General features: G+C 61.7%; 54 protein-coding genes and 2 pseudogenes (2 of these 56 only partly in view). 19 read left to right on the top strand and 37 right to left on the bottom strand.

The features are described 5' to 3' along the window. The 11 genes from BMW76_RS15255 to BMW76_RS15305 form a co-directional block, all read right to left on the bottom strand. Positions 1-1,745: the 5' portion of a glycoside hydrolase family 28 protein gene (locus BMW76_RS15255; protein ID WP_143062264.1), read on the bottom strand. The gene continues 457 nt to the left of window position 1, outside the view; 1,745 of the gene's 2,202 nt are visible here — the first part of the coding sequence; it begins with the start codon at positions 1,743-1,745; its stop codon lies beyond the left edge, outside the window. A 187-nt stretch (positions 1,746-1,932) separates the two neighbouring features. Then, positions 1,933-2,535 (bottom strand): hypothetical protein, encoded by a 603-nt coding sequence (locus BMW76_RS15260; protein WP_407668961.1) that lies wholly within the window; start codon positions 2,533-2,535, stop codon positions 1,933-1,935. A gap of 206 nt (positions 2,536-2,741) precedes the next feature. Further along, positions 2,742-3,074 carry a non-heme iron oxygenase ferredoxin subunit gene (locus tag BMW76_RS15265; protein WP_090866333.1) on the bottom strand — a complete coding sequence of 111 codons (333 nt, stop codon included), beginning with the start codon at positions 3,072-3,074 and terminating at the stop codon, positions 2,742-2,744. A 1-nt stretch (position 3,075) separates the two neighbouring features. Continuing rightward, positions 3,076-3,435 carry an SUF system Fe-S cluster assembly protein gene (locus tag BMW76_RS15270; RefSeq protein WP_090866336.1) on the bottom strand — a complete coding sequence of 120 codons (360 nt, stop codon included), beginning with the start codon at positions 3,433-3,435 and terminating at the stop codon, positions 3,076-3,078. A 25-nt stretch (positions 3,436-3,460) separates the two neighbouring features. Then, positions 3,461-3,916: a Fe-S cluster assembly sulfur transfer protein SufU gene (gene sufU / locus BMW76_RS15275; RefSeq protein WP_090866338.1), complete on the bottom strand. Its 456-nt coding sequence runs from the start codon at positions 3,914-3,916 to the stop codon at positions 3,461-3,463. Then, a complete protein-coding gene (locus BMW76_RS15280; RefSeq protein WP_090866340.1) occupies positions 3,913-5,166 on the bottom strand; it encodes a cysteine desulfurase in 1,254 nt (417 codons plus the stop codon). Before BMW76_RS15280 ends, sufU begins: the two co-directional genes overlap by 4 nt. Then, a complete protein-coding gene (gene sufD, locus BMW76_RS15285) occupies positions 5,163-6,488 on the bottom strand; it encodes a Fe-S cluster assembly protein SufD (RefSeq protein WP_090866342.1) in 1,326 nt (441 codons plus the stop codon). Before sufD ends, BMW76_RS15280 begins: the two co-directional genes overlap by 4 nt. A gap of 42 nt (positions 6,489-6,530) precedes the next feature. Further along, entirely contained in the window at positions 6,531-7,313 is a 783-nt protein-coding gene (gene sufC / locus BMW76_RS15290) for a Fe-S cluster assembly ATPase SufC (RefSeq protein WP_090866345.1), read from the bottom strand. Between the two features lie 13 nt (positions 7,314-7,326). Continuing rightward, complete coding sequence (sufB, locus tag BMW76_RS15295) at positions 7,327-8,775, bottom strand: Fe-S cluster assembly protein SufB (protein ID WP_090866347.1); 1,449 nt, start codon at positions 8,773-8,775, stop codon at positions 7,327-7,329. A 12-nt stretch (positions 8,776-8,787) separates the two neighbouring features. Next, entirely contained in the window at positions 8,788-9,318 is a 531-nt protein-coding gene (locus tag BMW76_RS15300; RefSeq protein ID WP_090866349.1) for an SUF system Fe-S cluster assembly regulator, read from the bottom strand. A gap of 245 nt (positions 9,319-9,563) precedes the next feature. Then, a complete protein-coding gene (locus tag BMW76_RS15305; protein WP_090866351.1) occupies positions 9,564-10,079 on the bottom strand; it encodes a DUF2244 domain-containing protein in 516 nt (171 codons plus the stop codon). 213 nt (positions 10,080-10,292) lie between these two features. Between BMW76_RS15305 and ctaD the strand changes: the two genes are divergently transcribed. Together ctaD and BMW76_RS15315 are read left to right on the top strand one after the other, a co-directional pair. Next, positions 10,293-11,891, top strand: a complete 1,599-nt coding sequence (gene ctaD / locus BMW76_RS15310; RefSeq protein WP_090866352.1) for a cytochrome c oxidase subunit I — start codon at positions 10,293-10,295, stop codon at positions 11,889-11,891. 180 nt (positions 11,892-12,071) lie between these two features. Beyond that, positions 12,072-13,451: a nicotinate phosphoribosyltransferase gene (locus BMW76_RS15315; RefSeq protein WP_090866354.1), complete on the top strand. Its 1,380-nt coding sequence runs from the start codon at positions 12,072-12,074 to the stop codon at positions 13,449-13,451. 81 nt (positions 13,452-13,532) lie between these two features. Here BMW76_RS15315 and BMW76_RS42445 read toward each other — a convergent pair whose 3' ends face one another. Continuing rightward, entirely contained in the window at positions 13,533-13,664 is a 132-nt protein-coding gene (locus BMW76_RS42445) for a hypothetical protein (RefSeq protein ID WP_281248520.1), read from the bottom strand. Positions 13,665-14,047: 383 nt separating this feature from the next. Next, on the bottom strand, positions 14,048-14,500 hold the full coding sequence (locus BMW76_RS15325; RefSeq protein ID WP_090866358.1) for a PA2169 family four-helix-bundle protein: 453 nt from the start codon (positions 14,498-14,500) through the stop codon (positions 14,048-14,050). A gap of 1,351 nt (positions 14,501-15,851) precedes the next feature. Between BMW76_RS15325 and BMW76_RS15335 the strand changes: the two genes are divergently transcribed. Genes BMW76_RS15335 through BMW76_RS15345 form a run of 3 tightly spaced genes read left to right on the top strand, consistent with a single transcriptional unit; the run spans position 15,852 to position 17,895 of the window. Then, entirely contained in the window at positions 15,852-16,433 is a 582-nt protein-coding gene (locus BMW76_RS15335; protein WP_090866361.1) for a cytochrome b/b6 domain-containing protein, read from the top strand. Between the two features lie 3 nt (positions 16,434-16,436). Then, positions 16,437-17,231: a molybdopterin-dependent oxidoreductase gene (locus BMW76_RS15340; RefSeq protein ID WP_090866363.1), complete on the top strand. Its 795-nt coding sequence runs from the start codon at positions 16,437-16,439 to the stop codon at positions 17,229-17,231. Between the two features lie 49 nt (positions 17,232-17,280). After that, positions 17,281-17,895: a hypothetical protein gene (locus tag BMW76_RS15345; protein WP_090866365.1), complete on the top strand. Its 615-nt coding sequence runs from the start codon at positions 17,281-17,283 to the stop codon at positions 17,893-17,895. Positions 17,896-18,092: 197 nt separating this feature from the next. On the opposite strand, the pseudogene BMW76_RS15350 reads toward BMW76_RS15345, so the two are convergent. The 5 genes and pseudogenes from BMW76_RS15350 to BMW76_RS15370 all read right to left on the bottom strand — a co-directional run. Further along, positions 18,093-18,452: pseudogene (locus BMW76_RS15350) on the bottom strand (glycosyltransferase family 9 protein); the annotation flags it as partial. Positions 18,453-18,593: 141 nt separating this feature from the next. Next, the gene (locus tag BMW76_RS15355; RefSeq protein WP_090866367.1) at positions 18,594-19,754 is read right to left on the bottom strand and encodes a WD40/YVTN/BNR-like repeat-containing protein; all 1,161 of its coding nucleotides are present in this window, start codon (positions 19,752-19,754) and stop codon (positions 18,594-18,596) included. A gap of 82 nt (positions 19,755-19,836) precedes the next feature. Continuing rightward, entirely contained in the window at positions 19,837-20,106 is a 270-nt protein-coding gene (locus tag BMW76_RS15360) for a MoaD/ThiS family protein (protein WP_090866368.1), read from the bottom strand. A gap of 348 nt (positions 20,107-20,454) precedes the next feature. After that, positions 20,455-21,630 carry a serine hydrolase domain-containing protein gene (locus BMW76_RS15365; protein WP_245763240.1) on the bottom strand — a complete coding sequence of 392 codons (1,176 nt, stop codon included), beginning with the start codon at positions 21,628-21,630 and terminating at the stop codon, positions 20,455-20,457. A gap of 409 nt (positions 21,631-22,039) precedes the next feature. Further along, entirely contained in the window at positions 22,040-23,185 is a 1,146-nt protein-coding gene (locus BMW76_RS15370) for a GDSL-type esterase/lipase family protein (RefSeq protein ID WP_245763241.1), read from the bottom strand. Positions 23,186-23,886: 701 nt separating this feature from the next. On the opposite strand from BMW76_RS15370, the gene BMW76_RS15375 reads away from it, so the two are divergent. From BMW76_RS15375 to BMW76_RS15390, 4 genes are all read left to right on the top strand, one after another. Continuing rightward, the gene (locus BMW76_RS15375) at positions 23,887-24,255 is read left to right on the top strand and encodes a YciI family protein (RefSeq protein ID WP_090866374.1); all 369 of its coding nucleotides are present in this window, start codon (positions 23,887-23,889) and stop codon (positions 24,253-24,255) included. Continuing rightward, positions 24,252-25,511 carry an RNA polymerase sigma factor gene (locus BMW76_RS15380; RefSeq protein WP_090866376.1) on the top strand — a complete coding sequence of 420 codons (1,260 nt, stop codon included), beginning with the start codon at positions 24,252-24,254 and terminating at the stop codon, positions 25,509-25,511. Before BMW76_RS15375 ends, BMW76_RS15380 begins: the two co-directional genes overlap by 4 nt. 452 nt (positions 25,512-25,963) lie before the next feature. Continuing rightward, entirely contained in the window at positions 25,964-27,277 is a 1,314-nt protein-coding gene (locus BMW76_RS15385; RefSeq protein WP_090866378.1) for a DUF2254 domain-containing protein, read from the top strand. A gap of 18 nt (positions 27,278-27,295) precedes the next feature. Then, positions 27,296-27,973: a carbonic anhydrase gene (locus tag BMW76_RS15390; RefSeq protein WP_090866380.1), complete on the top strand. Its 678-nt coding sequence runs from the start codon at positions 27,296-27,298 to the stop codon at positions 27,971-27,973. 41 nt (positions 27,974-28,014) lie between these two features. Here BMW76_RS15390 and BMW76_RS15395 read toward each other — a convergent pair whose 3' ends face one another. The 9 genes from BMW76_RS15395 to BMW76_RS15440 all read right to left on the bottom strand — a co-directional run bounded on the left by BMW76_RS15395 (position 28,015) and on the right by BMW76_RS15440 (position 37,518). Beyond that, positions 28,015-28,779: a bestrophin-like domain gene (locus BMW76_RS15395; protein WP_090866382.1), complete on the bottom strand. Its 765-nt coding sequence runs from the start codon at positions 28,777-28,779 to the stop codon at positions 28,015-28,017. Between the two features lie 256 nt (positions 28,780-29,035). Then, on the bottom strand, positions 29,036-29,848 hold the full coding sequence (locus BMW76_RS15400; RefSeq protein WP_218162534.1) for a class I SAM-dependent methyltransferase: 813 nt from the start codon (positions 29,846-29,848) through the stop codon (positions 29,036-29,038). A 7-nt stretch (positions 29,849-29,855) separates the two neighbouring features. Then, entirely contained in the window at positions 29,856-31,250 is a 1,395-nt protein-coding gene (locus BMW76_RS15405) for a 3-deoxy-D-arabino-heptulosonate 7-phosphate synthase (RefSeq protein ID WP_090866387.1), read from the bottom strand. Positions 31,251-31,724: 474 nt separating this feature from the next. After that, the gene (locus BMW76_RS15415; protein ID WP_090866391.1) at positions 31,725-32,534 is read right to left on the bottom strand and encodes an IclR family transcriptional regulator; all 810 of its coding nucleotides are present in this window, start codon (positions 32,532-32,534) and stop codon (positions 31,725-31,727) included. A gap of 94 nt (positions 32,535-32,628) precedes the next feature. After that, positions 32,629-33,360, bottom strand: a complete 732-nt coding sequence (locus BMW76_RS15420; protein ID WP_090866522.1) for an SDR family NAD(P)-dependent oxidoreductase — start codon at positions 33,358-33,360, stop codon at positions 32,629-32,631. A gap of 36 nt (positions 33,361-33,396) precedes the next feature. Next, positions 33,397-34,701, bottom strand: coding sequence for an MFS transporter (locus BMW76_RS15425; RefSeq protein WP_090866393.1), 1,305 nt, complete (start codon positions 34,699-34,701; stop codon positions 33,397-33,399). A 60-nt stretch (positions 34,702-34,761) separates the two neighbouring features. Beyond that, positions 34,762-35,541 (bottom strand): SDR family NAD(P)-dependent oxidoreductase, encoded by a 780-nt coding sequence (locus BMW76_RS15430; RefSeq protein WP_090866395.1) that lies wholly within the window; start codon positions 35,539-35,541, stop codon positions 34,762-34,764. A gap of 3 nt (positions 35,542-35,544) precedes the next feature. Beyond that, positions 35,545-36,072: a 2,4'-dihydroxyacetophenone dioxygenase family protein gene (locus BMW76_RS15435; protein WP_090866397.1), complete on the bottom strand. Its 528-nt coding sequence runs from the start codon at positions 36,070-36,072 to the stop codon at positions 35,545-35,547. Positions 36,073-36,246: 174 nt separating this feature from the next. Continuing rightward, positions 36,247-37,518: a hypothetical protein gene (locus tag BMW76_RS15440; protein ID WP_090866399.1), complete on the bottom strand. Its 1,272-nt coding sequence runs from the start codon at positions 37,516-37,518 to the stop codon at positions 36,247-36,249. A gap of 62 nt (positions 37,519-37,580) precedes the next feature. Between BMW76_RS15440 and BMW76_RS40345 the strand changes: the two genes are divergently transcribed. Beyond that, positions 37,581-38,036, top strand: a complete 456-nt coding sequence (locus BMW76_RS40345) for a hypothetical protein (RefSeq protein WP_143062265.1) — start codon at positions 37,581-37,583, stop codon at positions 38,034-38,036. 262 nt (positions 38,037-38,298) lie between these two features. Here BMW76_RS40345 and BMW76_RS41145 read toward each other — a convergent pair whose 3' ends face one another. Both BMW76_RS41145 and BMW76_RS15450 read right to left on the bottom strand, forming a co-directional pair. Further along, positions 38,299-38,463 carry a hypothetical protein gene (locus BMW76_RS41145; RefSeq protein ID WP_177200394.1) on the bottom strand — a complete coding sequence of 55 codons (165 nt, stop codon included), beginning with the start codon at positions 38,461-38,463 and terminating at the stop codon, positions 38,299-38,301. Between the two features lie 315 nt (positions 38,464-38,778). After that, positions 38,779-39,816 (bottom strand): LacI family DNA-binding transcriptional regulator, encoded by a 1,038-nt coding sequence (locus tag BMW76_RS15450; RefSeq protein WP_090866403.1) that lies wholly within the window; start codon positions 39,814-39,816, stop codon positions 38,779-38,781. A 261-nt stretch (positions 39,817-40,077) separates the two neighbouring features. Between BMW76_RS15450 and hpsN the strand changes: the two genes are divergently transcribed. From hpsN to BMW76_RS15470, 4 genes are all read left to right on the top strand, one after another. Continuing rightward, on the top strand, positions 40,078-41,391 hold the full coding sequence (hpsN, locus tag BMW76_RS15455) for a sulfopropanediol 3-dehydrogenase (RefSeq protein WP_090866524.1): 1,314 nt from the start codon (positions 40,078-40,080) through the stop codon (positions 41,389-41,391). A 36-nt stretch (positions 41,392-41,427) separates the two neighbouring features. Beyond that, the gene (locus BMW76_RS15460) at positions 41,428-42,195 is read left to right on the top strand and encodes an SDR family NAD(P)-dependent oxidoreductase (RefSeq protein WP_090866405.1); all 768 of its coding nucleotides are present in this window, start codon (positions 41,428-41,430) and stop codon (positions 42,193-42,195) included. 21 nt (positions 42,196-42,216) lie between these two features. Next, complete coding sequence (locus tag BMW76_RS15465) at positions 42,217-43,224, top strand: galactitol-1-phosphate 5-dehydrogenase (RefSeq protein WP_090866407.1); 1,008 nt, start codon at positions 42,217-42,219, stop codon at positions 43,222-43,224. Between the two features lie 120 nt (positions 43,225-43,344). Beyond that, positions 43,345-44,757 (top strand): MFS transporter, encoded by a 1,413-nt coding sequence (locus tag BMW76_RS15470; protein WP_090866409.1) that lies wholly within the window; start codon positions 43,345-43,347, stop codon positions 44,755-44,757. 137 nt (positions 44,758-44,894) lie between these two features. Here BMW76_RS15470 and BMW76_RS15475 read toward each other — a convergent pair whose 3' ends face one another. Further along, positions 44,895-45,860, bottom strand: a complete 966-nt coding sequence (locus BMW76_RS15475; RefSeq protein ID WP_090866525.1) for a GlxA family transcriptional regulator — start codon at positions 45,858-45,860, stop codon at positions 44,895-44,897. 89 nt (positions 45,861-45,949) lie between these two features. Continuing rightward, complete coding sequence (locus BMW76_RS15480; protein WP_322789271.1) at positions 45,950-47,005, bottom strand: LysR family transcriptional regulator; 1,056 nt, start codon at positions 47,003-47,005, stop codon at positions 45,950-45,952. 20 nt (positions 47,006-47,025) lie between these two features. Between BMW76_RS15480 and BMW76_RS15485 the strand changes: the two genes are divergently transcribed. From BMW76_RS15485 to BMW76_RS15505, 5 genes and pseudogenes are all read left to right on the top strand, one after another. Then, the gene (locus BMW76_RS15485; protein ID WP_143062266.1) at positions 47,026-47,331 is read left to right on the top strand and encodes a hypothetical protein; all 306 of its coding nucleotides are present in this window, start codon (positions 47,026-47,028) and stop codon (positions 47,329-47,331) included. Between the two features lie 197 nt (positions 47,332-47,528). Then, positions 47,529-47,867, top strand: a complete 339-nt coding sequence (locus BMW76_RS15490; RefSeq protein ID WP_218162535.1) for a carboxymuconolactone decarboxylase family protein — start codon at positions 47,529-47,531, stop codon at positions 47,865-47,867. 188 nt (positions 47,868-48,055) lie between these two features. Next, a pseudogene (locus BMW76_RS15495) lies at positions 48,056-49,844 on the top strand (RecQ family ATP-dependent DNA helicase). Positions 49,845-49,965: 121 nt separating this feature from the next. Then, a complete protein-coding gene (locus BMW76_RS15500) occupies positions 49,966-50,151 on the top strand; it encodes a hypothetical protein (RefSeq protein WP_090866415.1) in 186 nt (61 codons plus the stop codon). A gap of 254 nt (positions 50,152-50,405) precedes the next feature. Next, positions 50,406-51,290: a 2OG-Fe(II) oxygenase gene (locus BMW76_RS15505; protein WP_090866417.1), complete on the top strand. Its 885-nt coding sequence runs from the start codon at positions 50,406-50,408 to the stop codon at positions 51,288-51,290. 137 nt (positions 51,291-51,427) lie between these two features. On the opposite strand, the gene BMW76_RS15510 is transcribed toward BMW76_RS15505, so the two are convergent. The 6 genes from BMW76_RS15510 to tssD form a co-directional block, all read right to left on the bottom strand. Continuing rightward, positions 51,428-52,099, bottom strand: coding sequence for a hypothetical protein (locus BMW76_RS15510; protein WP_090866421.1), 672 nt, complete (start codon positions 52,097-52,099; stop codon positions 51,428-51,430). A 76-nt stretch (positions 52,100-52,175) separates the two neighbouring features. Then, positions 52,176-53,603, bottom strand: a complete 1,428-nt coding sequence (locus BMW76_RS15515) for a cytochrome-c peroxidase (protein WP_090866423.1) — start codon at positions 53,601-53,603, stop codon at positions 52,176-52,178. A 191-nt stretch (positions 53,604-53,794) separates the two neighbouring features. Continuing rightward, positions 53,795-56,128, bottom strand: a complete 2,334-nt coding sequence (locus BMW76_RS15520; RefSeq protein WP_090866448.1) for an alkaline phosphatase family protein — start codon at positions 56,126-56,128, stop codon at positions 53,795-53,797. Positions 56,129-56,871: 743 nt separating this feature from the next. Further along, on the bottom strand, positions 56,872-57,171 hold the full coding sequence (locus tag BMW76_RS15525; protein WP_090866450.1) for a hypothetical protein: 300 nt from the start codon (positions 57,169-57,171) through the stop codon (positions 56,872-56,874). Further along, complete coding sequence (locus BMW76_RS15530) at positions 57,168-57,650, bottom strand: DUF2778 domain-containing protein (RefSeq protein ID WP_090866452.1); 483 nt, start codon at positions 57,648-57,650, stop codon at positions 57,168-57,170. The genes BMW76_RS15525 and BMW76_RS15530 overlap by 4 nt, the downstream gene beginning before the upstream one ends. Positions 57,651-57,665: 15 nt before the next feature. Continuing rightward, a protein-coding gene (tssD, locus tag BMW76_RS15535) for a type VI secretion system tube protein TssD (RefSeq protein WP_090866454.1) crosses the window boundary here: on the bottom strand, positions 57,666-57,671 show its end. Its footprint extends 477 nt past the window's final position; 6 of the gene's 483 nt are visible here — the last part of the coding sequence; the start codon falls outside the window, past its right edge; its stop codon occupies positions 57,666-57,668.

Raw genomic sequence — 57,671 nt, forward strand, 5'->3', positions numbered from 1 at the left:
TTGTACGGATCGTCCGTCCAGCCGCCTTTCCCGTCCCTCGCTTCAGGGTCCCAGCCGATGCGCGGCAGCAACGCCTCATTGTGATCAGCTGACTGCTCCACGGCGTCCCGCATCTTCAGGCCGCCCCTGAATCCGACACTCACGTTCTGGATGCTCACGTTGCGCACGGGATGATCGACCAGGCCCGTGATGATGATCGGAAAGCGTGGATCTGAATCGGTGATCTTCACGTTACTGATCGCAACGTTTTCCAATGTCGCGAACGGCGCGCCGACTGCATTCGCGTACAGAGGATCACGAGGTCGAACCGACGCGGCGTTCAATTGCGTCGGAGCAGCCTGATTCACGACTGCGAAATGGCTCCCGCCTTCACCGGACACAATCTGGTTGCGATTGTATGACGGGATATAGCGCACGGCTGGATGGGTTCCGTAAGCAGGTCTGTTTGGCAGAACCCATTCGCGATCGTCGAGGCGCACCGTGTCGACAGGCGCTAACGATTCATCGGCGCTGTTCCCGGTGACAGGACTGCGGCCGCGGTCGCCGAGTATGATGAATATCGGCGCGCTCGTAACATGCGTCATCGTCACGTCTGTGAATATGACGTTCTTTAGCGCCGCTCCATCGACCGACTCCAGCGCGAAACCTCTTGAGCGATCGAATCTGATATGACGAACAGTCACTGTATCGAACCCGGTTGTACTTTCCGTGCCCAGCTTGATTCGACCTGTTGGCCCATCAGGCGGTCCTGATTGCTGGACGCTGTAAGTCCTGTCCAGCACCGAGCCCGTGTCATAGCCGCTTACCGTGCAGTTTTCGATCAGCACGTTACGTGTCGGTGCATATCGGCCTAACGCAAACGTGCCCTTGAGCACGACCGCGTCGTCATTGAGGGTGTTGAACGTCGAGTTTCTGATCGTGACATCCTGCGATGCATCGATGTCGATACCATCCCGATTGCTGTCGACAAGAATACCGTCAACGGTCCAATTCCTGACACCTGTTCCGAGAATGGCGAAATGACCGCCGTATTTGATCCTGAAATCGCGGAAGACGACGTCCGCGGCATTCTTCAGCGCGATGGCCTTGTTGGCGCCACCGGGTTTGCCGGCAGCCGTGCGCGCGGTCACTTCGGCAACATCAGAACTCGTCAGGACCTTCACGGTCTTGCCGTCCGGCCCGAGGTAGCTGCCGTTTATCAGCCCCGGCCCTGAAATCATGATGTGCTTTACGCTATCGCCGACAATCAGGCTGTTCGCCCAGTGACTGTGGCCCTCATCCTGAAGCCCGACGTATGGATTCGGCTCGGGTGCGTCATAGAAGCCGCCGTCCTCTCCTGCTCCCGTCCCCGGTATGGCCGCGCGCAAAACGGAATGCGTCGACTCGAAGTGCAACGCGACGTTGCTGGCCAGATGGATCGTGTAGGTTTTGAACACGCCCGCTGGAATGACGACCGTGCCTCCGACACGAGCGGCTGTCACAATGGCCTTATTGATCGCGGCCTGATTGGCGAGCGCGGGACCATTCGACATCGCGCCGAATTTCGTGATGTTGAAGAACGGACCTTTTGCCGCGGGCGTCCCCTGCACATGGCTTCCCGTAGCCAGAGGTATGTGACCGCCTGGCCCATTCCGATACTGCCCTGCCGTGGAGTTGGAAATGCCGCCAAACAGGGCACTGACGGCCAGCGTCGCACAAACGGTGAAGCAGCCAGATCTCACTAGCTGGCGAGGTCCCTCTTTCACGCGTGTCTCCACGAGACGCAGCGGCGAAGACCGCAAGCGCGTTTATCGCGTGTTGTTGCTTGTGCCGCATCCAGTGTTCAGGCCACGGCAATTTTGATGAACGCGTGCCCTCTTTGCGAAGCTTGTCCGGGCCGCCCCTGGCGGATGACACGGACGCGGGCCTGACAAGCGGGCCTCATAAACGCGCCTATCTGACGTCCCCCGTATCTGATTCGCCTGACTGTCTCACCTTTCGCTCCAGTCTCATATAGGCGCCCGCCGCGACGACGCCAAACACAATGTGCGCAAGAACATTCGCCCAGTTCCGTGCCTCTGCGAACCAGGGGAAGAACCGCGTCATGCCGTAGAAATTGATCAGATAAATGCCGAGGCCAAACGCGAGGCCCGCGAGCGACGCCATCGCCAGGCTGGAGTCCAGGCTGAATGACGCGATGATCACACTCAGGATCACCGCAAACAGCACGGCCAGCGCGAAATGCACGACCAATGCCGCGACGACGATGCCGACGGGAAGCGCCTCGGCGGATTGCATCGCACCGCGGCCCAGTATGATTGCCGCGATCATGTGAGGCGGCACCCTTGGGTCCTGCTCTGTCACGACGGCCATCAGAAAGGCGCCCAACAGCAGAAATACCGCGCCAGCGATCGCGCCTGCCCAGACGGCCGCCCGCCAGTCCGGCATGCGATGCGTGAAATGATGAGAATGGAGATGAAGTTCCATAACGGTCTCCCTGACGGTCAGCCATCGGTTGATGTCATCTGCGCCGGTCAATGGCGTAGAGGTCGACATTCAGGCTATGTCAGCCGAATTGGGCAGCCACGCGAGACTTACCGGCCCGTTGCAATTTGTACGCGCCAAACTTACCGGTCGGAAGGCGCAACAGGAACGGGCGTGGCCGCAATCGGCAACGTCGACACCCTGGCTGTCCATGCTTCCCACTTGGCAGGTCTTATGCCTGCGCCGACGGTGCTCCCGCTCGCAGTGGATCGCCCGGATCAGAAGCTACTCTCGTCCCACCGCGCGTCGCGCACCTGCACGATACCGGCCTCGACGCGCACCGGAAACACCGCGACGTCTTCATAGGCCGGCGGCGCAAGCACCCTGCCCGTCTTGATGCAGAAACGCGCGCCATGACGCGGACACACGACCACGTCTTCCTCTACCTCACCGCCAGTCAGAATGCCCCCGTCGTGCGTGCAGACATCCTCAATCGCGTAACAGGTGCCATCCAGGTTGAACACCGCCACCTGTGCGCCGTCCACGTCGACACTGCGCACCGAACCCGGCGGGAAATCGGTCAGCGCCGCGACATCGACCCAGTCTGACATGTCAAAGCATCCCCAGCTGCAAACGCGCGGCGTCGGACATCCGCTCTTTCGTCCACGGCGGGTCCCACACCAGTTCCACTCGTACACCGTTCACGCCTGCGACGGAATACACGGCGTCCTCGACCGTCGCGGGAAACGTCTGCGCAACGGGACAACCCGGCGCAGTCAGCGTCATGCGGATCGCCACGTCGCCTGCCTTGTCGTCCACGTTCAGGTCATACACCAGCCCGAGATCGTAGATGTTGACGGGAATTTCCGGGTCGAACACCGTACGCAACGCTTCGATCACGCGCACGCGCAGACCTCCGTTGCCGGGTCCGGGCGCGTCGTCATCCCGTTTCAACCAGTCGAATCCACTCATGTCACTCGCCTCGCTACTCGCTGCATCATTCCGTCGATATCGTGCCGTGCTCGTCGTGCAAAGCCGCGTGCAGCGTATGCCATGCGAGCGTCGCGCACTTCACGCGCGCTGGAAACTCGCGCACGCCGGAAAGCGCCGCGAGCTTGCCGAGCCCTGCTTCATTTTGCGTCGGCGCGTCCGCCGGCATCGTCACCATGTCGTGGAACGAGCCGAAGAGCGCCTCGATTTCCTGCTCGCTGCGGCCCTTCAGCGACTCCGTCATCAGCGAAGCCGACGCAATCGCGATCGCACAACCCGTGCCCTCGAATCCCGCGTCCTTCACGACACCGTCTTCAATGCGCAGATACAGCGTGATACGGTCTCCGCACAGCGGGTTGTATCCTTCCGCCCTGTGATTCGCATTGGCCAGTGCATGACAGTTTCGCGGCCGTCGGTAGTGGTCGAAAATGACTTCCTGATAGAGATCGCGCAGACTGCTCATTGTCCAAACACCTCGTGCACACGCGCTATTCCTTCGACCAGCGCGTCGACGTCGGACCGCGTGTTGTACAGCGCAAACGAAGCGCGCACGGTTGCTGGCACGCCATAGCGCTGCATGACGGGCATCGCGCAATGATGGCCCGCGCGCACAGCGACGCCGTGATGATCGAGGATCGTGCCGACGTCGTGCGCGTGCACCCGGTCGAGCACGAACGACACGATCGCCGCCTTTTCATGCGCGGTGCCAATCAGCCTCAGATGCGGGATGGCGCGCATCGCATCCGTCGCATACGCGAGCAGGTCGGCCTCATGTGCGCTGATCGCATCGGCGCCGATTGTGCCCACATAATCGAGCGCCACCGCAAGCGCGATCGCACCGCAGATGTTCGGCGTGCCTGCCTCGAATTTCCATGGAATGGCGTTGTAATCGGTCTTCTCGAATGTCACCGAGCGAATCATGTCGCCACCGCCTTGCCACGGCGGCATCGCTTCCAGCTTGTCCGCGCGCGCGTATAGCGCGCCGATTCCCGTCGGCCCATACACCTTGTGCCCTGAAAACGCGTAGAAATCGCAATCGAGCGCCCGCACGTCGACGGCCAGATGTGCGATCGCTTGCGCACCGTCGACCAGCACCGGCACGCCGCGCGCATGCGCGATTTCGATCAATCGCGCAACCGGGTTGATGGTGCCCAGCGCGTTCGATACATGCGCGATCGACACCAGGCGCGTGCGCTCGCCAATCATCCGCGCGTAGGCATCGACATCGAGCGCGCCGCTGTCGTCGATCGGCACGACCTTCAGCACCGCGCCCGTCTGCTCGCACAGGAGTTGCCACGGCACGATGTTCGAGTGATGCTCCATTGCGCTGATGACGATCTCGTCACCAGGCTTCGCGAGCGGACGCAGATAGCTTTGCGCGACGAGGTTGATCGCCTCCGTCGTGCCGCGGACGTACACGATTTCCTCTGCCCTTGCCGCGTTGATAAAGCGGGCGATCCGCGCACGTGCGGCTTCGTAGGCGTCGGTGGCGCACTGCGACAGGTGATGCACGCCGCGATGCACGTTGGCGTTCATGTGCTCGTAATAGGCGCGTTCCGCATCGATCACGACGGAAGGTTTCTGGGTTGTCGCCCCGTTGTCGAGATAGACCAGCGGCGCGTCGCGCACACGTTCGCGCAGAATCGGAAAATCGCTTCGCCAGCGCGCGACGGTATCCGTGTCGGGGATGCACACAGGTTCGAACGGCTTCATATCAGCCCCCGCATATGCTCGCCTTCCGGCACGCGTGTCAGAAGCAGTTTCTTCAGTCTGCTGCGCACTGCGCCGATATTCACCCGCTCCACGCTATCGCGCGCAAACCCCCATACGAGCAAAGCCCGCGCAATGCGTTCGTCGATGCCGCACGAGCGCAGATAGAACAACTGGTTTTCGTCGAGCTGACCGACGGTCGCGCCATGCGTGCATTTCACGTCGTCGGCGTGAATTTCCAGTTGCGGCTTCGTGTCTATTTGCGCGTCACGCGAGAGCAGGAGGTTGTAGTTCGCCTGATGCGTGTCGGTTCGCTGCGCGTCCTTACGCACGATTACGTTGCCGTTGAATACGCCATGTGATGCGCCGTCGAGCACCCCACGGTAGTATTCGCGGCTCGTGCCATCCGGCTTCTCGTGGTCGATGCGCGTGTGATGATCGACATGCTGCCGCGCGCCCACGAAATACAGGCCGTTCAGTTCGGCGTATGCATCGACATCCCGGAGCGCTGTGTCGATCTCCGTGCGTGATAGCGCACCGCCAAGCGCGAAAGAATGTGACGTAAAGCGGCTTGCACGCTGCTGCGTGACGCCGACGCGCGCGATGTGAAAGGCGCTGCGCGCTTCCTGCTGGACGCGGCAATGCTGGACGTTCGCCTCGTCGCCGGCCACGATCTTCGTTACCGTGTTGAGGAGATACGCATCGTCTGCGATGCCTGCGAACTGCTCGACAACCGAGCAGCGCGAGCGCGCGTCGGCCAGTATCGCGTTGAAGGGATGCATCGCGAGGCCGGCTTCGTCGGTCAGGAAAAGCATGACGAGCGGCGTCTCGATCGTGCAGTCGGGTGGCAGCAGGAGTACGTATCCGTCACTCAGCAATGCCGTATTCAACGCCGCAAAGCCATCATGCGGCGGCGGCTGTTCGACGACTGCCCGCAGCCGCTCCGGCACCTCGCGGATCGCGCGTGTCAGACTGCCGACGAATGCGCCCTCCGGCAACGCCGGCATGCGCGACAGTCTCGGCATATGGCGGCCGTTGACGAACACGAGCCGGCCCACCTCCTTGTCGGGCACGAGATCGTCGACAATGCCGGAAACATCCAGGTGGTCACTGTGCGGCGAAGTGAAATGCCACGGCCGCTTCGCGATGGTGGCCACATTCGTGTACTTCCAGTCTTCGAGCTGCGTCGTGGGAAAGCCAAGCTCTTCGAACTGCTCGAACGCATGGCGCCGTGCGCTGCGCAGCCAGCGGAGTTCCGCGCCGGGCAGTGTCCTCGACAGGGTCTCGAATGCTTGATGGAGGTACTCGAGCGTCGTCTCACTCATTTGACGTCTGCTCCTCGCGATATCACGTGTGACCACCTCGCGTCAGTGCGCGCCAGGCGACCCGGAATGCGGCTCAGCCGGCGCATCTGCATCGAGCCAGCCGTAACCCTTGCGTTCCAGTTCAACTGCCAGCTCGCGGGTCCCGGATTTCGCAATGCGTCCGTGCGAAAGCACGTGCACATAGTCGGGCACGATGTACTCGAGCAGACGCTGATAATGCGTGACCAGCACGATTGCGCGATCCGCGCTGCGCATCTGGTTGACGCCCCGCGCCACGACCTGCAGCGCGTCGATATCGAGGCCCGAATCGGTCTCGTCGAGAATCGCGAGGCGCGGCTCCAGTACCGCCATTTGCAGGATTTCGTTGCGCTTCTTCTCGCCCCCCGAAAATCCTTCGTTGACGGCGCGATACAGCAAGCTCTCGTCCATCTGCATGAGCGACATCTTCTCCTTGACCGCCTGCAGGAATTCCATAGCGTCCATTTCGGACTCGCCGCGATGCTTGCGCTGTTCATTCAACGCGGCCTTCAGCAGGTACACGTTGCTTACGCCCGGTATTTCGACGGGATACTGAAACGCGAGAAAAAGCCCTTGCCGCGCGCGATCTTCTGGCGCAAGCGCGAGCAGATCATGACCCGCGTACTGCACGCTGCCGCCCGTCACGCAGTAATGCGCATGACCCGCCAACACGTGCGCAAGCGTGCTTTTTCCCGAACCGTTCGGGCCCATGATCGCGTGTACCTCGCCCGCGTTCACGCGCAGATCCACTCCGCGCAAAATCGGCTTGCCTTCCACTTCAACGCTCAGATTGCTGATTTCAAGCATGATCTTTGCACCATCAGCCTGTGCTGCCTTCCAGACTCACGCCAAGCAGCTTTTGTGCTTCCACCGCGAACTCCATCGGCAGTTCCTTGAAGACTTCCTTGCAAAAGCCGTTGACGATCATCGACACCGCATCCTCTTCCGACAGGCCGCGCTGTCGGCAGTAGAAGAGCTGGTCCTCGCCGATGCGCGACGTCGATGCCTCGTGTTCGACCTTCGCAGTCGGGTTCTTCACCTCGATATACGGAAACGTGAGGGCACTGCATCGATCGCCAAGCAGCAGCGAATCGCACTGCGTGTAGTTGCGGGCGTCCTCAGCCGAGCGGGCGACTTTCACGAGCCCGCGATAGGCGTTGCTGCCATGTCCCGCAGAAATGCCCTTCGACAAGATCGTGCTGCGTGTGTTTCGGCCCAGATGCGTCATCTTCGTTCCCGTGTCGGCCTGCTGATAGTTGTTGGTGAGCGCCACCGAATAGAACTCGCCGACCGCGTTATCGCCTTGCAGAATTACGCTTGGGTATTTCCACGTAATCGCCGAGCCCGTTTCGACTTGCGTCCATGAAATCTTCGAGTCTGCTTCACGGCAATCGCCGCGCTTGGTCACGAAGTTGTAGATTCCACCACGCCCGTGCGCATCGCCCGGATACCAGTTCTGCACCGTCGAATAGCGGATCTGCGCACCCTCCAGCGCGACCAGCTCAACCACCGCCGCGTGCAGCTGGTTTTCGTCGCGCATCGGCGCGGTACAGCCTTCCAGGTAACTGACGTATGCGCCCTTGTCCGCGATGATCAGCGTCCGCTCGAACTGTCCCGTGTTCTGCGCGTTGATGCGAAAGTACGTGGACAGTTCGACCGGGCAATGCACGCCCGGCGGGATGTAGCAAAACGATCCGTCACTGAACACGGCAGAGTTCAGCGCAGCGAAGAAGTTGTCGGTGTGTGGCACTACCGAGCCGAGATATTGCCGCACGAGTTCAGGATGAGTCTGCACCGCCTCCGAGAACGAACAGAACACGATGCCGAGCGCGCCGAGCTTCTCGCGGAATGTCGTCGCGACCGACACGCTGTCGAACACCGCATCCACTGCGACACCTGCGAGAATCTCGCGCTCCTTCAGCGGCACGCCAAGTTTCTCGTACGTGCGAAGCAACTCGGGATCGACCTCGTCGAGGCTCTTCGGGCGATCCTTCGGAGCAACAGGCGCCGAATAGTAGGCAATGTCCTGATAATCGATCGGCGGATGCTCGACGGTGGCCCAGTGCGGCTCGCTCATCGTCAGCCAGTGACGATAGGCCGCGAGCCGCCATTCGAGCATGAAATCGGGTTCGTTCTTCTTTTCTGAAATCAGCCGGATGACGTCCTCGGACACGCCGCGCGGCAACGTATCGGACAGCACATCCGTCACGAACCCATGCTTGTATTCGCGCCGGATCAGATCATCGATTCTGGACGTGGTCGAACTCATGCATGCCCTCCTTCATCGTTGCTGGGGCCGGATGACTGTCCGGTGTGGCGAGCCTGAAACCGCACGCGTGCGATCGATTTCCGTATGCCCCAACGGCAACAGGCCGCGCGTGCGAATCGCGCCGATATCGATCTCGCTAAGCGTCGGACCGGCCATATCGGCGAGCGACACCAGGCTTAGCGCTTCGAATATCAGCCGGTTGACCCGCTGCCAGTTTGCGCGTGCGCTGCATACTGCCTCCTGCGTGCATAGCCCCGGCAACGCGCTGCATTCGGTCATCCCGAACGGCCCGTCGACGACGGCGATCACATCGGACAGCGCGATCCGCTGCGGCGGCAGAGCGAGCTGATATCCGCCGCTCACCCCTCGCACTGACGCCAGCACACCACCGCGCGCGAGCATCTTCATCAATTTCGACACGGTCGGGGCCGGGATGCCCGTGGCTTGTGCGAGGCTGCCGGCACTCTTCACGGCGTCCGCATCACGTGCCATCGCGATCATGATCACCGTCGCATAGTCGGCAAGCTTGCTCATCCGCAGCATGGATGTCCCTCCCCGAATTCACCGCATCGAATCCGTACCCAATCAGTCCTGATTCATAGATGAGGCTAGCACTCTGTTGTCCTTAAAAAAAGAAAGACATCACTACGTGTAGACGTTCTACGCATGCGGTCGCGTTAGGGCTGGTCGGGGCCAGGACGTAGATATTTCCACTTTGCAAGGTGGCGGCCAATCACGTTCGATTCGCTGCTAGAGCGCGGCGACAGGTACCCGCATGCGATTGCTGCTTATGACAGGAGTCCCCTGGCAAGCTCTCGCCGCAACTGGGTCGCGAATTCCAGACGGGACGCCGCGCTGATCTCCCGGCCGATCTCGACGCGCTGATTGCTCTCGCACAGGTACACGGAAACATCCGTACCGTGGCCGCTATCCACGATCACGCGCAGCCAGCCTGGGCGCATCCGGTACACGCGATGCATCGCGCCATCGTCTGCCTCGATCACGAGCGTCAGCGAGTCGAGCGTCACCGTCTCGCCATCGGTCGCATGGCGCGCGTAGCAGACGAACGATGACGCCACGGCAGCGGCGCATAAGGCAGCGAATGGCAACACCAGCCACAGCTGCAAAAAAATGCCGAAGAACACGGCCGTCGCGGCCACAAGCCCGATCAGCGCACCAATGGCGCCCGCGGATTGCCGGGGAGATAGCGCACAGTTGCGCCTTAAGCGCCATTGGCATTCACGATGGCAGCCATCGCCGGGGCCGCCGCTTGGGCCACTCGCGCTGCGCCAGTCTGCATACATCTGTTACTTCACCTTTTGCTTCCTTGCTGCGCACGTCGACGGATCAAGCCGCGCGACGCGACGTGCAATCGCGGTTGTGCAATAACCATTCCCCAGTGCGTCCGCAACGGCAACGGCGAGCTGCAACGGCCTCACTCATGCCCTCACGGCATCACTGCGAGGCACATCGCATGCAAGTGCGAAGTATTGGCCCATCTCCCGGAGTGTGTGTCAATGAATCGCGCGACACCGACACCTGTTCATCCCCATCACGAACATGCCGGCCCGCCCGAGGGCGTGCTGCGCTGGCTCCTGACGACCAATCACAAGGACATCGGCACGTTGTACCTGACGTTCTCGTTTCTGATGTTCCTCATTGGCGGTGTCTTTGCGCTGCTGATACGTTCGGAGCTATTCGAGCCCGGACTGCAGATCATGCGACCCGAGTTCTTTAACCAGCTCACGGGGCTTCACGGTCTCGTCATGATTTTTGGCGCGATCATGCCGGCATTCGTCGGATTCGCAAACTGGTTGCTGCCGCTGCAGCTCGGCGCATCCGACATGGCGTTCGCGCGCCTCAACAACTTCAGCTTCTGGCTTCTGGTCGCGGGCGCGCTGCTGCTGGTCGGATCATTCCTCGCGCCGGGCGGCGCAATGGCGGCCGGCTGGACCATGTACGCGCCGCTGTCCGTCCAGCAGGGTCCCGCCATGGATCTGACCATCTTCGCCGTCCACATCATGGGCGCTTCGTCGATCATGGGCGCGATCAATATCATCGTGACGATCCTCAACCTGCGTGCGCCGGGCATGATCATCATGAAGCTGCCGCTGTTCGCATGGATGTGGCTGATCACGGCTTATCTGCTGATTGCAGTGATGCCCGTGCTCGCGGGCGACGTCACGATGCTGCTGTTCGATCGACATTTCGGCACGTCGTTCTTCAACCCCGCAGGTGGCGGCGACCCGGTGATCTACATCCACATCTTCTGGTTCTTTGGTCACCCCGAGGTGTACATCATGATCCTGCCGGCGTTCGGGATCATTTCGCACGTCATTCCAGCTTTCTCGCGAAAGCCGCTGTTCGGCTACAGCTCGATGGTGTATGCGGGCGCCGCTATCGCAATCCTGTCGTTTCTCGTCTGGGCCCACCATATGTTCACCATCGGCATGAGCGTGACAGGACAACTCTTTTTCATGTACGCAACCATGCTGATCGCGGTGCCCACGGGCGTGAAGGTGTTCAACTGGACGGCCACCATGTGGCGCGGCGCGATTACCTACGAAACGCCGATGCTGTTCGCCATCGGTTTCATCTTTGTCTTCACGATGGGCGGCTTTACGGGCCTGATGCTGGCGATGGCTCCCCTCGACATCCAGTACCACGGCACGTATTTCATCGTGGCCCACTTCCATTACGTGCTGGTGGCGGGGTCGCTGTTCGCGCTATTCGCGGGCTGGTATTTCTGGTCGCCGAAATGGACCGGGTGGATGTACAGCGAGACGCGCGGCAAGCTCCATTTCTGGCTTACGATGATTGCGTTCAATTTGACGTTCTTTCCGATGCATTTCCTGGGGCTCGCCGGCATGCCGCGGCGGTATGCCGACTATCCGGCGCAATTCACAGACTGGAATCAGGTTTCGACAATCGGTGCATTCATCTTCGGCCTGTCGCAGGTCTATTTTCTGTTCGCGGTGGCGCTGCCCGTGTATCGCGGAGGCGGCGACCTGAAACGTGCAGATGCGAAACCGTGGGACGGTGCCGCTGGGCTCGAATGGACTGTCCCTGCGCCCGCGCCTTATCACACGTTCGAGACTCCGCCAGTGGTCCAGTAGGCGGACGACGGTGCCCCGACAATATCCACACATGAAGAATGCGGCCGATAAGGTCCGCTTTTCCGCGGCACAGACGGATTTCAGCAAGTCCTGTGAGCTGGGTCCGTTCGCGAATGGAACCTTCACGAACCGTATGTGAGCGATAAGGACGCTTGCACGCAACATCAGGAGGAGGAACGTATGCCGATCAGTGACACAGCGGGCGTGCCGTCCTGTGACGGTGCGTTGCTAACCGACCTGTACGAACTCACCATGCTGCAGGCTTATTTCGAGCGTGGCATGAACGGGCTTGCGGTGTTCGAACTATTCGTCCGGACGCTACCGCCGCAGCGCAATTTTCTCGTCGCGGCAGGGCTGGAACAGGCCATTGGATATCTGACCGCTCTGCATCTGCGCGACGATGAGCGCGACTGGCTGCATCGAAGCGGGCGTTTTACCCCGGCATTCATCGCATCGCTTGCCGATCTGCACTTCACTGGCGACGTCCTGGCCATGCCCGAAGGTACAGTGTGCTTTCCGAACGAGCCCTTGCTCCAGATTGCCGCGCCGCTGCGCGAGGCTCAACTGGTGGAGAGCCGGCTGCTCAATCTGCTGCATTACCAGACGCTCGTTGCCAGCAAGGCTGCCCGTTGTGTGCAGGCTGCGGCGGACAAGCCCGTGATCGATTTCGGCCTGCGGCGGGCGCATGGAGCAGAAGCGGCCTTGCTCTCGGCGCGCGCCAGCTATCTGGCGGGATTTGCCGGCACTGCAACCGTATCGGCGAACGTCTCCTTCGGCATCCCGTTGTTCGGCACCATGGCGCATTCGTTCATTCAGGTGCATGACGATGAACTGGATGCGTTCGAGGCATTCGCGCGTGCCCAGGCAAACAATACGCTGCTGATCGATACATACGATACGGAAGCCGCCGCCAGCAAGGTGGTCGCGCTCGCCCACCGGCTCAGGACAGATGGGATCGAAATCCGCGGGGTTCGAATCGACAGTGGCGACCTTGGGGAGCACGCGCGGCGCGTGCGCGCCATTCTGGATGCGGGCGGGCTGCGGCAGACGCAGATATTTGCAAGCGGAAATCTGGATGAATACCGGCTGGAAGCACTGCAACAGCAAGGCGCACCCATCGATGGTTATGGCGTGGGCACGCATGTGGGCACATCGGCTGACGCACCGTACCTGGACTGTGTCTACAAGCTGCAGGAATATGCCGGTCGGGCACGTCGCAAACGCTCGGAGCACAAAGCCACGTGGCCGGGCCGAAAGCAGGTATATCGGTACGTCGATGAAAGCGGCCGCCTGCTGCACGATGTGCTCACCCTTGCAACGGATCAACAGGATGGCGTGGCGCTGCTCAGCCCCGTCATCCAGGCGGGGCAGCGCATCCAGCCACCCGTACCGCTCGATCAGGCTCGCGTCTATTGCAAAGCTCAGATTGAAGCGCTGCCGGCGGCGCTGCGCGCGATGAACGGCACAAGGCCATACGCCGTCACCGTTGCCGAGCCGCTGCGCGCGCTGACACGTGAGGTGGACAGATCGACGATGCCCGCGACTGCCGCCAATCGCTAACCGGCTGTGGAAGGCAGCGAGCCGGATATAGTACGGCGCTCCGTCTGATCGCGGACGTCGCACTTCCATTCGGCCGATCATTCAAGGACAGAACCATACGTCGAGCACCCACGGCAGCGCAGCAAGACGGTTTGCCATGGCGACCAGCACGTCGTCCGGGACCGACGTGAAAATTACCCTCATTTCTTCGTAGATCGCGCTGCTATTCGCCATCGCGCGACAGCGCCTCACGTGCGGCGCGTACTGACCGATGACCTGCCATAGCGTGACGACCTGCAACCGTCCAGAACGACAGCGAACGCCAAACGTGCGAGTCGTGGCGCAGATCAGGATGGGTTCTCGTGGCGATAGCACGCCACCGCCTCTGACGGCTGTTGGACCTGGATCGGGTGTCGTAGCTGAACGCGGCATTGTTTTGCGAAAGGGTCTTCCACGGTTCGGGTCCCAGCAACGGCTCGCCATCAAGGACCCGGTACACCGGGTACATTTTGCCAATGGCCGGCAGTTTCTACAGATGCCTGCCTCGACGCGCACGGGAAGCACGAACCACCCGAAATCATACGAACGGAGATACACCCTTAAACGGGCAGCAACGTTCACGCTTTGACGGGCGCATATTGATCGCGCAATGCGCGAATGCGATCGTGATCCTGTGCCACGCCTTGATAAAGTCGCTCGATTACGGCATTAACATCAACAGGCAGATCCTGCTCGAGTGCATCGTGAAACCGCTTCTCTGCGGCATCTTCGTCTTTTTCGCAGTCGGCAAGGATTGCGTGATCGGTGCGGCCGCCGACTGCGAACTTCAAACCGAGCCAGCCGCGATGCAACGCACCCGCAACACTGCCGTCACTTTTGGGCCTGCCGCCAAGCTCTGATACGAGGTCCTGCAATTCACGCGCGTCACGTGAGCAGAGTTCCGCGCTTTCGAGCAATGCATCGTTCACGCTCGCGTGCCGTACCTCCTCGGCCGCTTTCATGAATCCGCGCTCGCCGTCTTTCGACGTTTCGATCAACTCGTTCAGCAGAGCAATGATGTCGGTATTCATAGGTCCCCTCCCATCAAGTAAACACATGAGACGCCCCCCTTCCGCACGTGCCATGCCTGTCAGGCGCTGCACCGTCCGCGAAGCAAACGCCGATAGCGGGCGCACACTGGAGAGCCGATCGCGGAGCGGATGTCGAGCTGCCGCCCAAAGCGAACGCACAGCCCGCATCCTCGGCTCGCCACCATGTGATCTACGCGTCAGTTCATAACGGATAACTTACGAACTTCGGCGGGTAGTTAGCTTTAGAGCTACCTACCTTGCCTGGACTTGCGCCCGGCAACGACGAGCTGCGTTGCTGTTGCTAATGCGAGTCCGCTTTCGGCACGCGATCCCCGAAGTCCAGTTCTGTCCGAAATGCAGTAGAGGAACGACACGGCGAAGTCCCACCGAAACGTAGTGTCCGTAACGTACGACTTACGTACGCCATATCGTTTTCCACAATCGCTTCGTGCGCGACTAGAATTCCTGACAGTTGTGCAGTCAGCCGGCACGAATGCTGCACCGCGCCGTACGATGTGGCAGGTATCGCCACAGAGAAAGCAAGGCGTGACTCCGTTAGAAAACCGGCGACATATCGGACGCAGCCTGGAGGAATAATGCTTTTCAATCATCACGGCGTGATCATCGAGCCGTCAGTTACCCGAAATGGCGACATGTTTGTCGCACGCGTGTCGATACTCGAGGAAGATGGCGAGGCCACATCGCTAGGCGAACTCGGACGTTTTGCGAATCGCCAGTCGGCGTTCGCGTTCGCGATTCGCTGCGCCACCGCGTTTCTCGACGATCTACCGACGCCCTTGCCGCCATGCAACGTACGCGCAGCGAAAAAAACAAACTCGCCACTCCATCGGGTGGACTAACGCCCTGTGAGCAAGAGTCTCGTACGATTCAGTCATGCCACGCTCGAGCATGGGTTCCTCGATGCCGCGCAAGCTAACTGAAAACGGTTGTACCAACATACCGTGCAGGCGATGATCGACACCTGAACCGGGTGCCCGTGACCAGGCGATTTGCTCTTGGTCGTGATCTCGCCGTCCTATCCGACCGCCAGACCAACAAGCCAGGCATACGGCATGCTGCGCTGCCCGTGCGGCGGGACGGCCTCCCGCGTGATGCGCATCGCCATTAAACGTCGATTACAAGAAGAAAATTTTCAGGCTTGACGGAATAACCGCCGATCAATCGCGTTAGCGTTTCTGCCGCAATGGCAGCCCTGATGATCGGAGAGCGATACGTTGTCCGATCCTGCTAGCGCTCTGTGCCGACGTTGACGCCCTGACGATGTCTGCCTTTAAGGCTCTCGCGGCACTGGAATAATGCCACCAAACCTGGAGTGATCTTGAGTCACAACATGGTTCAACCCGGATGGGTGCGGATTACGCACTGGATCAATGCTGTCGCAGTCGTGCTGATGGTAATGAGCGGCTGGCAGATTTATGACGCGTCGCCGATCTTTCCCGCTATCCAGTTTCCACCTTCGATTACGCTTGGCGGCTGGCTCGCGGGAGCGCTGCTATGGCATTTCGCAGTGATGTGGCTGCTGGTCGCCAATTTCATCGTCTATCTCGCGCTGAATCTGGCATCGGGACGCTTTCGACATAAGCTGCTGCCTGTCCGGCCGAAACAGCTGGCCGCCGATCTGCTCGCTGCGCTGCGCGGTCGCCTGAAACACGACGACCTCGCGCACTACAACTCGGTGCAGAAGCTCGCCTATCTCGTCGTGATCGTCGACATCGTGCTGATCGTGTTGTCGGGGCTTGCCATATGGAAGTCGGTGCAGTTTCCGCTGCTGCGCGCGTTGATGGGCGGATACGACAACGCGCGCGTGGTGCACTTCGTGTGCATGAGCGTACTGGTGGCGTTTTTCGTCATTCACGTCGCGATGGTGGCGCTCGTGCCGCGCTCGCTGCTGCTGATGATACGCGGACGGTAAGTCATGGCGATCCGCAAGCAAACTGCGCAACAAGGCACCTTTCTCGCGACGCACGGGGAATCGATCATCCGCGACGCACAGCGCGAACTCAAATCGCCCGCGCGCCGCCTGTTCGGCCGGCGGCTGCTGACACTCGGCGGTATCGCGCTGCTGTCCGGTTGCGATCTGACCAACGACAAGGCGGTGAATACCGCGCTGCGCCGCATCTCGTTCTTCAACGACGACGTGCAGGCGCTGCTGTTCGATCCGAACAGGCTGGCGCCCACGTATCCGGAATCGATGATCACGCGGCCGTTCCCGTTCAACGCGTTCTATGACATCGACGATGTGCCCGAGGTCGATGCCGCGACCTACCGTCTGCAGGTCAGCGGCCTCGCGCGCGGCAAGCGTACGTGGGCGCTCGACGAACTGCGCGCGCTGCCGCAGGAAAGCCAGATCACGCGTCTTATCTGCGTCGAAGGATGGAGCGCGATCGGTCGCTGGGGTGGCGTGCGCTTTTCCGAATTCCTGCGCCGCGCGGGTGCGGACACCACTGCAAAGTACGTGTCGCTGCATTGCGCGGACTACAACTACTGGACGAGCATCGACATGCCGACGGCGCTCCACGCGCAGACGCTGCTCACGCTCACCTACGACGGCGACGTGCTGCCGCCGAAGTATGGTTTCCCGATGAAGCTGCGCGTGCCGACCAAGCTCGGCTTCAAGAATCCCAAGCATATCGTCGCTATCGAAATCACGAACCAGTATCCGGGCGGCTATTGGGAGAACCAGGGCTACAACTGGTTCAGTGGCTCGTGAGGCAATGATGTTTTTTCTCCATCCTTTAACCATTCAGTTGGGAGCTTCTATGTCCATGCGCATCAAACTTGGCGCAGCCTTTATGGCTGCCGCGCTCGCGGGCGCTGCTTTCGCGCAGGCGCCCGCCACGCAGCCCGCACGCATCCGGGGCGAAATCGTGTCGCACGACGGTGAGACGCTCAAGGTCCATCGTCGCAGCGGCGATACTGTATCGATCGATGTGAAGCCGGCTGCGAAGGTTTCGGCGGTGAAGGCGATCCAGCTATCGGATATCAAGCCGGGCACGTTTGTCGGCACGGCTGCAACGACGGGCACCGACGGCAAACTGACGGCAACGGAAGTGGTGGTGTTCCCCGAGTCCGCGCGCGGCACGGGTGAAGGGCACTACGCGTGGGACCTGGGCCCGAAAAGCACAATGACCAACGCGAACGTCGACTCCGTTGTGCAGAGCACGAACGGCCGCGATCTGACGCTGTCGTACAAGGGCGGCAGCAACGTGGTGACCGTGCCGCCCAACGTGCCCGTCGTCACGTTCACGCCCGCGGCGCAAAGCGATCTCACGCCGGGCAAGAAGGTGTTCGTTGTCGCCACGCCTGCGTCGCAGGGGACGTACGTTGCGCAACGCGTCGTGGTCGAAAAGGAAGGCGTTGCGCCGCCGATGTGAAGGCTGACCTGCGTGTCGGAGAGCGCGACGCACGCGCGTGGCCCACAGGATCGTTACGTGAGTCGTGGGGCGTAAGCCGTATCATCAAGCCCGATCGATTGCAGGCTCGCAGCCTGCTGTCGATCTTCGGCTCAAAGCCGCCCTCTGCGCATCGCGTTGCGGGAATATCGGCTTATGGATGCGGATGGTCCAACCGGTCACCGCTTCATCGCGGCCGCCATCCGTGCTTGCATCCGGGCAAGGTCGTTACCCAGTTCCTGCAAGGTAATGGTCCAGTCCCCGTACGCGCGCTGGCGATAAATCCTCACCGACGGGTACCAGGGGCTGTCGTGTCGCCCCGTCATCCAGGTCCAGTGAGGATTGACGTCCAGCAGCAACCATGTCGGCCGTCCTAATGCGCCGGCCAGGTGCGCGGCCGATGTGCACACCGTAACGACGAGATCAAGGTTGCAAATGAGTGCCGCCGTGTCGTCGAAACTTTGTAACTCTCCCGTTTGATCGATGACGTGCAATCCCGCAGCCGCCATGCGCGTCACGTCCTCCGCGCCGCCAAGCTGGAAAAGCCCTGAATCCGAACAGCTTGCCGACTCAAAGCCGTAATCATGCAGGCGGGCTGCCGGCCGCAGGCCGGCAGCAGTGACTGTCCGAGCCTGACAAACCGCTGGCTCAAATCGCGACAAGTTGCCCCGCCCCACGCCCTATCCGAACCGGACGCAATAAACAGGCGGCAAATGCGCTGAAATCAATTGCCAGCTTTCGCCACCGTCGCCGGATGTCCATAGCGCGCCCGTGGTCGATCCCATCGCGAGGCACATGCCCGAGTCATCGACAGCGAGGCCGTGCCGATACACGAGGTCGTACGCCGGTGCAGGCGGCAACCCATTGGAGAAACGCTCGAACGTGCGGCCGCCGTCGAGTGTGCGCGTGACGACCAGCCGGCCGTCCACCGGGATGCGGCACTGGTCCTTCACTGCGGGCACGAACCACGCGATGTCCGGCTCGCGCGGATGGACGGCAACGGCGAAGCCGAAGCTCGATGGCTGCGCTTCGATCCGCTGCCAGTGCGCGGCGCCATCGGTCGAGCGGAAGATTGCGCAGTGATGCTGCGTCCACAGCACATCCGGGTTTGCCGCGCATTGCACGACGCGGTGCGGGTCTTGCACGTTAGCATCGCCGCGCCGCTCCGGCGGCATGTAGTCGGCCTCCATGCCGTCGGCGCTCACGCGCCAGGTAGCGCCGCTGTCGTGGGTTTGCCAGACGCCGCCGCACGACACGCCGATGGTCACATGCCGGCTGTCGCGCGGATCGACCATCACGGAATGGATGCCCGCAGCGTCATAGCCGCCTCCGAACCACTCGCGGCGCTCCGGGCGATCCCACAGCGAACGGTTGAGCACCCATGTGTCGCCCCCATCGTCGGAACGGAAGAGTCCGCCGGGAATCGTGCCGGCCCACAAGACGCCCGGCTCGTCCGGGCCGCCCGTTTCGAGCGACCAGATTTGCTGAAGTGTCCAGGGAGGGGACGGCTGGCTCGGCGCGGCGGTGCCCGCAGCGTCCGCGCTCGCGTCGGCACTCGCGTGCGCGCCGTCACCGGCACGCGTCTCGCCGGCAGGCTGCGGCGGATAGACGGGAACTGCGCACTCTTCCCAATCCGTCATGCCCGCGCGCCGGCGATGCAGTTTCACGCCGAAGTGGCCGAGATTGAGCGCGGCATACAGCGTTCCATCGCGCGGATCAGGCAGTACCATGCTCACCGGCTCGCCGGCAAAATACGGCTCACCGAGCGTCCATCCGCCTTTGCCATCGGTTTGCAAAACAAACAGTCCCTTGCGGGTCGCGACAAGCAATCGATCGCTCATGTCGAGTGTCTCCTGTCGGCCAGCGTTTGCGCTTCAGCGCTTATCCTGGCCTCATGCAAAACTCGAGTGTGGATGAAACCCGTTATCCGCCCGACAACGCATGCACGACGTAAACCCGGCTTTGTTCGCCCAGCGCATCGGACAGACGTTGCCGATCGCGCACCGGCCGGCCGTCGACAAACACTGCGAGATGGCGCCGCAGCGAGCCCTGATCGTCAAGAATGTAGCAGCGCAGTCGAGGCTGGTCGGCGAATACGGCATCTAACGCTTCGCCGACCGTGCGCGCGTCGACCTCTCGCTCGGGCGTTGCGATATGCCGCTGAATCGAAGCAGCGAAGAAGATGTGCGCCATGTCGGGGTAGAGGCGCGGGAATGGCCGCGTCCGCTGGTTCTGTAGTTTAGGCGATCCGCTGTGTGCTTCGTGGCATCGCCATACACCAGAGCGTCGCGAGGTCTTCGAGGTCGAGTCGGTTCGCCATCTCGGGGGCGGCGCAGCGTAATCGTCGCGATTGGACCGGCGATGGTGCGGCCTCTCGACGTCAGTCACTTTGCGTGATTCGTTCTTGAGTGCAACAGCCGTGGGCCATTGCATCGCGATGGCTGGTCAGCGTGTTCAAGACGCGCCATATGCCGGTTCCCGATCATGTACAGGTGCTCGAATATCATCAGGCCTTTGCGCTAGCCAGCCGCTTCGCTTCAGCTAAGGCCGTCCCTCGCTCGGCACTTCCGATGCCTTGCTGAGTTCTCCCATGAGGACCCGCGCGATGGCGTTGGCGGGCGGGCGGCCATCGGGCGCCGCAGCCGTCGTCGCCCATGTGACGATCGTCGTTTTCGTTGCCGGATCGTAGCCCATGAACGTATTGAATCCGGGTATTTCGCCCGTGTGTCCGTAAAACGTGCCGAATTTCGCAAGGCCGAGGCAGTAACTGGCCGCCGCCGGATCAGACGGCTGGATCGACTGGCAACTGGCAAGCCTTTGTGCCTGCAGATCGGCGTTCAGATAGCCCCCGCCCACCATCCGCTGCACGTACGCCGCCAGTTCCTTCGCGGTCGAGATGCCCGAGCCGGCAGTCCAGGCCCAGGATGTGCTCACGCCCGTCACATCGGTGGGTTGCAACGTCCCGTTCTTCGCGGCTGCCTGACGCTCAGGCGATAGCTCGTCGCTGCTGGCCGTCTCGACATTGGTGCCCCACTGATAGCCATGCGGCGCCGGCGCGGGCAACGATGAATTGTCCTGCGGCGGAAGGAACGTATCCGTCAAGCCGAGTGGCGTAAAAAGACGCGCCTTCATTGCATCGGCCGCGCTCATCCCGGTTAGCTGCTCGATGACGAGTCCGAGCAACACCGTATTCGTATTCGAATAGCGAAAATCCGCCCCCGGCGCGAAATACACCGGCTGACCAAACCCGATGTCCAGCAGTTCCGTGGTGGTCCACACCTTGTTCGGCTGCGAATCGAGCGTCTGGTTGAACGCGATACTGGTCGAATAGTTGTAGAGACCGCTGCGCATCGTCAGCAACTGCTCGATGGTGATCTGGTTGCCGTTGGGCACGTTCGCGACGTATTTGCCGATGGGGTCGTTCAGATTTAGCTTCCCTTCCTGCACGAGTTGCAGAATCACCGTGCCAGTCCAGGTTTTCGTCACGCTGCCGACGCGGAAGTGAGCGGTCGTCGGTATCGGTGTATTTGTGCCTCGCACTGCCGTTCCGAACGATTCGAGCCAGTCGCCGTTTGGCGACTGCACATACACGACGGCACCCGATGTCATCGTGTCTGCGAGCAATGCGTTGATCTGCGGGCGTGCGGCCGTCGCGAACGCCGGCTCGCCCGAGGCCGGCGTGTCGCCACCACCGCAACCGGGAACCGTCGCACCCATTGCAGTTGCCAGTACAACCGCATAGAAGCCACGCGAAAACACACGCGCTGAGTACTTAACAAAGCGGGAAGTTGCCATTGTTTTTTCCCTTCATGATCCTGACGCGACGTCGCGATGGCCGGTACAGCATCGCTGGATACAGGCTGCTTCACGAGCGCGCTCGATCCGAAATGGACAACCTCAGGAGACCGCGCTGCACGTCGGCTTTCGGCGCTGTCGCCTTTCGTTTTTTTCCGTGCGTGCTGAACAACTATAGGACGTGGATTGCGAATCGGCGTGCAATTTATGGGAGCGAGAATCAGCTGCCGCGTTCGCCGTTTTCTCCTTGCAGCGGAAACTCAAGATGGCTTCGTTAGATGCGCGAGTCCTTTTCATCGCACGCAGGATGAGCAGCCCCAGGACGATCTCATCACCTGAGGCTATTCAGGTCCAATGCGTCAGCGATCGCCTGCATGCCAGCGTCGTTCGGATGCAGGTTATCGCCACTGTTGAAAGCCGGCAGGAAAGACGCTGAGTCAGCGGGATCGCTCACGGCGCGAGCCTGGTCCAGCACGGCATCACAGCCGCTCGACGGGCCCAGCACAAACGCGTTGATCTGTCCGCGTGCCGCTTCGGTTGCAGGTGTCCAGAACGGCGTGCCGCGAAACGGTGTGAGCGTAGAGCAGATGACCTTGACGCCGACCCGATGCGCACGGGCGATCAATTGTTGAAACGCGCCGATCAGGTCCTGTGCGCTGGATGGCGCCGGGCTGTTGAGGTTATTGACGGCATCGTCGGAGACGATGATCCACTTCACTCCCGGCTGGCCCAACGCGTCGCGGTCGAAGCGCTTGAGGCCGTCTTCACCGCCGCCATCGCTGAAAAAGGTATTGCCACTGATTCCCTCGTTCAGTACACCGACCGCCATGCCGGCGTTGAACAGACGCACGGCAAGATCGTTCGGCCAGCGGTGATTAGCGTTGCTGCTGGATGCGCGCCCCTCGGTGACCGACCCGCCGAATGCCACCACGGCGCCCGTTGCGTGCGCGTTCTGGACATCGACGTTCGTCAAAAAATAGTAGGCCTGACCGGCGGGATTAGTGGTGGAGCCGGTGAAAGCCGGATCGGCGCCGACGTTGCCCGGCGCGACATAGACGTCCTGCAGCGAGCCGTCGTGACCCGTCGGGCGCGGCGGCGCTGCGCCGGGCAGATACAGGCTGACGGCAATATCCGCGAGTGGCGGCACGTCGAAGGAAACAGGGTCGCTTGCGATCGATGCGCCTGCGGGCAGCGTCACGCTTTGTTGGCCGCCGAACGTCAGCGTTCTGGTACTGCTGGCGACCGTAACGGAACCCTTGTCGCGCAGAGCAACATAAGCGTTGCCGATCACGACTGCCTCGCTCCCGTAAAGGTTCGACAGCTGCACACGCACGGCAGACCCGCCAATGCTGGTGTGCACAATCTGACGCACGGTCTCGTTGTTGAAGCCCGGTCCGTCAGTGACCCATGGTGCGACAGCCCATGTACCGACCCACGGGATCGACGACGTGCCGACGGATGTCGAGCTATCAGACACGCCTCCACCACCCCCGCCACAGGAAAGACAGGCCACCGCGAAAAGCGCGATCAGCGCGCGTCGAGACCACGCGCCAGTACTATCGGCCAAGCGTTGCAATGGGTCCATGGGTGCCTCTCGAAGCGGTCAGGCGAACCGCAAGAACGTCAACCTGCACGCGAACAATCGCTTCGATGAAGTCAGCACCTTTCATACCCGCAGGTCTTGTTGCGTCGGAAATTCACCGATTACCGCCCTCTACGGTCAGCTTGCGGACGCGGCTGCGAGATCCAGGGCCTGCCGCGCAGGCCATACGCGCGACTGAGTGAAGATCGAATATGCAGGGACCGTTTGTACCCGGCTCTGGATGGAAACGGAGAACAAGGAGGCGGCAAATCGATAGCGGCCTCGCCAAAGAACGGTGCGTACCGCAGCGTGCATCTGCGCAAAGGAGCGCCCATTCAGTTACCTTTATGGCGTGGTGCTGGACCGCTCACGAACCGATCAACATCTGACTTTTCCGGCGCAGTGTGGCGTTCCGGCAGCCGCGCGACGCGACAGTGGGCTGGCCCAAAACGCCGCGCGCAGTCTTCGAACGATACGAAGGAACAACGTCAATACGCGATTTTTCGACGCCGCCTGTCCATCAGCGAGCGGCCCGTGCGTCATTGTGATGGCGGCGCGATGGGATCGACCGCCTCAACCCCATGACGGAGGCTCATATGCAATACCTGTTGATGATCTATTCGGAAGAAAACCGCTGGAGCCAGATGACCGACAGCGAGCGGCAGCAAGGCGTCGCCGCGTATCAGGCGTACACCGAATCGTTGAAAAAAGCCGAGGCGCTGGTAGGCGCCAACCGGCTACAGCATACGAATACGGCCACCACGGTGCGGCTCGTCGACGGCAAGCCCCAGGTGCTCGACGGACCGTATTCCGATTCGAAGGAGCAGCTCGCTGGCTATTACCTGATCGACGTGCCCAACCTGGACGCGGCGATCGCGTGGGCGTCGCGTTGTCCCGGCGCGGCGCACGGCATGATGGAAGTGCGCCCGGTCTGGACCGCTCCCTACGAGGCGCCATCTGCATGAGCCTGTCCGGCTGCGGCCACGACGCTGACGGCGCCGCGCGTTCGATTGCCGAGGCCGTCGCTCGCCGCAGTTACGGCAAGCTCGTCGCGCTGCTGGCCATGCGCACGCGCGACGTCGCCGCAGCCGAGGACGCGCTCGCCGACGCCTTTGCTGCCGCGCTCGCGGACTGGCCGGAGCGCGGCTGCCCCGCGAATCCCGAAGCGTGGCTGATGACGGTTGCGCGCCGCCGGGCGATCGACGGCGCACGCCATCATCGTATCGGCGGCGACGTGGCGAACCAGCTTGCGATTCTCGCCGACGAAATCGACGAGCATGAAGCAGGCGCACTGCCCGACCGGCGACTTGCGCTGCTGTTCGCGTGCACGCACCCTGCCCTCGAAGCCGCGATCCGCACACCGCTGATGCTGCAGGTGGTGCTGGGACTCGAAGCGAAGACGATTGCGTCCGCGTTCCTGATGTCGCCGGCCGCGATGAGCAAGCGCCTCGTGCGCGCGAAGAACAAGATTCGCGAAGCGGGCATACCGTTCAGCGTGCCCGAGCGCGAGGAGTTGCCCGGCCGGCTCGCTGCCGTGCTGGAAGCCGTCTATGCGACGTATGCGGAAGGCTGGACCGACCCGGTCGGCGGCGATACCGGCCGGCGCGATCTTACCGGCGAGGCGCTGTTCCTTGCGCAACTGCTAGTCGAACTGCTGCCCGACGAGCCGGAGACGCTGGGTCTGCTTGCGCTGATGCTGTACGCGCAGGCGCGTTGCGACGCGCGACGCGATGCGGCCGGCGACTATGTGCCGCTATCGGCTCAAGACCCGGCGACGTGGAACGCGCCGATGATCGACGCAGCCGACGCATTGCTGCGGCGCGCGAACGCCTTCAACGCAATCGGACGCTTTCAGCTCGAGGCCGCGCTGCAGTCGGCGCACGTGTACCGATGCCGGACGCATCGGCCGAACTGGGATGAGGTCGTGCAACTCTATGACGCGCTGCTCGCGATTGCAGCATCGCCCGTGGTCGCGGTGAACCGCGCGCTCGCGCTGGCGGAACGCGATGGCCCGCAGGCGGCGCTCGATGCGCTCGAACCGTATGCCGACGATCCGCGGCTGGCCGACTACCAGCCATACTGGGCCGCGCGCGCCGATCTTCTCGCGCGTGCCGGCGCGACGGCGGAAGCGCTCGGCGCGTACGATCTCGCGATTGGCCTTGAACGCGATCCGGCCGTGCGCCGTTTCCTGCAGCGCAAGCGCACGGCGCTGTCATCGTGAGCAGCTAGAAGAGCGCCTTGCGTTTGCCACGCAAGCTGGCAAGCCATCAACTAACGCGCCTCAGTCAACACAAAACACCCGTCCTCATCGAGGCGCCCTCCTGGGAAGCCAACGTCCCCGTTCTATTGGACCAAAGTCTCATTGACCGTCCCTAAGTTCGCGTGTCTGATTAGTGGAAAGGTTCACGCGTCCGTGACCTGGTCCGCGCCAGCGTAACTACTAATGACCGGCAGATTCAGTTTATCGCACGGGTCGAGGCCGGCCGCCATCCAGCCTCGCGCGATCAGACAGCTCTGCAACGGCGCCGGCCGCGATCCCAGGACGACACGCGAGGAAGTGACCGCGGGCAAGCGCAGCCGCGTGCGCCGCTCGGAAAGCCTCCTTCGCCTGCCGCCTGACGACCCGCGAACACCTTGGTCTCCGACGCAATGTGAATCGTAGGGAGAGCAATCATGGACTGGAATCGCTGGTACAGCTTGAAGAGCTATTTGAGAACTTCGCTGTGGACTGTGCCGCTCATCGCAGTCGCGATCTATGCCGTGCTAAAGCCGCTCACTGAAATGGTGGGAAGGTGGATGATCAGACAAGGATTCCTTGATCCCAAAACCGGTTTTCTCGGGCTGTCGATGACGGGGGCGCGGTCGCTGGTCGGTGACATCGTTTCCGCAGACCTGGCGTTCCTGGTGTTTACGTTCGGTTCACTGCTGGTCGCAATCCAGGTTGCGGGCGGGCAGTACACTCCGCGGATCATCGCGACGACGCTGCTGCGCGATAACATCATCCGCAGCATCTCGGGGCTGTTCGTTTTCTCACTGCTGTTCGCCAACAGGACGCTCGGCTGGATGGGTGAGAACGAAGTACACCAGCTTCAAGTGTTCATTGCAGCACTATGCGGATTCGCTTCCGTCGTCGCTTTCCTTTTCCTGATCGACTACGCCGCGAAATCACTGCGTCCCGTAAGCCTCGTGGCTCGTGTCGGAGAGCAAGGGATCGCGGTCATCGAGAGCGTTTATCCTGCCCCGACCAGGGGTGCGATTACGCAGCCGGAACGCGACAAAGAGCGAGGCATACCCGATCGCATCGTTCGTCAGCGCGGGACGTCCGGCATCGTTCTGGCCGTGAATCTGCAATTGCTGGTAGCCAAGGCGCGGCGCACTGACGTAGTCATCGAATTCGTGCCGCAAGTCGGCGATTTCGTCGCGGTGGACGACCCCTTGTTTTATCTATACGGGAACGCCGACGCAATCGATGAGCGCAGGCTGCGCACGTTCGTCGCTTTCGGGACGGAACGCACGATGGAGCAGGACCCGATGTTCGCGTTTCGCATCCTGGTCGATATTGCGCTAAAAGCACTGTCGGCGGCGATCAACGATCCGACCACGGCCGTGCTGGCGATCGACCAGTTGCACCGGCTCTTGCGCATGGTGGGCAAACGGTCGCTGCACGTCGAAGAGATCAAGGATAAGTCGGGACAGGTGCGCGTGATCTTGCGGACGCCCAATTGGGAAGACTTCGTGCATATCAGTTTCCGCGAGATACGCCAGTGTGGCGTCGGCAGCATTCAAATCGCGCGGCGTCTGCGCGCGGCGATAGAGAACCTCATCCAGAGCCTGCCGGAGCATCGTCATGACGCACTGCGCGTCGAGTTGATACTGCTCGATCGCGCAATCGCATCGAAGCATCCATTTCCCGAGGACCTCGCGTTGGCCCGCATCCCCGACTCGCAAGGGCTCGGAGGTTCGGCGGCCTCCACGGCAAACAACTAGTGCTTTCGGAGGCGAGCCATGCGCAAACTCATCATGGGCATCGTTGAATTCCGCGAGAACATGCTGCCGCAATACGCGAAGCAGTTCAGCAAACTGGCGCTCGCGCAGACACCCGATGCGCTCTTCATCACGTGCTCGGACAGCCGGGTTGTGCCGGACCTGCTGGCTTCGACCCATCCGGGCGATCTGTTCACGATGCGTAACGTCGGCAACCTGATACCGCCGGCGACTGCGGAGGGGACCTCTACGGGCGATCTATCGGAAGCAAGCGCGATCGAGTACGCAGTGCTGGTGTTGAAAGTTGCGAATATCGTCGTGTGCGGGCATTCCGAGTGCGGTGCGATGAAAGCCGTATATACACGCAACGCCAGGCTGAAAGCGCCGAACCTCGATAGATGGCTGTACCACGCGAACAACGCGGCGTTTCGCCTGGAACACGAAGGTCCGCTCGATGGCAGGCTGAAACCGCACGATCAATTGTCGCAGCTCAACGTACTCGTGCAGCTCGAACATCTGATGACATACCCGATCGTCCACCAGCAGGTCACGGCCGGGGCACTGGTATTGAGCGGCTGGTGGTTCGACATCGCGACGGGCGACATGTATGCCTATGAGCGCACGACGCGCTCATTCGAAGTCATCGACCGTGCGATGGCCGAACGCATGATTGCGCGCCTTGCCGCGCGGGCGCGATGAACGACATCACGACAAGTGTCCTGCGTCACGTCGAAGAGGCATCATTTTTCGAGCGATTGCAAAAGCCTTGCGAGGTTCTGCGGCTGAACGTGAATGATGCCGCCTCGTGGGCTGTCGATATCTGCAATGAGCGCAAGCGACAGGGCGACTGTTATCGGCAAGATTGCGATGAGCAAGCCTCGTCGAAGTTCGCCCTTTGCGCCGTATCCCTGAACCACGCATCCGAATAGCGCGACCACGAACATCAATAACCAGGCGCCGATCGGAATGCGATTGATCAAAGCCGCCTCTGAGTAATCCTGCGAGTTCAGCACGTCGTTCATGCCCGTGACGATCACGGCCGCAACAGGTGTTGGATTCTCATTGGCCACCTGCGCCGCGAGGCGCCATAGCTCGGACTGAAGGTCGGCCGTCTCGCGCTCGTTGCGCGCGATCTCCTGCGCGTCTCTCGTCAGATAATGGGCTCGTCTCAGCCGGGTATAGCGAACCAGCGCAGCCTTCATCTGCGCGGTGATGGCGTGACCCGCCAGATCGGCACGCGCGTACTCGGTGCCTATCGCATTCGCCTCGCTTTCCTCCAGATTCTTGCGCTGATCATAGCGGTTGACTGCCATCGACAGACTGAATCCGATCAGCAGCGCGAGCAATGTCAGCGTTGACGTCTGCACGATGTTGAAATCTTCCGGGTGCTCGCCTGAAAGCATCGGCAGGCGTCTGAGGACGAATGCGCCAAAGGCGATTGCCGCGACCAGGAGCACTAAAAGCACGATGAACAGGACGGCCGGATGATCGACGAATGCTGTCATGCGAAACCTCCAGTGAAGGCCTCCAGCCAGGGCGCTGTCCGAGTTCGCCCGGCGATATTTTTCCACGGTATCAGCTTAATAACCGCGTAGTGGTTTTGATATTGGTCTTTGGTCCAATATGCTTGAGGGAGCAACGGCCGCTGTTGAATGAAGGCGAACCGGAAAGTTTCTTGACGTTGCGAATCCAAACGGTCGTCGGTTTGCTTAACGGTCAATTGAGCCGGAGTTTCCCGATCCACATGCCAAGACCACACGTTCAAGGCACGATGCCGCGGACCGCCCAGGCGACATTGGCAAACGAGCGCGGGCCGTCGGGCCGCCCGGCTTCATAGGCATCCCGCACGGCCGCGTCCATGCGCGTGCGTTCGGCGGCATCGAGCGCCGTCATGTATTGACCGAGCGGCCCCTCGCCCGCCGCAATGGGCGCCCAGTAATCGTCGAAGTTCCGATAGTCCATGCGGATCATCAGATCCGTTTGCTCGATGTCGGCGAGTCCTTGCCCGATGAATGTCCGCTTCATCTCGCCCGGCTGCATCATCGGCTGGAAGCAATAGCGGCTGCGCAACTGGCGACCGGATTCGCTGAGGGCGGCCGCCGTGTCCACCATCATCCGCATACCGGGCATGCCGCCGAGATGGTCCCACACGACGGCAGCGACCACGCCGCCCGGCCGCACGACGCGGCGCATCTCCGCCACGGCCTTGCCGCTGTCCGGCACGAAATGCAGCACGAGCAGTGCCAATGCCGCGTCGAAGCGGGCGTCATCGAAGGGCAATGCGCACGCGTCGGCCTGCTGGATCTTGATGCGTGGATCGGTATTGCGCCGAATCGCCTCCTCGACGAAGACGTTCGAGTAATCGATTGCGGCGATTTCTTTTAAACCGGCGATCTTCGCCAGTTCGAAGGTCAGGCTGCCGGTGCCGCAGCCGACGTCGAGAACGCTAGCGCAGTCGCGAAGCCTGGCGAAATCGACGAACAGCGGAGCGAGCCGTTTGCTCCAGCGGCCCATCAGCTGTTCATAGCCGGCCGCCGCCTGGACATTGAAGGTTGATGTCATGGGCGCCCCCAACGCGTGATCAACTGTTTTCAGCCGTGCCGTCGATCGCAGCCAGCAGATCTTCAGTATGAACCATCAGATCACGCACCTGGCGCAGCATCGGATATTGGTGAAGCACAGCACGCCATCGAGGCGATTCCAGCAACTGATCCCACACCGGCTCGAGGTCTTGCGGATCTGCATGTCGACCTTCCGCCAGGGCGCCGGCAAATTCGAGGCTCGCCTGCGCGGACAAAAGCTGCATCCGGCTCGCGGCACCAAGCAGGCGCGGGCTCGATTCCGCGGGTGCATCGCAGCAATAGAGCACCGCTTTGGTCAGCGCGGCTTCGTCGGTTGTCAGCGCGCGTAGCGACGCGCCGCGCAGGCGCACCGTCCCTTGCCGCGTTTCTAATGAATAAACGATGTTTTCTTCCGCGTGTGCCAGCAAGTGCAATCCACGCAGCAGCCGCGAGAGGTCGGTCGTTGCGGCATCGACGGACGCCTTGGCTTCGACGAGCAGGCAAACGTCCCAGACGGCCGTTTCGTCATCCGCGTTCGCACGTTCTAGCAGGGCCACGTCCCATTCGGTTTTGGCGCGCTCGGGGCTGGCGGGCAACGAAGGCGGCACGCGCATCGAAGTCACGACGCGATATGACGCGCGATCGCCCTGCGCCTCGTTGAGCCGTCGAGCCAGCGCTTCGAGCGCCTGTGCGGCCGATGCTTCGACGGCAGCGCCACGCTGCTGAGACGCGACGCCTTGCGCAACGGCGTTAGCGCTTCCGGAGCGGGGACCATGCCGATCCCATAGCGATCGGTACTGACGCACGAGATCATCCGACGCCAACGCATCGAGACGCTGCAAGCGTCCCAACTCGGGACTGTCGAGCAGTCGGGTCAAGCCGTGCTGGAATGATGATTCGTTCGCAATCTCCGGCATGTGAAGCAGGCTTCGCGCGGCATCGTAGAGTTCTGACCAGGATGCTGAGGACGCAGACGCATGCAGTTGAGCCAGCGCCTCGCGTTGCGGACCAGGCGGGATTCGTAGCTGTTTGGCCGGATGCGCGAACGCATTGACGCTCGCACGAATCGAACGGCTGTCGTGATCCGCGTGAGCGGACAGCGATGCATACTCTTGCACCTGCGCCGCCCGTTGCCGAAGTACCATCGCCTGGAGAACAGGGTCGCCGGATTGCGTGCGCATCCCGTCATGGATCAAACGCGCGAGCGCTTCGACGAACCGGCGCTTCACTGGTGCGGCCGGCGCTTCGTCGCACGCCACTGCCCTGCGTGCCTGTTCGATCGCGATCGCGAGCGCCGTCGATGGACTGGCGTTTTCCGTTTGATCAGGTGTGTCGGCGAACGCAGGCAAACGATAGCGGCGAGCGACGGTCCGCAACACCTGGTCGATCAACGGAGATGATGGCAGCAGGGACATGACGATAGAGGCTGTATCTGCCGTTGTGGTGGCGTAAATCATTTGATAACGCCGTAAGCAGATCTACGGTTGATCCGATGGTAACGACGTTTTGGTCAGTTCACCACTACGACACGACATCTAATGGCAACGGAACGTGCCGGGCTGATGGCTCACGAGTAGGATAGGAGGAATTGACCCACGAGTTTCAGGAGGCGCCATGAAAGCGGTGTGCCCGCTGCACGGGCCAACGACTATCATCCGCACAAACCAGTACGGATTTCCGGTCTATGCATGCTGCTGCAATGACGTGCCGTATGTCACACCTCCCGATGCGTGCACGAGAGCGCCGACGCAACGCGGAGCCGAGCCGAAGCAGCAGCCCAAAGCGGAGAAGACGAAAACGGAGTAACGGTGACGATCGGCGCTAAGTCCGGCTTCGTATCGCATCGTGCCGGGTCAATCTTATGACCCGCCTGAACCCGGACCACAGCTTCAGCGTGCCGAACGCGGCGCCGGCCCCAGCCTTTCTGCAACGGCCGCGCACGCGGCACGCAACGGCGCAACGTAGGTCTCGAGCGGCGTCTCGCTGCGCCTGAATAGCGGAATGCTGACGCTGATACACGCAATCGGCAGTCCATCCGCGCTGCGAATCGCGCATCCGTAGCAGAAGATCTGCGCTTCGTTTTCTTCGCGATCTTCCGCATAGCCGCGCTCGCGCGTGGCATCCAGTTCGGCGCGCAGCGCCGCGGGCTCGATGATCGTGTTGGGCGTGAAGCGTGTGAGCGTCAGGCCTTCGAGCAACGCATCGCGCGACGTGCGATCCAGTGCGGCGAGATACGCCTTGCCGACCGAACTCGAATACAGCGTCACGCGCGTGCCGATCCGCGATGCCATGCGCACCGCGTGCGGACTCTCCAGCTTTTCGATGTAGACCATCTCGCTGCCGCTTCGCACGGCGAGATGTACCGTTTCCTGCGTCGCGTCGCGCAATGCCTGCAACGCGTCCGCTGCCGCGACGCGCACGTCGGAGCGCTCCCAGCTGCGGCTCGCGAGCATCATCAGTCGCGGGCCGAGCTCGAATGTTCCGCCGCGCAGACTCTCGACGACGAGCCCTTCCGCGATCAGCGCACCGACGATCCGATATACGGTCGGACGCGGATAGCCGCTCAATGCGGCCAGTTGCGGCACACTTGGCGCATCCTTTGCATCGGCGATCAGTTGCAGCACCGACATGAACTTGGAGAATGCAGCCGTGCCCGTTGCGCGCGCGGCTTCAATGGCGTCGGTGGTGGGATTGGACATGATCGCTTCGGGAACTGAAAAGGCGATGCGATTATAGCGAGCCGCCGCACCGCGCCGTTTCGTTTGCTTTCCGCATCGACGGGCGGCTGCCGCGTCACGCGACCAGGTATCCTCCATCGACAGGCAGCACCGTCCCCGTGATGAACGACGCGCCCGGCGAACAGAGAAACGCGACGGCGGGACCGATATCGTCGGGCGATCCCCAGCGTCCGAGCGGCGTGCGATCGAGAATCGCCCGCGAGCGTTCGTCGTTGTCCTGCAGCGCCCGCGTAAGAGGCGTCGCGATCCAGCCTGGCGCCACGGCATTCACGCGAATGCGATCGGCCGCGTAGGCAATCGCGAGCGACTTCGTCAGCTGCGCGACGCCGCCCTTGCTCGCGCTATAGCCAGGCACGAGTCCGCCGCCGAAGAAGCTCAGCATCGAAGCAGTATTGACGATCGCTCCGCCGCGCTTGCGCAACAGCGGCCGCGCCGCTGCGCACGCGCGCATCGTGCCCGTCAGGTTCACGTCGAGCACTTGCGCGAATACGTCGGGATCGAATTCGTCGCCGCGACGTATCACGCCCGCGCAATTCACCAGCATGTCGAGCGACGTCAGTGATGCGAACAGCGCATCGACATCGTCTTTCGATGCGACGTCGAGCGACGCGGTCTCGATGCCTTCGGCGGCAAGCGCGCTGCGTTGCGCGTCGGTCGGCGCGAGCGCCGCCGCGATCACGCGCGCGCCGAGCGCGGCCAGATAGCGCGCGACGCCCGCGCCGATGCCCTGCGTGCCGCCTGTGACGACGGCCGTCTTGCCTGCAAACAGATCGTGTTGAAACGTCATGTCGATGTGCGAATTCAAGGTTTGTTCGACGTTGTATTACGCGCTGGCTTGCGCGGCGGCGCCGTGCTCGCCTCTGTCCACGATCGGCACGCGCACGACGAACATGTACACGAGCGCCGCTGCGAACGCCACACCCGCGCTGATCAGAAACGCGTTGACGAACGAGTGCGTCCGGTCGACGACCATGCCCGTGATGAACGGTGCAAACGACCCGCCGAAATAGCCGCCGAAGTTCTGGATGCTGCCCAGCGACGCCACCAGATGACGCGGCGTCGCGACACTGACGAGCGCCCACGCCGCGCCGCTCGCGAGATTGACGAAGTACATCGCGAGCGACAGATAGACGATCGCGAGCGTCAGCGTCGGCGTGTAGGCGGCAGGCACCGTGAACACGGCCGCGCCGATCAGCCCGCAACAGATCGGCCACTTGCGGCTGCGCATCGGCGCCATGCCGCGCGCCATCAGGCCATCGGCGATAAAGCCGCTCGACAGCATGCCGAGCGTGCCGAAAATATACGGAATCGACACGACCCAGCCCGTCTTCGCAATCGTCAGATGACGCTCGTGTTCGAGATACGCGGGCAGCCACGTCAGATACAGCCACACCATGTAGATGACGCCCATGAAGCCGAAGATCATGCCCCACGTCGTTGCGGACCCGAACAGGCCGCGCCATTCCGCGAATGTCATCTTGCGTTCGGCGCGCGCGAGCGGTTCTTCTTCCGTCAGATGCCTGACCTCGTTCGGCTCGAGCGTCACGTCGCCGCGATTGCGATAGATCAGGTACCAGCCGATCGCCACCGCGATGCCGAGCACGCCCATCACGACGAACATCCAGCGCCAGCCGAACGCGAGCAGCAGGACCGTGAGGATCGGCGGCGCGAGCGCGGGTCCGATCGTCGACGAGGTCGTGAAGATGCCCGTCGGCCGGCCGCGCTCGCGCAGCGCGTACCATTCGCTGACGACTTTCGCGCCAGCCGGAAATTGCGGCGCCTCGCCGATGCCAAGTGCGATACGCGCCGCCAGAAACTGCGGCAACGTATGAACGAGGCCGCCGCACAACTGCGCGCACGACCACACGAACATGCCGAGGCCGAGCATCACGCGCGCGCCGAAGCGGTCGAGCATCGCGCCGACGGGAAGCTGCGAAAACGCGTACGCGAACGAGAATGCCGACAATAGCAGACCCATCTGCGAAGCCGAGAGGCCCAGTTCGGTGCTCACCGAATGATTGGCGATGGACAGCGTGCTGCGATCCAGATAATTGACGATGCCCGCCAGCGTGAGGAACGTCAGCGCGATCCATTGAATGCGCCGCAGGCGCGGGGTCTTCGGTTGCATGTGTTGTCTCCTCCGAATGCTCTTTTGAGTCTATGTGGAAGGGTGTTTGACGACGATGAATCAGTAGGTGGCGCGGCCGCCGGACAGATCGAACACCGCGCCCGTGTTGAACGAGCACGACGACGAACAGAGCCACAGCGCGAGTTCGACGACTTCATCGGGTTCGCCGAGACGCTTCATCGGGCTCTTGTCGATCATCGTCTGCACGTGCGACGGCGACATCTGTTCGAGCAGCGACGTGCGCACCGCTGCAGGCGCTATCGCATTGACGAGCACGCCCGTTTGCGCGAGCTCCTTGCCGAGCGACTTCGTCAACGCGAGCACGCCGGCTTTCGCCGCGCTGTACGCCGACGCGTTCGGCGTGCCTTCCTTGCCCGCGAGCGATGCGATGTTGACGATGCGTGCGTGTCCCTCTTGGCGCAGTACGGGCACCAGTCGACGGCAAACATTGAAGGTGCCCGTCAGGTTCACGTCGACGATGCGCGACCATTCCGCAGGATCGTATTGTTCGAGCGGCATCGTCGGACCCGCATAACCGGCGTTGTTGACGAGCAGCGCGATGCCGCCGAAGCGTTCGAGCGTTGCGTTCGCGGCGCGCTCGACGGACGCGAGATCTGTGATGTCGACGGCGAAGCGCGCGATGCGCGAATCGTGGGAGTTGCAGGCATCGGCTGACCCGGTGTCGCGAGCCGTATCGCGATCCCATATGGCCACCGATGCGCCGCAGTCCGCGAGCCGCCGCGCGATCGCGGCGCCGATGCCGCGCGCGCCACCCGTGACGACGGCCACGGCACCTGAAAAGTCATACGATGCGCGGCGCAATTCGAAAGGCGCGCTCACCGCTCACCTCACGAACTGATCGACGTAGTTCGCGCCGAGGCCGACGCGCGCGTAGTGCGCGCGGCACATGTCCAGCTTCGTGAACACGTCTTCGTAGCCGGTGTGCTTGCCATACGGATCGCAGTAGTACATCACGCCGTTGACCTGGAAATACGTGATCATCTCCTCGACGTCTTCCGGCACGTACAGCGTGTGCGTTTCGCCCGGCGGCTCGAACACGTAGCTGCCTTCCGTGGCCACCCAGTCGTGTTCGAGATAGCGCCAGCGGCCCTTGAGCACCATCCCATGCACCGCCTGCGGATGACGATGCCGGCTCAGGACGCCCGACTTGCGCACGCGCAGCAGGTTCATCCAGTAGCCACTTGATACGTTCAGGCACAGCGGCCGGAACCAGACGTTGTCGGCCTGCGGAACCCACAAGCGTTCGTCTCGCGGAATCGCAGACTCGACGACGATTTCGCGTAATGCTTCCGGCGGATTGGGAAGCTGATAGGGCGTCATCGCATCGACGCCACTCGGTGGGGTTGTCATGTCGCCTCCTATGTGTTGTCCATATTGCGGACACTTACTTCGTATTGTGGACACATAGTCGGACGATTTGCGAAAGGTGTCAAGGCCTGTATGGCACTGACTCGGGCTGATCCCGTCCGTTTCCGCTCGCGATGCGAGCGGAAACGGATGACACAGATGCGATGTGCGCTGAGGTCAGTTGTCCGCGTTGGCCGACACGAAACTCGTGAATGCGCTGTACGGCGGATTGAGTGTCACGCCATTGGTCATAACGCCAAAGGTGTTGTCTCCGCTATCGAGGACGAAGTACATCACTGACTGAATGTTGTGCGTCTTGCGCCCCTGATAGAACTTGCCCAGCGTGCTGGTGATGTAACTCGCGCGGTAGTCCTGCGATTTCTCCGGTCCGGTGTTCCATTCGGTGATGACGAACGGCACGCCATATCGGGCCTTGCAATACGTAGGCAAGTCGAATCCCGGGCCTGCACCGTCAATGCCGATGTTGAAGATGTCGCCGTACACCTCGTAGTTGTGCCACGTCGTGATGTCCCACCGTACCTTCGGATAGCCGCCCGAGCCATCCGGTTGCATGCCGTCCCACAGCGCGTCGGCCGCGCCAATATCCGCGACACAGAAGTTGATGCCGCATTTCGCATCGGATTGAACCGCCTTTACGCCGTCGATCATTCCGCGCATCACGCCGCGCATGACGGGCCAGTTCAGGTTGTTGAAGTCGATTGCCTTAGTGCCTGCGCTGGTGAAGTCGAGGACGGTCGGAACCTGCCGCGTCAGTTCGTTTCCGCATTCATAGACGGTAACGCCATATGGCTTGAGTGCATTGGCAACGGTCATCGCAGCCTGCAATCCGCGGTTATATGCGGCAGATTCGCTGGTAAACAGAATGCCATTCGAATCGAAGATGCCCTGGTTGATCAGCACGAGCAGTGAAATGCCACTCGACTGGAACGCTTGTGCCAGCTTGACGACGGCATTCACCTGTTTCGGATCGTCCGAACATCCGACACGATAGTTCGTGCAGCCCATGCTCTTCAGGATCGAGATGAGTTGCGCCGGCGTGTACGTATAGTCGAAATGCCCGTTGATGCCATAAAACGATCCGGGCGGAGCGCCGACAGCGACGCGAGGATCGCTACACGGCAGCCATTTGTCGAGGTCGGTGTGCACATAGAACTGCCCACCCGTGCCGATGTGCCACATCTTTCCGCCGTACCAAAGCAGCAGCGACACGTTGTATGTGTTCCCCACGGTACTGCCATTGCGATAAATGACACCGTTGCTCACCGTCCATTTCGAGCCCACCTTGTCGATGATGGACGAAGCCGAAGGGATCGCCGTCCCGTCAGGCGAGGCTCCTGCTGCGATCCCCGAAGTCTGACCATACGCGTTCAGTAGATACGCACCGCCGAGAGCCGTGAGGCCGCCGAGAAATTGACGTCGTTTAATCATTTTTTAACTCGAGCCTATAGAGAAAAGTTTTCAGAACAAACACAACCAGGTGATCGCTTGAAATGGAAAAGACGGCGCGAGCGAACTCGCATTACGCAGTAGTCCTTACTGGTAACAACGGTTCTTCGCCTGCTCAATGCGGGGAAATGGAGAACTGCGTAAGCCGCCTTTACGACTATGAAGGCGGTGATGCTAAAGCGCGGGTGTCGCCATACCTGCGGGGCGCACCTTTTCGAACCCGGCAGACCCTTGCGCAGCGGGTTTCGACGATTCTCCTTTTTATCCTGCCACTACTTGCCGTCTATCCTGATGCACTTCGCCGATGCGTAGCGCCGATGCATGCGCAAACATTGGCATTCGCGCATAACCGGTTCTGCAAGCTGTTCGCGCGTGCCCGTTCGATCGGGGTAAATAATACGCGCATCGCGGCTCAATTTGCATACGAAAGCAGGTACATTCGTCTAATTAGCGCGATTCTTTCCATGTTCATTTTTGAAAAGGAAATTCCGCCTTTCTGATTCACGCCAGCAAAGATCTTGCGCGCGGCTCTGACGACTGGTTTGTCCGATGAGGTAATTATTGGATGTTATTCGCTCGCGAGTACACAGTGCCGTCGATCGACGATCGGCACAATCAGCGATAAAGGCGCCGCGCCTTTGTCGGGCAAGACATAATTACCGGTAACACGGCGGTCAAATACCGCTGAAAAATTAATCGCATTGAGAAATTTTTTTCGGAATCGACCCTGGCGTTGAACGCACTTTCGCGCCACAAATCAGGCTATTTCGGCACGCGGCCCTGCAACTCGATATAAAGCTGCGCCGCTCCACCGCTCACACGCTCGAGCGGATGAGTGTTGCAGTAGTTGTCCATCCACGCGATCAGCGAGTCGTAGTCGGTGTCGCGCAGAATGTCGACCCGGGTTCCCGTTGCGAGCCCGCTCAAATATCCGAGTAACCAGGACTCGCTCGTGGCCTTATCAGAGACCGAGTTCTTTCGGGCTATCCACTGGCCGCATGACGGAACGCCCATTGCGGTTGTTGCGTGCGCCACATCGGGGCAGTTCACAGCAGTTGCAATCGCCAGAACGCCTAGCCATCGTCGGAACATATGTGTCATTCGTTTCTCACCCGGTTTTCAGTTCATTGCTCAAAGCTTCCGGTGATAAGAATGCGATTTGGTGTTTCGGTTCCTGCATGCGCAAGCAGGAGGAGTGGACAAAGCGCTGGATCGCGATGAGTTCCACTTGGACCTACCGCGTCACGCAGCGGGCGGCCCGCTCGTCCCTCTCACGACGAGTTCGATCGGCAGGCATTCGGACCCGGGCGTCGTCTCGTCCTTCATCCAGTGCAACAGCGCACGCGCCGCATGCACGCCGAGTTCATAAGTCGGCAGGAGAACCGTGGTCAGGGAAGGTGTGATCTGCGAGGAAATAGGCAGATCGTCGCAGCCGACAATCGACAGTTGACGGGGCACGTCGATGCCGCTGCTCTGCGCTTCGAACAGGCATCCCATCGCGAGGACATCGTTGCCGCAAAAGACGGCCGTCGGCGCGGGACGCAATTGCATCAGCTGCTTGAGCCCCGCGCGGCCGCCCTCGTAGCCGAATGGCTGCTCGACGACATTCGCTTCGGGCAGCCGGATGCCCTGCTCGGCAAGCGCTTGTCTGAAACCCTCGACGCGCTGCCGCGCGCGATCGTTTTGCCGCGTGAACCCGGAGATTACGCCGAAACGTCTGTGTCCGAGTTCCAGCAGATGCTGCGCGGCAAGCCGCCCGATCTCGCGATTGTCGAAGCCGATGACAGGTGCAACGCTTTCCGAGCCGGCCGCTGCTTGTCCCGGGTAGGTCCACATCAGCAGCAGCGCGACACGGCTTGCCCTGATTAATTCGAAGGTCTGCGGCGCATGGTCGATGCCGACCAGAACGATCGCATCGACCGAGCGTTCGAGGAGCGCACGGACCACTTCGATTTCGGCTGCCGGATTGTATTCGTGTGCGGAGATCAGCAGTTGATAGCCGGAGCTCGACAACGTCGACTGCAGCCCTTGCACTGCGCGCGCGAAGATCGCGTTGTCGAGCGTCGGCACGATCGCACCGACCAGCCGCCCTCGCCCGAGCGCGAGTGCGCGCGCCGAGCCGTCCGGCACGTAGCCAAGTGTGGCGATCGCATCGCGTATGCGAGCCCGCGTGTCGGCCTTCACGACGTCCGGGTTGGACAGCGCGCGCGAAACCGTCGATGTCGAGACGCCAGCGAGAGCGGCGACATCGCTTATGCGGGCCCGGGACAAGGTACTCATGGCTTGCGGTGTGCGACTCGTTCAGTTGCTGGGATTCTAAACCGCGCCTGCAAACGCAAGACAAAAACCACGCACCAGTTTAGTGGAAACCCCGATGCAACCGCAGCGGGATCGGCCTATATTGAATGCAAGCGTTTGCATTCCGCCAACCAAGTCAGCTTCCGAGACCATTGGCGTAGAAAATCTCAGGGCTTTCCAGCCCTTTTAAAGTCTGCCAAATGCAAGCGCTTGCATTATTTGCAGATCAACAAGGAGATGGCAATGAGCGTTGTCTACCTGAAGAAGGCAGCCAGGACGCCCGAGAGCGAAACGGCGACTGCGCAGCAGGTCGTCCACGAGATGCTCGCGCGCATCGAGACGGGCGGCGAAGAGGCCGTGCGCGCCTACGCGAAGCAACTCGATCAGTGGGATGGCCCCATCATCGTGTCTCCCGAGGAGATCGAGCGGCGCGCACTGGAAGTGCCCGCGCATGTACGAGCCGATATCGACTTTGCCGCGCGCCAGGTATTCGATTTCGCTGTCGCCCAGCGCCGCTCGGTCGAAGACTTCGCGGTGGAGCTTCATCCGGGTGTGACCGCGGGCCAGAAGATCGTACCTGTCAACGTCGTCGGTTGCTACGCGCCGGCAGGACGTTACGCGCACATCGCGTCCGCGTACATGACCGTCGCGACCGCTAAAGCGGCCGGCGTCAAGACCGTCATCGCATGCTCTAGCCCGTTTCGCGGCGGCGGCATCCACCCTTACGTGCTCTATGCGTTCAAGGCTGCGGGCGCCGACGTCGTGATGACGCTCGGCGGCGTCCAGGCGATTGCGTCGATGGCGCAGGGTCTCTTCACCGGCAAGCAGGCCGACGTAATCGTCGGACCAGGCAACAAGTTTGTTGCGGAAGCCAAGCGGGCGCTGTTCGGCAAGGTGGGCATCGACGTGTTTGCGGGTCCGTCCGAAATCGCCGTAATTGCCGATGACACAGCCGACGCGCGGATCGTCGCAAGCGATCTGGTCGGCCAGGCCGAGCATGGTCACGAGTCGCCTGCGTGGCTCCTGACGACCTCGCGAACACTCGCCGACAACGTGATGCGGCTCGTGCCCGAACTGATCGCCGGCCTTCCGCCGACCGCGCGCGATGCCGCAGGAGCAGCATGGCGCGATTACGGCGAAGTCGTGCTCTGCGACACGCGCGAAGAGGTGGTACAGGTATCGGATCGCTACGCCGCCGAGCACCTCGAAGTGCAGGCTGCGGAACTCGACTGGTGGCTTGAGCACCTGACCTGCTACGGGTCCCTCTTTCTCGGCGAAGAGACCACGGTCGCTTTCGGCGACAAGACGAGCGGGCCCAACCATGTGTTGCCCACCAAAGGCGCCGCGCGCTATTCGGGAGGACTCTCCGTTCACAAGTTCATCAAGACGCTGACGTGGCAACGCATGACACGCGATGCAGCGAGGCAGATCGGCGAAGTGACCGCGCGTATCTCGCGCCTCGAAGGCATGGAAGCGCACGCGCGCACCGCCGACGACCGGTTGCGCAAGTACTTTCCGAACGACCAGTTCGTGCGCGGCGAACCCGTTGTGGTTTGACGCACTCTCACGCGTTCACAGTCGAAGGAGCACGACTTGAACATACATCGGATGTTCGATCTGCATGGCCGCACCGCATTCGTCACGGGCGGCAACGCCGGAATTGGCGCCGCATTGGCGCGGGCACTGGGCTATGCGGGCGCGCGTGTCGTGCTCGTCGCGCGCCGGCACGGCGCGCTCGATGACACCGCGAGTGCGTTGCGGGCGGAAGGCATCGACGCGCACACGAGCGCGTGCGATCTCAGCGACCTGTCGGCGGCCCGCGCATGCGCGCTCGACGCGGCGCAACGGCATGGGCCGATCGACATCCTCGTCAATGCGGCCGGCGTCAATATGCGTCAACCGTTCGAAGAAGTCACACCGGATACATGGCATCGGCAGCTCGCGATTCACCTGGGCGCGCCGTTCTTTCTCACGCAGGCACTCGCGCCACAGATGAAAGCGAACGGCTACGGCCGCATCATCAATATCGCGTCGCTGCAGTCGTATCGCGCGTTCACCAACAGTGCGCCCTATGGCGCCGCGAAGGGAGGCGTCGTGCAACTGACGCGTGCCATCGCGCAGACGTGGTCGATGCACGGCATCACGTGCAACGCGATCGGCCCCGGGTTCTTTCCGACGGCGCTGACAGCGCCCGTATTCGACGATTCCACGCTCGCGGATCATCACGCGAAGCAGACCTGCATCGGCCGCAATGGGCGTCTCGAAGACCTCTACGGCGTGGCCGTCTTTCTCGCCAGCGAAGCGTCGGCCTACATCACCGGGCAGACGATCATGGTCGACGGCGGCTATACGGCGCGTTGAACGCGGCAACGGAGCATATCGATGAAAGCACTTGTTTATACGCAGCCCAATGAGATCCAGTTGATGGAACGCCCTTATCCCGAGATCGGCGATGACGAGGTGATCGTCAGGATCGACGCGGTCGGCATTTGCGGCTCGGACATGCACGCGTTCCATGGCCATGATCCGCGACGCAAGCCGGGGCTCGTGCTCGGTCACGAGTTCTCAGGGACGATCGCCGACACGCGTGCGAAAGACCTGCAATGCGGCGCGCGCGTCACAGGCAATCCTTTGATCACATGCGGCCGCTGCGAGTACTGCGAGCAGGGACGCGACAACCTCTGCTCGAATCGCACGATGGTCGGCATGACGCGGCCTGGAGCGTTTGCGGAGTACATGTCCATTCCGGCTTCGAGCATCATCGCGATACCGCCGGACATGCCCTCCGCGCACGCCGCCGTCACCGAACCGGCAGCGACCGCGTTGCATGCGCTGAACCTGTCGATGCGCGCATTGACGAGACCGCTGCCGGAAAGCCGCACACTCGTCATCGGCGGCGGCGCGATCGGCATGCTTTCGGCACTGCTGCTTCGCTCATATGGCTGCCGCGCGGTCGAGCTGGCGGAGGTCAATCCTCTAAGGCGGGCATCGGCTGCGGAGCACGCCGGCTGCACTGCCTTCGATCCGCTCGCGAGCACTGTGCCCGAAAACCGCTTCGACTTCGTGATCGACGCCGTAGGCGCAAAGCCGACTCGCGCCCTCGCGCTGGCTGCCGTCAAGCCGGGCGGCGTCATCATGCATATCGGGCTGCAGGATTGGGCGAGCGAAATCGATATGCGCAAGCTGACGCTCGCCGAAATCACCTTGCTCGGCAGTTATACGTATTCGATGGCCGATCTTCGCGCGACCGTGGCCGCGTTGCATGAAGGGGCGTTCGGCTTGCTTGAATGGCTCGACATTCGTCCACTGAACGAAGGCGGTCGCGTCTTCGCCGAACTCGACGAGGGCCGCATTGCGGCGAGCAAAGTGATCCTGACACCGGAAGCATGATGGGTCCGGCGATGGCGCATTGCGTCCCGGCCCGTCAACTACCGAAGAGAGCGCATGAGCGCCTGGAGGGTAACGAGGTCCCAAGGACCCTTTCCGATGGAGAACCCACGAGGAGGCAGCATGAAACAGGAGTTGGTCATCCGAAGCGCAAAGGACGTTTCCGATTTCGTCGATGAACAGGCGGGAGGCCGGTCAACGTTTTTGATCGTCATGGTTGCGCTCGGCGGTGTCTTCGTCGATGCGTATGACTTCACGAGCCTGGGCATCGGCGTTCCCGCGCTCACGAAAACGTTCGGGCTCAGCCCGATCGAAGTGGGCAGCGTCACGGCAATGATGGCGATTGGCGCGTTCATCGGCGCGATCTGGGGCGGCAAGGCAACGGACAAGGTCGGCCGGTACAAGATGTTTCTCGTCGATCTCATTCTGCTCGTGGTGGCCGCGCTCGGCGCGGCGCTGTCGGTGAACCTTCCGATGCTGCTCGTCTTCCGGTTTCTGCTCGGTCTCGGCGTGGGGCTCGACTTTCCGGTGGCGCTGAGCTTCATTGCCGAGTTCGTCAACCGGCGCAAGCGCGGCGCCGGTGTGAATCTGTGGCAGTTGATGTGGTACGTCGCTGCATCGTGTACCGGCTTGATCGCCATTCCCTTCTATTTCGCCGGCTTTGGCGATGACCTGTGGCGAGTGGCCGTCGGATTCGGTGCCCTGCCCGCTCTGATCATCCTCATTCTGCGCTTCAAGTACGTCAAGGAGAGCGCACCGTGGGCCGCACAGAACCTGGGCCTGGCCGAGGCCGCGCGCATTCTCGAGGCCACGTACAAGATCAGGACACGTGTCGTGCAGGACGCGGCCCAACGCGTCCCGCCGTTGCGCGAGCAGGCGGCCTTCGGCGAGATCTTTACGTCGCGATTCATCAAGCGAACCATTCTCGTATCGGTGATTTGCGCGACGCAGAGCCTCGAGTATTTCGCCATCGGATTCAACCTCCCGTCGATCTCGCAAGCGCTGTTCGGCAAGGAGTTCATCAACGCGATTGTCGGCGCGATCGCGTTCAACGCATTCGGGATCGTGGGCGCGGTGCTGGGTGTTGCGGTGACGAAGCGGATGGGCGCACGGAGGATGGCCATCGCCGGCTATGTGCTCGTGCTGCTCTCGTTGCTTGCGCTCTTCAGGCTGCACGATGCGCTGCCGATTGAATACACGGGCCTGCTCGTCGGCCTGATGATCCTCGGTCATGCGTTCGGTCCCGGCGCTCAGGGCATGACGATGGCCGCGCTCTCCTATCCGACGCGTATCCGCGGAGTCGGCACCGGTTGGGGACAAGGCATGGTTCGCGTGGGGAGCATCACGGGGTTCTACTTCTTTCCGCTCCTCGTCGCGGCGGTGGGCTTCTACAACATGATCGGCATTCTGATGCTCGCGCCCGCGCTCGGGCTGGTCGCGGCGCTGCTGATCAAATGGGAACCCGTCGGAGCGACCATCGAGGAGAGCGACGCGCAACATCGCACAGAGGACGCCGTGCTGGAAGGCAACATGTAGCGGTTGCGGCCGGGGACTACGCATCGCATCCGATCGTGCGAGCAAGCCATGACAGTAGTCCCCGATTGCCGATGCCGTGATCGAAGCGCGATGTGCGACGCTGCTGACGAAGCAAACGGATTCAGCGCCACTCACGCCTAGCGCAGATCGGCGCGCAACTCGCGCACGCCACGCCCCAGGCGCTGACGTAGCAGCGTTCGCAGCGTCGCGCCGTCGACATAACCGACTTCGGTGGCGATCGCTTCGAGGTCGAGGCCGCTGCCATGCAGAAGCGATTGCGCGCGCTCGACGCGCAAGTCCTGAAAGTAGGCGAGCGGCGATTTTCCGAGCACCTCCTGGCAACGGCGCTGCAACGTGCGCGGGCTGGTCGCGAGCGCGGCGGCGGCTTCCTGCAGCGAGAAGCCTTCCTTCAGATGATCGCGTGCCCATCGCTCGAAACGCTCGATCAAAGGGTCCGCCAGCGCCAGATGATTGGGGATGATGTACGGCGCCTGCAGTGAGCGGATGTCGGCGAGCAGGTAACGTGAGACGAGTGTGGCCAGCTCCGGGCTTGCCTTGCGGATCAGCCAGAGCGCGAGATCGAGGTGCCCCATCGCTGCGCCTGCCGTCACGCCGATATCGGTCGCCACGAGCATGCGCGATTCGTCGAGCGAGACATTCGGATAGCGTTGCCTGAAGAGCGGCGCGAGCGACCAGGTCGTCGTCGCTTCCCGATGATCGAGCAGTCCCGCTTCGGCGAGCAGAAACGTCCCGATACACGACGCGGCGATGAACGCGCCCTGATCCCGCCACTTCTGCAATTGCTCGGTGGCCTGCTTTACATCCGCGCGTTCCAGCGCGGGAAGCAGTACGTCCGGAGTCGTTGCGCCGAGTGCGGGAACGACGACCCAATCCGGCTTCAGCGCGGGCGTGATCGCTTGCACGGGGATCGCGAAGCCGTGCCCCGAGCGCACTCTCTTGCGCACGCCCACGACTGTCACGTCGAAGCGCGGCGCCCCGCCCATCGCGCGTGAAGCCAGCTTGTTCGCGGCTCCGAGCGCATCGAGCGTCACGGCGAGCCCGGTATCGAAAACTCCATCGAGAGCGAGGACGGCGATACGCATGGCGTAAATGACCATAAAGTTGTCATATGCGACGATACAGCTTTTGAAGGCTACATTGGACTCCGTCAGGGATCGACGTGCAGAACCAGTCAGCCGCGCCTTGTCGTGCTTTTTCGCTGCTTGCCGCTCCGCGCAGTGGGCCGCGAATCATTATCGTGCCCATGCAGCGGTTCGTCATATGAGGTAGCGACCGCGCGCAGACCGTGCCGGACCCGGTCGATGACGTGCCCCTCCTGTCGTCTCGCGTAGACGGCATACGCGGACCACGAAAACTCCGGTGCGCCGTTGACGAGCCGCAGACGGCCGTCCGCCAGAAACGGTTGCGCGGTGCCGATACGAAAATAGCCCGATCCTCCCACCGACAACAAATAAGTAAGCGCCAATGGGCCGAGCGAAATGGAAACGGGCGGATTGCTCAGTTCGGGAAAGGCCGCGTGGTGATTCGCCGCAAAGCTCGGACCCCAATCGACGAACACATACTCCGCAGGGTCCATCGCGGCGTCCGGCGCGGTCGTCACCATGACCAGCCGTTCCTCGACCAGCAACTCCGAAATCAGATCCGGACGTTGCGGCGGATTGTAGAGAACGGCAATGTCGAGTGAGCCCTCGTGCACGCGATCGAGCAATCGCATCGGACTGTCGACCTCCGCCCGCAACGCAATCTCCGGGCACTCGCGATGCATCCAGATAAGCCAGTCGGTGAGAAGCGGATGCCACAAGCTGAGCTCACCACCGAGACTCACGCCCTCTTCCCGTCCGGGCGGCAGCGCGACATGCTGGCGGGCCTGCTCCCACACCTGAACCAGGGTCGTCGCGTGCTGGACGAAGCGCTCGCCTGCCGTCGTCAGGCGCGCGCCCGCCTTGTTACGCACAAAAAGCCGGCGTCCAAGCTGTTCCTCCAGCGTGCGGATTCGTGCGCTTACCGCCGTCTGCGTGAGGTGCAGGCGCTCGGCGGCCGAGATGAAGCTGCCGCTCGCCGAGACTTCCAGGAAGGTGCGCGCCAGGATGATGTCCATCGTTTCATAACAAAATTTTTGCACTGAATTGCAATGATAATGCATTTGCCTATTGATACGAGCAATCGGACAATGGTCATGAAGCGATCGAGGCTGAACTGTCCGGACGCTCATGACGCAGGACGGCAACTTGCATAAGAGGTGAACTCATGATGGAACTGATCATTGCGGGGGGAATGGCATTCGGTTTAGGAGCTTGGGCGACCGTATTGCTGGCAACGCATATTCCCGAGCAACTGCTTATCGGTGGACAGGATCACGGCCGATATGCGTACCTCGGCAAAAGCGATGACACTGCCGACGCAACGTCATCGAACAGCATCGACGTCAAACCGTTTCGTCCCGCATTCGCCGATGCGCGTTCGCGGGCGCGCCGTTACGCGAATCCACTTCGGGAAAGCCGCAGGCGTCGCGCGCTCGAGCAGGGAGTCATCCGCGTGACGATTACCGATTAACTGCCAGGATCGCGATGGCCTTACCTCGTGCGGCGAGCCGCATTGGCTCGAAGGATTGGAAAACGCGTCGATGCACGTCACCCTCTACCTCCCTCGCAACGACTAGCGCAACCCAAAGTCGTCGATAACGCGCGATATATGATCGAATTGAACTGCTAGCAGTGCACTTCTCATGTAGCGCCTTTCCTGGGAGACCGATGATGGACGATTCGATGTATCCGCTGCCGGACGCTGAGATTGCTGCCCGGCGTCGCGAACTTGCACCCGCTCCGCTCGCCGCATTCAAGGCGTTCACTGAAAGCGTCTTTGCGGACGGAGCGTTACCGGCAAAGACAAAAGAGCTGATCGCAATTGCGGTCGCCCATGTCACGCAGTGTCCCTATTGCATACGCGGACACACGAGAGCGGCTATGAAAGCGGGCGCGACCGACAACGAGATCATGGAGGCGATCTGGGTCGCGGCCGAGATGCGCGCAGGCGCTGCCTTCGCTCATTCGACTATCGCACTCGACATGATGAGGAAACAGCACAAATAGACCGATATTCGCTATGAGGCGTCATCACAGTGACGATCTCATAGCGAAACACTGAAGCCGCTCTAATATGCGCACGCGGGCGCGCCCGCGCCCTCGCCCTCGCCCTCGCCCTCGCCCTCGCCCTCGGGCACATCGTATGCAAGAAGCCCCGCGTCACAAGAACGATAGACGCAAAGGGGAACACACTGATGGCGGCATCGACGGGCGCCACAATGCAAGCGATGCTGCAGACGCTGCGCGAGGTCTTCGGCCTCGATTCGTTGCGGCCAGGCCAACGCGAGATCATCGAGAGCGTCATGCAGGGCCGGGATACGCTCGCCATTATGCCGACGGGGGCGGGCAAATCGTTGTGCTACCAACTGCCCGCGATGCATCTGCGTGGCCTGACGCTCGTCGTTTCTCCGTTGATCGCGTTGATGAAAGACCAACGGGACAAGCTGGCCGCAGCGGGTGTCGACGCGTTGCAGATCAACAGCACGTTAAAGGCGGACGAAGAACGCGACGCATACGAAAGGCTAAACACGGCATTGCGAGCGATCGTGTTCGTCACGCCGGAGCAGTTGGGCAAACCGTCACTGCTGGACGCACTCCGAGGCAGCCGCGAACGACCCAAGGGCACGCGAGACATCGAGCCCGTGCGCAAGCGCGTGAGTCTCGTTGTCGTCGACGAAGCGCATTGCGTTTCGCAATGGGGCCACGATTTCAGACCGGCCTTTCTGCAAATCGCCGATGCCGTCCGCAGTCTCGGGCGTCCGCCGATGCTCGCGTTGACGGCAACCGCAACATCGGCCGTCGTCGACGATATCGTGCGCTCGCTAGACATGCGCGAGCCGTGCGTGCTGCAAACAGGTATCTATCGCGAGAATCTGCACTACAGCGTAATGCAAGTCTCCGTGTCGGGCGGCAAGGGACGCGCATCGGCGCGTTCCGCGCAGGCAAAGCTCTCCGCCATCCGCATGCTGCTCGCGCAAAGCGACGAACCCGGCATCATCTACACGGCGACCGTCCGCGAAGCAGAGCACCTGTCGGCGACGATCCGCGAATGGGGCGTGCCTGCCGCGCTGTATCACGGCCGGATCAGATCGCGCGAGCGGCAGGAGGCGCAGGACCAGTTCATGCGCGGAACCGCACGCGTGATGGTCGCAACGAACGCATTTGGGATGGGCATCGACAAAGGCGACATTCGCTTTGTCGTCCACTATCAGATGCCGGGCAGCATCGACGCCTACTACCAGGAAACCGGACGCGCGGGACGCGACGGCGAAGCAGCCCAGTGCGTGCTGCTGTTCGATCTGAATGACCGGCGCGTCCAGCAGTTCCTGATGCTCGGCCGCTATCCTGACCGCGAGCTCGTCGAACGCGTGCACCACGCGCTTGCGCAATTCGACACGACATCGACGACAGGCGTGAGCACGCACGAACTCGCACAGGCGATCGGCGATATCGGACGCAACAAGCTCCAGGTTGCGCTCAGGATTCTGCTCGACGCGGGACTGGTAGCGCGCAACCGCGCGCGCCGGTATGTGCTGCGCGATGAGGCGCAAGACGACGATGCGCTCGCAGCAGCGCTAGAACGATACGGTGAACTGGCCGGGCGCGACCGTGCCGCTTCAACAGATGATCGACTACGCGCAGACGGGCAGATGCCGCTGGCGCACGATCCTCGAATACTTCGGTTATAGCGATGAGTTCGAGCGATGCGGCACATGCGACAACTGCCTGAATCCGCCGCATATCGAGCCCGTACGAGAACCTGTTACCGCGCAAGGCCGCATGCTGGATACCGCGCGCAGGACGCTCGACGCGCAGCGCGGCTTTGCGCGCGGCCAGGCGGTTCGCGTGCGGAAATACGGCACGGGCCAGGTAGCGTTTGCGACGGCGGAACAGGTCGCGGTGCTGTTTCCCGATGGAACGACGCGCACTTTTCTCTCACGCTTCGTCAAGCCCGTCGATGCTGAACGCCGCGCTTCTCGCTAGCCGTGTCGAGGCCGCTTCGCCTATCCGGATAGCGTCCAGGCAAAGGCCGCGAGGTGTACTCGTGCTGCGCGGAACGCGCATTGCTCGAACGATAGCGAACCGATCAACCATGGAGGCTCGTATGTCCACTGGCAAGAAGGAGCAGCACCCGAACAGCGACAAGCCGGAGCATGTCGTCGACAAGGCGATTGAAGACACCTTTCCGGCAAGCGACGCACCGGCGACGGGCGGCACGACGCGGATCGAGTCTGACAAAGACACACGCGATAAAGGCAAACCCGAGCGATCAAAGGACGAAAAGCACTGAGGTGTTCGACACGGCGAGCGTGAAGCAATCGCCATGAACCGGACGCAGAAACGAGCAGACGTTATGCGTCGCCGGAGGATACCGGTTGTCGATGGGTCGAAGGCGTTGCCATCCTTCGGCGGGCACGAGGACTCGGATCATTAGCCGCGAACGTAAAAATGCGTCGCGGCACGGTTCGGCTCTTGTCATACCTCCGACAAGAACGCCCGTGACAATAACGGGTTTCCGCTCGTTGCCACGACGCTTCCTCCACGATGTCGACTACCGTTGATTTTCCCGCGCCGGTGCGCGACTGGATCTTGCACAATCTCACGCGCGGCGTCGACGCGCGGTCCGTGGTCAATGAACTCGTCAGCCACAAGACGGCTGTCGAAGTGGCGGCCGCAATGGTCGATGCCGTCGCCTCAGCCCTGCTGTACGGCACATCGCTGCCAGGCGAGCGGCTGGAGATAGGCGGCGCACCCGTCAGCTACGAGCCCGAGCCGCTGCGTGTGCCCGAAGGCCCGCTGATCCGCCTCGGCGAGCGGGAGGTGCGCGTGCTGTTGCGCCTGCAACGGCCCGCTGCCGTCCTCTTTGCGGACTTGCTCGGCGCAGACGAATGCGACGAACTCATTGAGCTCGCCCGTCCTCGCCTCATCCGCTCGACCGTCATCGATCCCGTCACGGGCCGCAATATCGTGGCCGGCCATCGCAGCAGCGACGGCATGTTCTTTCGTCCGCGCGAGACACCGTTGATTGAACGCATCGAGGAGCGCATCGCGGAACTTACCGGATTCCCTGTCGAAAACGGCGAAGGCCTGCAGATGCTTCGTTACGAGGCGGGCGCGGAATCGACGCCCCATGTCGACTACCTCGTCCCCGGCAACGACGCGAATCAGGAGTCGATCGAGCGCAGCGGTCAGCGCGTGGGCACCCTGCTCATGTATCTGAATGACGTCGAGTCCGGCGGCGAAACGGTCTTTCCGCAAGTGGGCTGGTCAGTCGTGCCGCAACGTGGCCAGGGATTCTATTTCGAGTACGGCAACCGTTCCGGCCGTTGCGATCCGGCATCGCTGCACGCGAGCGCGCCATTACGCATCGGCGAAAAATGGGTGGCGACGAAGTGGATACGTTCGCGGCAATTCGTGCCGCGCGGCTAGTCAGTTCGGTACGTCGGCAAGCGCCATGCTCTGCGCCGAAGCTAGCGGGCGCAACCATCGCCCTGCCTATGCGCTCGGCGATAACGTAACTCTGGCGAGCCGGGCCTGTGTGACCCGCACACCCGGCTCGTGCAAGTTCAACGCTGGAAGATCTCGTCGGCGACCCAGCCATTCGACGTCAGATGCACGCCTTCGCGCAACTGCATCTTGCCCTCGCCTTCGATCACGCGCGCGAGCATCGGGAAGACGCGGCGCACGTCGTCGTTCTTTGTCCACGGCGCCGGCTCGATCTTGTACGTGTAGATCACCGACGTGGCCGTCTGCCCATTTTGCGTGACGGGCGACTCCCATCCGACAACCTTGTCGAGCTTGAGCGTCGCCACACAGAGATCGGCCGGATGCGTGACGCGCGACGTCCCCGTCGCGATGACGACGGGGATGTGCAGGTAGTACTTCTGACCTTCCGCCGTGAGTTCGTAGGAGCGCGCGTTCGCGGTGATCTTCTTGCCGCTCTCGTCCTTGCGTTCGACGACGACGTCCTTGCCCGCGACGAGCCCGATCTTCTCGAGCACGGGCATCTGCACTGCGTCGCGGCTCTTCGCGGCCTGGTCGTCGGTCGTCACGTAGATCGGCCAGTCGTATTTCGCAACGCACAGATGGCCGCGTTTCGCGAGGAAGTCGTTGATCGTCGTGGTGAAATTGTCGATGCTCGCGTCCTGCGTCTTGTCATGGCAGCCGCTGAACAGCACAACGGTAATCAGGGAAGCCGTGACGCATGCATGGCGCGCGGCAGTGGAACGTCGCTTCATGGTGTTGTTGCTCTGGTTAGGTGTTGCGAAAGTGCGTGCAGCGCGCACCGCTAGAGCAGCCGTCCGCGCATCGTGATCAGTTCACACAGGCTCCGCTCGTCGGCGGCGTTGCAGGCGCCTGATAGCCATCCGTCAGCGCGTTCAGGAAGCAGATCACGTCCTGAATGTTCTGCTCGCTCATCACCGGCGCGGAATGGAATGCGCGCGGCTGCGTGCCGCTGCCGAGCGTGTTGCTGCCGCCGTCGCCCGTGCCCATCGGCACTTCCTCGTCGACGTTGCCCTGATAAGCCGTCGGCAGGTCGTTGAAGGTCGACACGGCCGCACCCGATGCATACGTCGGGAAGAGCGCGTAGGTCGGGTTCTGCGCGACGTTGCTCGTGTCGCCGCCCTTGCTCGGATACCAGTACTCCGGATTCGTATCGCGCGTGTTGTAGAAGTGGACGACCTGCGTGAGCGAATGGAACACGCCGTTGTGGAAGAACGCGGTGCGCGTCGCCACGTTGCGCAGTGTCGGCACCTTGAACAGTCCGCAATACGAATCGGCCGCGCCGGGCGCGCTCGGCGCATGATCCGTACGAAACGGTCCGCACAGGCCCATGTCGTAGTACGACGCGTCGGCGTTGGCGGGGATCGGGCTGGGGTTGTTCGGAATCTGCGTATCGTTGCGCGGCAGCCCGAGCGACTGATACGTGAAGTCGGTCATCAGGCCCACGCTGCCGTTGAAGTTTGCGCCGGCATAGTGACATGCCGAGCAGTTCGCGGTGTCGTTGAAGACGACGAGGCCGCGCAACTCGGCCGCCGTCAGCGTGCCGCCGATCTTGTTGCTCAGGTACAGATCGAACTTGCTCGAATAGGGATGAAGCGTCGGCTCTTCGCTCTGGAATGCCTGCAGTGCCTTGCCGATACTCGCGAACGCCGTGTCGGTATTGGCGAATACGCCTGCGCCGAACGCCTGCTGGAACAACGCCGCGTACGACGCATTCTGCACAGCCTGGACCACGCTCGCCTTCGAAGAGTTGTTCATCTCGATCGGATTGAGCAGCGGAAGAGCCGGCTGGTCGGCGAGCGAATCGGTGCGGCCGTCCCACATGAAGCCGCCACCGGGCGCGTTCTGCGACACGCCATCCGGATTCTCCGCGTTATCGGCATAAGCGGGCGTCATGTCCTTGTAACGCAGCGACGGCACGGCGCGCACACCGGCCTGTGACGGATCGGACCCGAGCTGCACCGCAAGACTGTTCGGCGGACCATATGCAAACGCCGGGTTGTGACAGCTCGCGCACGACATGTTCTTGTTGCCGGACAGGTTCTGATCGAAGAACAGTTGCCGGCCGACCTGCGCGGCAACACTGAGCGTGACCGTGGGCGTGGATGCCGGCGTGGATGTCGATGTAGACGAGCCGCCACCCGATGAAGCCGACGACGCGTCGTTGCTTCCACCGCCGCCGCACGCGGCCAGGATCAGCGAGAACGCGCATAGGGCGCCAGCATAGAGTTTGCGCATGTCGATTTCCTGTTCTTTGTTTTGTCTGGTTGCGTGTGGCCTTCAGCCCCATGCGCGATAAAAGGATGAGGCGACCCAATGAAACGGCTAGCCGAAACAGGCGGCCCGCTCGAGAGCGGACCACCATCCGGCGATGCAAGAGGAGCAAGAACCAATGGCGGGAGGCGGCAAGCCGCCTCCCGGGCCGCTTCTTACTTGCTGACTGCCCAGACGTTGGCCTGCGTCTTGTCGGGACCGACTTGCGCCGTCGCGAGGGACGTACCCGACACGTCGCCCGGATTGAGCTTTTGCGTGTACGACGTGGGAATCACGTAAGCGTGGTTCATCGGACGCACCGAGTCGAAGTGCGTATCGGCGCTGCCCAGGAACTCCGGCAGGTTCGCGATGTTCTGCGCGATGAACCGCTCGGTGTACTTCGCACGGCTCAGGTACGACGCATCGTTACCCGGATCGCCGATCTGGAACATGTCCTGCAGCGTACGCACGAACGAGAAGTGGCTATATGCATCGCTGTCGACGACGCCCGTACCGTTCTGCTGGTTCGTCAGCACGCCGAAGATCGAGTTGCCGTGACCGAAATTGCCGTTGCTGTAGTTGAGCAGCGGCGAGGCGGTCTTGATCCACTTGCCCGTCGAATCCTGCTGCAGCGGTTGATCGCCACTCGTCTTCGACGTGTTCCAGCCGCAGCACGACGTGCTGGTGCCGCCGCCTTCGTCGAACATCACGACGATCGCGACCTTGCGCTGACGGTTCGCCCACAACGGCGAGCTCTCGATCCTGGTGACGAGCTGCTGCACATATGCGTCGCCGCGCTGAATGATCGGGTTGCCCTTACACGATGTATCGGAGCCGACGCTGTGCATGTCGTCGCACTGGTCCGGCATGATGAAGTTCAGATTGCCGACGTCGCCCGTCGCGAGGTCGGTTCCCAACTGGTCATAGTCGTAGCCCGCCGGAATCGGATAAGCCGTCGACTTGGACCACGCGGTCGCATCCCACTGCGTACCGGCTACCGTGCGATTGTCAGCGAAGAACTCGGGCAGATTGCGCGTGCTCTGGTAAGCCATGCCCGGATGGTGCTTGGTCTTGTACAGACCGCCCGGCACCGCATAGTTGGCCGTACCAGGGCCGCCCGCGCCCGTGAACGTGCCCGTCACCGCGGTATCGGCGATGCTGTCGGCACGCGGGTCCTGGCCGGGGTTCATCGACTCGCTATAGGTACGCCACGTCATGCCCGCCTGCGAGATCAACGTGAAGAGGCTCGGAGCCGAGACGTTGTGGTTCGCCACGGAACCGATGTTGCACGACGCGTTGCCATAGCTCGACAGATGCGCGCTGTCGAGCGGGGGCGTCGTCTGGGTCGCCACCAGCGGTTGGCCGTCCGATGCCTTGCCGCCCGCGAACGCGACGTCCGTCGGCGCATTGTTCGCGCCCGTGCCAGGCGCGCCGGCACCGCAACCCCACCAGCTGTCGTCCGTGATGCCCCAGTCGTCCGCGCCGCCAAGCGCCGTGTAGTTCGGCTCGCTCGGGTTGCCCGTCGCGTAGTACGTCGTGAACTGGCTGCCCGTCGTCAACAGGTTGTTGATGTTCGGCGCGTATTGCGAGCCGAGGATCGAGTTCGTGCTCTTGTTCTCCATCATGATGATGAAGATGTTGTCGTAGCGCGGGATGCCTTCGACGTTGAACGCAGCCTGTTGCGCCTGTGCAAACGTGATGGGTGCCTGAGTCTGAGCCGGCGTCACGGCGGTCGCGGCCGTCACCTGTCCGGCGAGCGGCGGCAGTGCCGGGTCGCCTCCGAGCACCGCGAGATTGTCCGGATACAGGTCGGCGCGATCGAGCTTGGTCGTCGCATACGTGTAGCGGCTCGCGAGCTGGTTCTCTTCGAACAGCACGACTTGCTGCTCGGTGCCCGAGAGCCTGTTCACATCGCCGAGGGCATCCGCACCGCTCACCGTCACAGCCGACGCCGACGCGCCGAACGCGGGACCCGTCAGGCGGTTCGCGACATTCGTTTTCTCGGTTGCGTAGGTGCTGCCGTTTGCCTCGACAAGGCGCTGCACTTCGCTCGACATCGGGCTGATCACGACGTTGGATGCGCCTTGATCGGCGATCTGTGCAACCGACGCGCGAAGAATCATATGGCTCGTAACAGCCGCGCCGCTTGCCGTGTTCTTCGCCGACGTCGGAATGTCGGCGACGAGCTGTCCACTGCCGCTGGTTTGCAGCGTGAAATGACCGTTGCTATCCGTCTTCGCCGACGGCTCGCCGGAGTCGAGCTTGCCGTTGCCGTTCGTGTCGACGAACACGGTAGCGCCCGTGTAGTAGCCCGCCTTGATGGTCGGGTCGCCTGTCGTGCTGCCCGGTACATAGGCGCTCGACGTGACGACGCCACCGTAAGTCTGCGTCTGTGCCGTCGCTGCAGGCGATGCTGATCCGTTATCGTTGCCACCGCAAGCGGCCAGCATGCAAGCTGACGCGATCGAAGTCAGGAAAAGCGCATTACGTTGAGTTAGTTTTACCGACATTATGGGGGTTTCCTTTTGTTGTAGGTGCGACTTCTGTGCTTCACGAAGCCGGCTTGCGATATTCACAAGACGCGACAACGTGAATCTTTCGATACCTTGGGAGGAAACAGGTATCGAATCCTGAACCTTGCAATTAGCTGAAACTAGCCAAGCCTTTTGTTTGAACAGGAATCAACCCGCCGCGCGAGTGGACTATCTCTTCACGAACACAATGCCAAAGGCGTCGTATCCGCTAAAACCCTTTGTATGGTGTCCTGGATGGCAGCAACGATACGAACAGTCGGCACGTCATGCGTTAAACCGTGTTCGTTGCGTCGTCAACGAAATGGAATGGCCGCAATTATCGTGGCGATATATTTAAGATTTTTGAAAACGGCGAGACTGAGTTCGAAAATATGGCCGCAGATGAAGGCGCTATTTTGTTATGCGACTGAAAGTGATTGATAGGCTTAAGCAAGTATCATCGGCGCGCGTTCCGTTCGGGCGCCGATATCGACACGCATCCGATCAGAAGGCCGACGACGCGCGCGCGAAGAAGCACTCGCGTAGATCGCGGCTGTGAACTTCGGGGGCCTGACATGCATCGAGATATACGGACGTGCATCGCATGAGCAATTTCACGCTCGCGCGCTCCGTGGAATCGCTTGATGACGAATAGGAAGGAGGCGTACGTCCCGCGTGGTGTGTGCGGGGCAATGGCAGCAGACGTAAAAAAAGCCGCACAGATATGTACGGCTTCACGTTCAACGCACGTGGCGTTTTTTCAGATCTCGTCGCAACAGAAAAAGAGCAATCCCCAGTAGTGCGGCGACAACAATGCAGCAAGCAAGCCATAACGCCATCAGACCGAATGTCTCGATATCTTCCGGCTCAAGCGGGTCGGGTGCGCCCGCCAGGCGCATGCCGGCGCGGATCATGACATCAAGCCAATAGGGCATTTCGAAAGAAAATGATGAAATGGCTTTGCCTAACCACCAACCGCCGATGACCGACGCAGCGGCAAACGCCAGCGAGTACGCGACACGTCGAAGTAACCGCTTCATCGAACGTCCACCGTGCCATAAGCGCGCAACGCGCTACCGGGAACCGGTAAATCAGGCTTACGGGACCGAATGAACCGCTGTAGCTGGTCGAATCCGGACGGATTGACGACAGTTATACAACCTTCGCTTAGGCGCATTGGTCCTTCAGGATGAAGGCGGAAACTGCCGCGCCTGATCCCGTTGATCATCGTCGTGTCTCCACCGTTTGGGTTCCAGAGCGCAAACCATTTCGTATGATCCGATGAACCCCATCCGTATTCGTACCACAGATCACGCGCCCAACCGAACATACCGCCCGATTGTCGATCAACCAGGTAGTACGTGCCTGCGGGCAATGGGCCGATGTTCGGCAATGCCGTATCGCGCGGATTGTCGCGCCCCTGCTTCTGTCCAGAGTACGCTTCCACCGACCCGAAACCCGAACAATACAACGACGAAGTGATTTTGTCGTTCAACAGAAAAGTGCATCTTACTGGCATAGAGAGCTATCCCCGTCAGAT

The organism is Paraburkholderia diazotrophica, assembly GCF_900108945.1.
Taxonomy (GTDB): domain Bacteria; phylum Pseudomonadota; class Gammaproteobacteria; order Burkholderiales; family Burkholderiaceae; genus Paraburkholderia; species Paraburkholderia diazotrophica.

Bases quoted from the DNA above. Each gene is read 5' to 3' on its own strand.
- BMW76_RS15260 (WP_407668961.1), bottom strand. From the start codon at position 2,535: ATGTCGACCTCTACGCCATTGACCGGCGCAGATGACATCAACCGATGG.
- BMW76_RS15265 (WP_090866333.1), bottom strand. From the start codon at position 3,074: ATGTCAGACTGGGTCGATGTCGCGGCGCTGACCGATTTCCCGCCGGGT.
- BMW76_RS15270 (WP_090866336.1), bottom strand. From the start codon at position 3,435: ATGAGTGGATTCGACTGGTTGAAACGGGATGACGACGCGCCCGGACCC.
- sufU (WP_090866338.1), bottom strand. From the start codon at position 3,916: ATGAGCAGTCTGCGCGATCTCTATCAGGAAGTCATTTTCGACCACTAC.
- BMW76_RS15280 (WP_090866340.1), bottom strand. From the start codon at position 5,166: ATGAAGCCGTTCGAACCTGTGTGCATCCCCGACACGGATACCGTCGCG.
- sufD (WP_090866342.1), bottom strand. From the start codon at position 6,488: ATGAGTGAGACGACGCTCGAGTACCTCCATCAAGCATTCGAGACCCTG.
- sufC (WP_090866345.1), bottom strand. From the start codon at position 7,313: ATGCTTGAAATCAGCAATCTGAGCGTTGAAGTGGAAGGCAAGCCGATT.
- sufB (WP_090866347.1), bottom strand. From the start codon at position 8,775: ATGAGTTCGACCACGTCCAGAATCGATGATCTGATCCGGCGCGAATAC.
- BMW76_RS15300 (WP_090866349.1), bottom strand. From the start codon at position 9,318: ATGCTGCGGATGAGCAAGCTTGCCGACTATGCGACGGTGATCATGATC.
- BMW76_RS15305 (WP_090866351.1), bottom strand. From the start codon at position 10,079: ATGTATGCAGACTGGCGCAGCGCGAGTGGCCCAAGCGGCGGCCCCGGC.
- ctaD (WP_090866352.1), top strand. From the start codon at position 10,293: ATGAATCGCGCGACACCGACACCTGTTCATCCCCATCACGAACATGCC.
- BMW76_RS15315 (WP_090866354.1), top strand. From the start codon at position 12,072: ATGCCGATCAGTGACACAGCGGGCGTGCCGTCCTGTGACGGTGCGTTG.
- BMW76_RS42445 (WP_281248520.1), bottom strand. From the start codon at position 13,664: ATGGCGAATAGCAGCGCGATCTACGAAGAAATGAGGGTAATTTTCACG.
- BMW76_RS15325 (WP_090866358.1), bottom strand. From the start codon at position 14,500: ATGAATACCGACATCATTGCTCTGCTGAACGAGTTGATCGAAACGTCG.
- BMW76_RS15335 (WP_090866361.1), top strand. From the start codon at position 15,852: ATGGTTCAACCCGGATGGGTGCGGATTACGCACTGGATCAATGCTGTC.
- BMW76_RS15340 (WP_090866363.1), top strand. From the start codon at position 16,437: ATGGCGATCCGCAAGCAAACTGCGCAACAAGGCACCTTTCTCGCGACG.
- BMW76_RS15345 (WP_090866365.1), top strand. From the start codon at position 17,281: ATGTCCATGCGCATCAAACTTGGCGCAGCCTTTATGGCTGCCGCGCTC.
- BMW76_RS15355 (WP_090866367.1), bottom strand. From the start codon at position 19,754: ATGAGCGATCGATTGCTTGTCGCGACCCGCAAGGGACTGTTTGTTTTG.
- BMW76_RS15360 (WP_090866368.1), bottom strand. From the start codon at position 20,106: ATGGCGCACATCTTCTTCGCTGCTTCGATTCAGCGGCATATCGCAACG.
- BMW76_RS15365 (WP_245763240.1), bottom strand. From the start codon at position 21,630: ATGGGTGCGACGGTTCCCGGTTGCGGTGGTGGCGACACGCCGGCCTCG.
- BMW76_RS15375 (WP_090866374.1), top strand. From the start codon at position 23,887: ATGCAATACCTGTTGATGATCTATTCGGAAGAAAACCGCTGGAGCCAG.
- BMW76_RS15380 (WP_090866376.1), top strand. From the start codon at position 24,252: ATGAGCCTGTCCGGCTGCGGCCACGACGCTGACGGCGCCGCGCGTTCG.
- BMW76_RS15385 (WP_090866378.1), top strand. From the start codon at position 25,964: ATGGACTGGAATCGCTGGTACAGCTTGAAGAGCTATTTGAGAACTTCG.
- BMW76_RS15390 (WP_090866380.1), top strand. From the start codon at position 27,296: ATGCGCAAACTCATCATGGGCATCGTTGAATTCCGCGAGAACATGCTG.
- BMW76_RS15395 (WP_090866382.1), bottom strand. From the start codon at position 28,779: ATGACAGCATTCGTCGATCATCCGGCCGTCCTGTTCATCGTGCTTTTA.
- BMW76_RS15405 (WP_090866387.1), bottom strand. From the start codon at position 31,250: ATGTCCCTGCTGCCATCATCTCCGTTGATCGACCAGGTGTTGCGGACC.
- BMW76_RS15415 (WP_090866391.1), bottom strand. From the start codon at position 32,534: ATGTCCAATCCCACCACCGACGCCATTGAAGCCGCGCGCGCAACGGGC.
- BMW76_RS15420 (WP_090866522.1), bottom strand. From the start codon at position 33,360: ATGACGTTTCAACACGATCTGTTTGCAGGCAAGACGGCCGTCGTCACA.
- BMW76_RS15425 (WP_090866393.1), bottom strand. From the start codon at position 34,701: ATGCAACCGAAGACCCCGCGCCTGCGGCGCATTCAATGGATCGCGCTG.
- BMW76_RS15435 (WP_090866397.1), bottom strand. From the start codon at position 36,072: ATGACAACCCCACCGAGTGGCGTCGATGCGATGACGCCCTATCAGCTT.
- BMW76_RS15440 (WP_090866399.1), bottom strand. From the start codon at position 37,518: ATGATTAAACGACGTCAATTTCTCGGCGGCCTCACGGCTCTCGGCGGT.
- BMW76_RS40345 (WP_143062265.1), top strand. From the start codon at position 37,581: ATGGAAAAGACGGCGCGAGCGAACTCGCATTACGCAGTAGTCCTTACT.
- BMW76_RS15450 (WP_090866403.1), bottom strand. From the start codon at position 39,816: ATGAGTACCTTGTCCCGGGCCCGCATAAGCGATGTCGCCGCTCTCGCT.
- hpsN (WP_090866524.1), top strand. From the start codon at position 40,078: ATGAGCGTTGTCTACCTGAAGAAGGCAGCCAGGACGCCCGAGAGCGAA.
- BMW76_RS15465 (WP_090866407.1), top strand. From the start codon at position 42,217: ATGAAAGCACTTGTTTATACGCAGCCCAATGAGATCCAGTTGATGGAA.
- BMW76_RS15470 (WP_090866409.1), top strand. From the start codon at position 43,345: ATGAAACAGGAGTTGGTCATCCGAAGCGCAAAGGACGTTTCCGATTTC.
- BMW76_RS15475 (WP_090866525.1), bottom strand. From the start codon at position 45,860: ATGCGTATCGCCGTCCTCGCTCTCGATGGAGTTTTCGATACCGGGCTC.
- BMW76_RS15485 (WP_143062266.1), top strand. From the start codon at position 47,026: ATGATGGAACTGATCATTGCGGGGGGAATGGCATTCGGTTTAGGAGCT.
- BMW76_RS15490 (WP_218162535.1), top strand. From the start codon at position 47,529: ATGATGGACGATTCGATGTATCCGCTGCCGGACGCTGAGATTGCTGCC.
- BMW76_RS15500 (WP_090866415.1), top strand. From the start codon at position 49,966: ATGTCCACTGGCAAGAAGGAGCAGCACCCGAACAGCGACAAGCCGGAG.
- BMW76_RS15505 (WP_090866417.1), top strand. From the start codon at position 50,406: ATGTCGACTACCGTTGATTTTCCCGCGCCGGTGCGCGACTGGATCTTG.
- BMW76_RS15510 (WP_090866421.1), bottom strand. From the start codon at position 52,099: ATGAAGCGACGTTCCACTGCCGCGCGCCATGCATGCGTCACGGCTTCC.
- BMW76_RS15515 (WP_090866423.1), bottom strand. From the start codon at position 53,603: ATGCGCAAACTCTATGCTGGCGCCCTATGCGCGTTCTCGCTGATCCTG.
- BMW76_RS15520 (WP_090866448.1), bottom strand. From the start codon at position 56,128: ATGTCGGTAAAACTAACTCAACGTAATGCGCTTTTCCTGACTTCGATC.
- BMW76_RS15525 (WP_090866450.1), bottom strand. From the start codon at position 57,171: ATGAAGCGGTTACTTCGACGTGTCGCGTACTCGCTGGCGTTTGCCGCT.
- BMW76_RS15530 (WP_090866452.1), bottom strand. From the start codon at position 57,650: ATGCCAGTAAGATGCACTTTTCTGTTGAACGACAAAATCACTTCGTCG.